The 57302-nt window shown below is 62.5% G+C and carries 50 protein-coding genes; 12 read left to right on the top strand and 38 right to left on the bottom strand.

Translation table 11 applies throughout. The features are described 5' to 3' along the window. Positions 1-66: 66 nt before the first annotated feature. From Q0P52_RS12890 to Q0P52_RS12840, 11 genes are all read right to left on the bottom strand, one after another. Positions 67-1002, bottom strand: coding sequence for a choline ABC transporter substrate-binding protein (locus Q0P52_RS12890; protein ID WP_293762862.1), 936 nt, complete (start codon positions 1000-1002; stop codon positions 67-69). Positions 1003-1330: 328 nt separating this feature from the next. Then, a complete protein-coding gene (locus Q0P52_RS12885; RefSeq protein ID WP_293762865.1) occupies positions 1331-2317 on the bottom strand; it encodes a GlxA family transcriptional regulator in 987 nt (328 codons plus the stop codon). 128 nt (positions 2318-2445) lie between these two features. Continuing rightward, on the bottom strand, positions 2446-3309 hold the full coding sequence (locus Q0P52_RS12880; protein WP_293762867.1) for a proline/glycine betaine ABC transporter permease: 864 nt from the start codon (positions 3307-3309) through the stop codon (positions 2446-2448). A gap of 64 nt (positions 3310-3373) precedes the next feature. After that, the gene (locus Q0P52_RS12875; RefSeq protein ID WP_293762870.1) at positions 3374-4426 is read right to left on the bottom strand and encodes a glycine betaine/L-proline ABC transporter ATP-binding protein; all 1053 of its coding nucleotides are present in this window, start codon (positions 4424-4426) and stop codon (positions 3374-3376) included. Between the two features lie 698 nt (positions 4427-5124). Then, positions 5125-6237 carry a hybrid-cluster NAD(P)-dependent oxidoreductase gene (locus Q0P52_RS12870; protein ID WP_293762875.1) on the bottom strand — a complete coding sequence of 371 codons (1113 nt, stop codon included), beginning with the start codon at positions 6235-6237 and terminating at the stop codon, positions 5125-5127. 129 nt (positions 6238-6366) lie between these two features. After that, positions 6367-7638, bottom strand: a complete 1272-nt coding sequence (locus Q0P52_RS12865) for an aromatic ring-hydroxylating dioxygenase subunit alpha (RefSeq protein WP_293762878.1) — start codon at positions 7636-7638, stop codon at positions 6367-6369. An 89-nt stretch (positions 7639-7727) separates the two neighbouring features. Beyond that, on the bottom strand, positions 7728-8474 hold the full coding sequence (locus tag Q0P52_RS12860) for an electron transfer flavoprotein subunit beta (protein ID WP_293762881.1): 747 nt from the start codon (positions 8472-8474) through the stop codon (positions 7728-7730). Next, a complete protein-coding gene (locus tag Q0P52_RS12855) occupies positions 8471-9571 on the bottom strand; it encodes an electron transfer flavoprotein subunit alpha/FixB family protein (protein WP_293762884.1) in 1101 nt (366 codons plus the stop codon). The genes Q0P52_RS12860 and Q0P52_RS12855 overlap by 4 nt, the downstream gene beginning before the upstream one ends. Continuing rightward, positions 9568-11466: a DUF3483 domain-containing protein gene (locus Q0P52_RS12850; protein ID WP_293762887.1), complete on the bottom strand. Its 1899-nt coding sequence runs from the start codon at positions 11464-11466 to the stop codon at positions 9568-9570. The genes Q0P52_RS12855 and Q0P52_RS12850 overlap by 4 nt, the downstream gene beginning before the upstream one ends. A gap of 2 nt (positions 11467-11468) precedes the next feature. Further along, entirely contained in the window at positions 11469-13529 is a 2061-nt protein-coding gene (locus Q0P52_RS12845; RefSeq protein ID WP_293762890.1) for an NADH:flavin oxidoreductase, read from the bottom strand. Between the two features lie 15 nt (positions 13530-13544). Beyond that, positions 13545-14078 carry a DUF5943 domain-containing protein gene (locus tag Q0P52_RS12840; RefSeq protein WP_293762893.1) on the bottom strand — a complete coding sequence of 178 codons (534 nt, stop codon included), beginning with the start codon at positions 14076-14078 and terminating at the stop codon, positions 13545-13547. 530 nt (positions 14079-14608) lie between these two features. Here Q0P52_RS12840 and Q0P52_RS12835 point away from each other — a divergent pair. Further along, positions 14609-15289 (top strand): CPBP family intramembrane glutamic endopeptidase, encoded by a 681-nt coding sequence (locus Q0P52_RS12835; protein ID WP_293762896.1) that lies wholly within the window; start codon positions 14609-14611, stop codon positions 15287-15289. 296 nt (positions 15290-15585) lie between these two features. Here the strand turns inward: Q0P52_RS12835 and Q0P52_RS12830 are convergent, their stop codons facing one another. The 6 genes from Q0P52_RS12830 to Q0P52_RS12805 form a co-directional block, all read right to left on the bottom strand. Further along, positions 15586-16431, bottom strand: coding sequence for a glycine betaine ABC transporter substrate-binding protein (locus tag Q0P52_RS12830; RefSeq protein WP_293762898.1), 846 nt, complete (start codon positions 16429-16431; stop codon positions 15586-15588). A 256-nt stretch (positions 16432-16687) separates the two neighbouring features. Continuing rightward, positions 16688-17656, bottom strand: coding sequence for a dipeptidase (locus Q0P52_RS12825; RefSeq protein WP_293762900.1), 969 nt, complete (start codon positions 17654-17656; stop codon positions 16688-16690). Between the two features lie 18 nt (positions 17657-17674). Beyond that, on the bottom strand, positions 17675-18358 hold the full coding sequence (locus Q0P52_RS12820; protein ID WP_293762902.1) for a sarcosine oxidase subunit gamma family protein: 684 nt from the start codon (positions 18356-18358) through the stop codon (positions 17675-17677). After that, the gene (locus Q0P52_RS12815; RefSeq protein ID WP_293762904.1) at positions 18351-21368 is read right to left on the bottom strand and encodes a sarcosine oxidase subunit alpha family protein; all 3018 of its coding nucleotides are present in this window, start codon (positions 21366-21368) and stop codon (positions 18351-18353) included. The genes Q0P52_RS12820 and Q0P52_RS12815 overlap by 8 nt, the downstream gene beginning before the upstream one ends. Continuing rightward, positions 21365-21661 (bottom strand): sarcosine oxidase subunit delta, encoded by a 297-nt coding sequence (locus Q0P52_RS12810; RefSeq protein ID WP_293762906.1) that lies wholly within the window; start codon positions 21659-21661, stop codon positions 21365-21367. The genes Q0P52_RS12815 and Q0P52_RS12810 overlap by 4 nt, the downstream gene beginning before the upstream one ends. 104 nt (positions 21662-21765) lie before the next feature. Continuing rightward, the gene (locus Q0P52_RS12805; RefSeq protein WP_293762909.1) at positions 21766-23019 is read right to left on the bottom strand and encodes a sarcosine oxidase subunit beta family protein; all 1254 of its coding nucleotides are present in this window, start codon (positions 23017-23019) and stop codon (positions 21766-21768) included. A 464-nt stretch (positions 23020-23483) separates the two neighbouring features. Here Q0P52_RS12805 and purU point away from each other — a divergent pair, with 464 nt between their 5' ends. The 3 genes from purU (at position 23484) to betA (ending at position 27974) form a co-directional block, all read left to right on the top strand. Beyond that, positions 23484-24347, top strand: a complete 864-nt coding sequence (purU, locus tag Q0P52_RS12800; RefSeq protein ID WP_293762911.1) for a formyltetrahydrofolate deformylase — start codon at positions 23484-23486, stop codon at positions 24345-24347. A gap of 222 nt (positions 24348-24569) precedes the next feature. Then, positions 24570-26033, top strand: coding sequence for a betaine-aldehyde dehydrogenase (gene betB, locus Q0P52_RS12795; protein ID WP_293762914.1), 1464 nt, complete (start codon positions 24570-24572; stop codon positions 26031-26033). Positions 26034-26279: 246 nt separating this feature from the next. Then, a complete protein-coding gene (gene betA, locus Q0P52_RS12790; protein WP_293762917.1) occupies positions 26280-27974 on the top strand; it encodes a choline dehydrogenase in 1695 nt (564 codons plus the stop codon). Positions 27975-28065: 91 nt separating this feature from the next. Here the strand turns inward: betA and Q0P52_RS12785 are convergent, their stop codons facing one another. Both Q0P52_RS12785 and hemN read right to left on the bottom strand, forming a co-directional pair. Further along, positions 28066-30015 (bottom strand): methyl-accepting chemotaxis protein, encoded by a 1950-nt coding sequence (locus Q0P52_RS12785; protein WP_293762920.1) that lies wholly within the window; start codon positions 30013-30015, stop codon positions 28066-28068. A gap of 311 nt (positions 30016-30326) precedes the next feature. Then, entirely contained in the window at positions 30327-31733 is a 1407-nt protein-coding gene (gene hemN, locus Q0P52_RS12780) for an oxygen-independent coproporphyrinogen III oxidase (protein ID WP_293762923.1), read from the bottom strand. A 109-nt stretch (positions 31734-31842) separates the two neighbouring features. Between hemN and fnr the strand changes: the two genes are divergently transcribed. Continuing rightward, entirely contained in the window at positions 31843-32589 is a 747-nt protein-coding gene (gene fnr / locus Q0P52_RS12775) for a fumarate/nitrate reduction transcriptional regulator Fnr (RefSeq protein WP_293762926.1), read from the top strand. Positions 32590-32658: 69 nt separating this feature from the next. Here fnr and Q0P52_RS12770 read toward each other — a convergent pair whose 3' ends face one another. Genes Q0P52_RS12770 through Q0P52_RS12760 form a run of 3 tightly spaced genes read right to left on the bottom strand, consistent with a single transcriptional unit; the run spans position 32659 to position 34794 of the window. Beyond that, positions 32659-33117, bottom strand: a complete 459-nt coding sequence (locus Q0P52_RS12770) for an NAD(P)H-dependent oxidoreductase (protein WP_293762929.1) — start codon at positions 33115-33117, stop codon at positions 32659-32661. Next, positions 33114-34052: a DUF1853 family protein gene (locus Q0P52_RS12765; protein ID WP_293762932.1), complete on the bottom strand. Its 939-nt coding sequence runs from the start codon at positions 34050-34052 to the stop codon at positions 33114-33116. Before Q0P52_RS12765 ends, Q0P52_RS12770 begins: the two co-directional genes overlap by 4 nt. Further along, complete coding sequence (locus Q0P52_RS12760) at positions 34030-34794, bottom strand: RNA methyltransferase (protein ID WP_293762934.1); 765 nt, start codon at positions 34792-34794, stop codon at positions 34030-34032. Before Q0P52_RS12760 ends, Q0P52_RS12765 begins: the two co-directional genes overlap by 23 nt. Before the next feature lie 139 nt (positions 34795-34933). Between Q0P52_RS12760 and Q0P52_RS12755 the strand changes: the two genes are divergently transcribed. Further along, positions 34934-35725 carry an inositol monophosphatase family protein gene (locus Q0P52_RS12755; RefSeq protein WP_293762937.1) on the top strand — a complete coding sequence of 264 codons (792 nt, stop codon included), beginning with the start codon at positions 34934-34936 and terminating at the stop codon, positions 35723-35725. A gap of 71 nt (positions 35726-35796) precedes the next feature. Here Q0P52_RS12755 and Q0P52_RS12750 read toward each other — a convergent pair whose 3' ends face one another. The 6 genes from Q0P52_RS12750 to Q0P52_RS12725 form a co-directional block, all read right to left on the bottom strand. Further along, on the bottom strand, positions 35797-37305 hold the full coding sequence (locus Q0P52_RS12750; protein ID WP_293762940.1) for a DHA2 family efflux MFS transporter permease subunit: 1509 nt from the start codon (positions 37303-37305) through the stop codon (positions 35797-35799). After that, positions 37302-37754 (bottom strand): MarR family transcriptional regulator, encoded by a 453-nt coding sequence (locus Q0P52_RS12745; RefSeq protein ID WP_293762943.1) that lies wholly within the window; start codon positions 37752-37754, stop codon positions 37302-37304. Before Q0P52_RS12745 ends, Q0P52_RS12750 begins: the two co-directional genes overlap by 4 nt. A 213-nt stretch (positions 37755-37967) precedes the next feature. Then, positions 37968-38987, bottom strand: coding sequence for a proline racemase family protein (locus Q0P52_RS12740; protein WP_293762946.1), 1020 nt, complete (start codon positions 38985-38987; stop codon positions 37968-37970). 68 nt (positions 38988-39055) lie between these two features. Continuing rightward, positions 39056-40207, bottom strand: a complete 1152-nt coding sequence (locus tag Q0P52_RS12735; protein ID WP_293762949.1) for a branched-chain amino acid ABC transporter substrate-binding protein — start codon at positions 40205-40207, stop codon at positions 39056-39058. A gap of 100 nt (positions 40208-40307) precedes the next feature. Continuing rightward, positions 40308-41549, bottom strand: a complete 1242-nt coding sequence (locus Q0P52_RS12730) for an FAD-dependent oxidoreductase (protein WP_293762952.1) — start codon at positions 41547-41549, stop codon at positions 40308-40310. Positions 41550-41555: 6 nt separating this feature from the next. Further along, positions 41556-42557 (bottom strand): 4-hydroxyproline epimerase, encoded by a 1002-nt coding sequence (locus Q0P52_RS12725; protein WP_293762955.1) that lies wholly within the window; start codon positions 42555-42557, stop codon positions 41556-41558. Positions 42558-42852: 295 nt separating this feature from the next. On the opposite strand from Q0P52_RS12725, the gene Q0P52_RS12720 reads away from it, so the two are divergent. Both Q0P52_RS12720 and Q0P52_RS12715 read left to right on the top strand, forming a co-directional pair. Beyond that, complete coding sequence (locus tag Q0P52_RS12720) at positions 42853-43758, top strand: dihydrodipicolinate synthase family protein (RefSeq protein WP_293762958.1); 906 nt, start codon at positions 42853-42855, stop codon at positions 43756-43758. Between the two features lie 2 nt (positions 43759-43760). After that, complete coding sequence (locus tag Q0P52_RS12715; RefSeq protein ID WP_293762961.1) at positions 43761-45194, top strand: aldehyde dehydrogenase family protein; 1434 nt, start codon at positions 43761-43763, stop codon at positions 45192-45194. A 66-nt stretch (positions 45195-45260) separates the two neighbouring features. Here Q0P52_RS12715 and Q0P52_RS12710 read toward each other — a convergent pair whose 3' ends face one another. Next, positions 45261-45599: a hypothetical protein gene (locus Q0P52_RS12710; protein ID WP_293762964.1), complete on the bottom strand. Its 339-nt coding sequence runs from the start codon at positions 45597-45599 to the stop codon at positions 45261-45263. 139 nt (positions 45600-45738) lie between these two features. Between Q0P52_RS12710 and Q0P52_RS12705 the strand changes: the two genes are divergently transcribed. The 3 genes from Q0P52_RS12705 (at position 45739) to Q0P52_RS12695 (ending at position 47210) form a co-directional block, all read left to right on the top strand. Next, a complete protein-coding gene (locus tag Q0P52_RS12705; protein ID WP_293762967.1) occupies positions 45739-46320 on the top strand; it encodes a phosphatase PAP2 family protein in 582 nt (193 codons plus the stop codon). A 276-nt stretch (positions 46321-46596) separates the two neighbouring features. Beyond that, complete coding sequence (locus tag Q0P52_RS12700; RefSeq protein WP_293762970.1) at positions 46597-46824, top strand: hypothetical protein; 228 nt, start codon at positions 46597-46599, stop codon at positions 46822-46824. Between the two features lie 71 nt (positions 46825-46895). Continuing rightward, entirely contained in the window at positions 46896-47210 is a 315-nt protein-coding gene (locus tag Q0P52_RS12695; RefSeq protein WP_293762973.1) for a hypothetical protein, read from the top strand. Positions 47211-47469: 259 nt separating this feature from the next. Here Q0P52_RS12695 and Q0P52_RS12690 read toward each other — a convergent pair whose 3' ends face one another. Next, positions 47470-47892, bottom strand: a complete 423-nt coding sequence (locus tag Q0P52_RS12690; RefSeq protein WP_293762976.1) for an ester cyclase — start codon at positions 47890-47892, stop codon at positions 47470-47472. Positions 47893-47915: 23 nt separating this feature from the next. Further along, positions 47916-48317 carry a hypothetical protein gene (locus tag Q0P52_RS12685; protein WP_293762979.1) on the bottom strand — a complete coding sequence of 134 codons (402 nt, stop codon included), beginning with the start codon at positions 48315-48317 and terminating at the stop codon, positions 47916-47918. Between the two features lie 112 nt (positions 48318-48429). On the opposite strand from Q0P52_RS12685, the gene Q0P52_RS12680 reads away from it, so the two are divergent. Then, positions 48430-48885, top strand: coding sequence for a MarR family transcriptional regulator (locus tag Q0P52_RS12680; RefSeq protein ID WP_293762982.1), 456 nt, complete (start codon positions 48430-48432; stop codon positions 48883-48885). A 74-nt stretch (positions 48886-48959) separates the two neighbouring features. On the opposite strand, the gene ugpQ is transcribed toward Q0P52_RS12680, so the two are convergent. The 7 genes from ugpQ to Q0P52_RS12645 form a co-directional block, all read right to left on the bottom strand. Continuing rightward, positions 48960-49709, bottom strand: a complete 750-nt coding sequence (gene ugpQ / locus Q0P52_RS12675; protein ID WP_293762985.1) for a glycerophosphodiester phosphodiesterase — start codon at positions 49707-49709, stop codon at positions 48960-48962. After that, the gene (locus Q0P52_RS12670; protein WP_293762988.1) at positions 49702-50784 is read right to left on the bottom strand and encodes a sn-glycerol-3-phosphate import ATP-binding protein UgpC; all 1083 of its coding nucleotides are present in this window, start codon (positions 50782-50784) and stop codon (positions 49702-49704) included. The genes ugpQ and Q0P52_RS12670 overlap by 8 nt, the downstream gene beginning before the upstream one ends. Before the next feature lie 12 nt (positions 50785-50796). After that, on the bottom strand, positions 50797-51639 hold the full coding sequence (gene ugpE, locus Q0P52_RS12665; RefSeq protein WP_293762990.1) for a sn-glycerol-3-phosphate ABC transporter permease UgpE: 843 nt from the start codon (positions 51637-51639) through the stop codon (positions 50797-50799). After that, entirely contained in the window at positions 51639-52520 is an 882-nt protein-coding gene (ugpA, locus tag Q0P52_RS12660) for a sn-glycerol-3-phosphate ABC transporter permease UgpA (protein ID WP_293762993.1), read from the bottom strand. Before ugpA ends, ugpE begins: the two co-directional genes overlap by 1 nt. 120 nt (positions 52521-52640) lie before the next feature. Then, positions 52641-53966, bottom strand: a complete 1326-nt coding sequence (gene ugpB, locus Q0P52_RS12655; protein ID WP_293762995.1) for a sn-glycerol-3-phosphate ABC transporter substrate-binding protein UgpB — start codon at positions 53964-53966, stop codon at positions 52641-52643. 216 nt (positions 53967-54182) lie between these two features. Further along, entirely contained in the window at positions 54183-54989 is an 807-nt protein-coding gene (locus Q0P52_RS12650; protein ID WP_293762997.1) for a transporter substrate-binding domain-containing protein, read from the bottom strand. A 141-nt stretch (positions 54990-55130) separates the two neighbouring features. Further along, positions 55131-56402, bottom strand: coding sequence for a RidA family protein (locus Q0P52_RS12645; protein WP_293763000.1), 1272 nt, complete (start codon positions 56400-56402; stop codon positions 55131-55133). Between the last annotated feature and the right edge of the window lie 900 nt (positions 56403-57302).

The following is a 57302-nucleotide window of genomic DNA, read 5'->3' as shown; positions in this document are numbered from 1 at the left end:
GTGGTGAAAAAGCCAATGCTTTGAAAACCTTGAACAATGCCCTTCAAGGCTGAGGCGGGTAAAACATCAATGCAGCGACTTCATCACAGCGTCGAGGCCCGGCTTGCCATCGGCGGTGGTGACACCGGCCAGCCAGGTTTTCAGCACATCGGGGTTCTTCTTCAGATAGTTGCGGGCGGCCACTTCCGGCTTCACCTTGTCCATGATCGGGCCCATCACCACGTTTTCCATGGTGGTGGTGTACTTCAGGTTGTGCAGCAGCTTGGCCACATTGGGGCAGCGGCTTTCGTAATCCGGCGCAATGGCGGTAAACACCTTGGCTTCGCCCAGATTGGGGCCGAACACGTCATCGCCGCCGGTCAGGTAGGCCATCTTGAACTTCACGTTCATCGGATGCGGCTCCCAGCCCAGGAATACGATCCACTTTTTCTGGCGGATGGAACGCTCCACTTCGGCCAGCATGCCAGCCTCGCTGGATTCCACCATCTTGAAGCCGGCCAGGTTGAACTGGTTTTTCTTGATCATGCCGTCAATCAGCAAATTGCCGTCATTGCCCGGCTCGATACCGTAGATCTTGCCATCCAGTTGCTTCTTGAATTTGGCGATGTCCTGGAAGCTCTTCAGACCACCGGCGGCCACATAGTCAGGCACGGCCAGGGTGTACTTGGCGCCCACCAGATTGGGCTTGTCCAGCACCTTGATCTGACCAGCCTTGACGAAGGGCTCGATCACCGGAGTCATGCTGGGGTTCCAGTAGCCGAGAAAGGCGTCAATCTGCTTGGTCTTGATGCCGGAGAAGGTAATGGGCACCGAGGCGATGGTGGTGGTGGGCTTGTAGCCAAGGCCCTCCAGCACCACGCTGGCCATGCCGGTGGTGGCGGCGATATCGGTCCAACCCACGTCGGCAAAACGGACATTGCGGCACTGGGCCGCATCGTTGGCCAGCGCGCTGCCCGCCAATGCCGCCAGGGCACAGCCCAGAATCATGCTGCGAATCTTCATGGTTAACTCCTCTGATGTGCTGCTCGAATGATCGAACTGATGCGGCAATGGCCATGCGGCCGCTGTAGTTATCGCCACCGCGACATCATTGCCCCAGCCCTGCCCCGCCTCTTGCGCAGGCGCGACCGTCAATTGCTTGAATCCGGCGAAAAAAAACGTCCCGAGGAAGCCATCGGGACGGAGGGAAATCGGCCCGCCATGCACGGACCGAGAAGGGATCGTCGCGTTGTAAGCAGCCGTTTTTCAACCTGCCCCGTTTGGCAACAGGATGTTGAAAGCCACTCCTTAAAACCGTTGCGCGCCACCGCGCGGCGCGGCGTCCTGGCGATCAGGCGATCACCGCGCTGTCCACCAGATACTGCTGGCGTTCGCGGCTGGGCGGGTAGCCAAACAGGCCGCGATACGATTTGGAAAAATGCGAGGAGGAGAGGAAACCACAGGCCACGGTGACTTCCATCACGCTCATATTGGTTTGCAGCAGCAGTTCGCGCGCGCGCCGCAGGCGCAAATCCAGGTAGTACTGCGCCGGCGTGGTGTTGAGATAGCGTTTGAACAGGCGCTCCAGATGACGCAGGGACACGCCCAACTCTTCGGCCAACTCTTCCAGCGAGCGCGGATTCTCGATATTGCCTTCCATCGCCAGCGCGGCGTCCACCAGCGTTTCATGGCCGGTGCCGATGCGCGCCAGCAAGGGGATATGCTGACGATCGCCGTTGTCGCGCAGGCGATCGACGATGAACTGCTCGGACACGTCGGCCGCCAGGCTCTTGCCGCCCTTGTGGCGGATCAGGTGGCACATAAAATCCAGCGGGGCCGTGCCGCCGCTACAGGTGAAGCGGTCGCGGTCCAACACAAACAGATCAGAGGTGAACTGCGTCTTGGGAAACTCCTCGCTGATGGACAGCAGGTTTTCCCAGTGAATGGCGCAACGATAGCCATTCACCACGCCAGCCTTGGCCAGCGCGAACGTGCCGGTGCAGATGGCGCCAAGCGGCACGCCTTGCGCGGCAAAACGACGGATGACAGCCAGCACCTTGTCGTCCACCGCTTCGCGCACCTGCCAGCCGCCGCAAACAATCAGCATGTCGTAGTTTTGCGGGCTTTCCGGCGCAGTGATGGGCGACAGCTCCAGCCCGTTGCTGGCGGGCACCGGATTGCCGTCAGCGGACAAGAGACTCCAGCGGTACAGCTTCTTGCGCGACAGATAATTGGCCATGCGCAAGGGTTCCACCGCGTTGGAAAACGCGATCATGGAAAACTTGTCCAGCAACAGGAAACCTATATGCGACAACTCTGCGATGTTTTGCGGGCTCATGGCGTCACCTCTGTAGATGTGTGCTGCGTTCTGGTTTTGTCGCCGTCAAAGCAGACCGGTCGACCCCGTCTTAGCGTCGACCCCTCAGCCTGTTTGCGGCTTTTTCTTGGTATGAATCGGTATTGCGCTCAGCTGCCCTGCTCGCTGCGCGCCGATGGCGAAGCGCCGAAGCTTTCGGTGATGCGGTCCAGAATGATGGCCAGCAGCACCACAGCCAGGCCGCTCTCAAAACCCAGCCCCACGTCCAGACGTTGGATACTGGCCAGCACGTCGTTGCCCAGACCGCCCGCGCCCACCATCGAGGCGATGATCACCATGGACAGCGCCATCATGATGGTCTGGTTGACGCCGGCCATGATGGACGGCAAGGCGATGGGCAACTGCACTTTGAACAGCAACTGCCAGGAGGTACAGCCGAAAGCGTGGCCAGCTTCCACCTGTTCCTTGTTCACCTGGCGGATGCCCAGATTGGTCAGGCGTACGGCGGGCGGCACGGCAAACACCACGGTGGCGAGAATGCCTGGCACCCGGCCCAGCCCAAAGAACATGGCCGCCGGAATCAGATAGACGAAGGCCGGCATGGTCTGCATGAAGTCCAGCACCGGGCGCACCACGGTGTTGACGATCTTGTTGCGCGCGCACCAGATGCCCACCGGCACGCCCAGCACCAGACTGACGCAGGTGGCGGACAAGGTGAGCGCCAGCGTGGCGATGGTTTGGCTCCAGAAGCCGGTGGCCCAGATCAGGCCCAAGGCGGCCACGACGAAAACAGCGAATTTCCAGCCCAGCCGCCACAGGCCGACGGCGACAAAGATGCCGCCCATGATCAGCGGCGGAATGCCCAGCAGAACAAACTCCACCATGTTGGCGAACCAGTCGATGGAGTTGCCGATGGCGTCAAAAGCCCCGGCATTGTGGTCCAGCATGAAATGAATGATTTCATTCACCCAGTCGCCAATCGGCAACATGTCTTGCGTGCTTGCGTCAGCCATAGCGGCTTGCTCCTTCCTGTATCCCGGTCGCGGGGCCCGGCCCCGTCATGTCGTCGGCGCCGCGTCAGTGCGAGGCAGTGGTTTGCAGCCGATGCTGTGAAATCTTGGTAAGCACGCTGCTGGGAGTGATCAGGCCGAGGCATTCGCCGTTGGCGTCGCGCACCTGCAGGGGTTCGGTCTGGCCCAGCAAGCGTTGCAGCACGTCGGGCAGGCTACAGGACGGCGGCACATGCTGGCCCAGGGCGGAGGCGTGCACCGGCAAGCCGGCTTCGATGAGATCCTTGGCTTGCAGATAACGCGAAGTGTCCACGCTCTTGAAGAAGTCGCGAACGTAATCGTCCGCCGGTTTCTCGATGATCTCTTGCGGCGTACCTACCTGCACCAGCCGGCCGCCTTCCATGATGGCGATGCGGGTACCGATGCGCAGCGCTTCTTCCAGGTCGTGCGAGACGAAGAAAATGGTACGGCGATGCTCGCGCTGCAGTTGCAACAGGATGTCCTGCATCTCGGTGCGCTTGAGCGGGTCGAGCGCTGAGAAGGCTTCGTCCATCAGCATCAGCGACGGATTGACCGCCAGCGCGCGCACCAGGCCGACGCGCTGCTGCATACCGCCGGAGAGCTGATGCGGATACTTGGCGGAGAACTGCGCCAGGCCCACCTGCTCCAGCACCTCCATGGCGCGGGCTTCGCGGGTCTTGCGATCCACGCCGGCGATTTCCAGACCGAAGGCCGCGTTGTCCAGCACCGAGCGGTGCGGCATCAGGGCAAAGCTCTGGAACACCATGCTCATGTCGCGGCGGCGCAGGTCCACCAGCTGTTTGTGGTTGAGTCGGGTGATGTCCTTGCCGTCCAGAATGATCTGGCCATCGGTCGGATCCATCAGACGGTTGATCAGGCGGATCAGCGTGGACTTGCCGGAACCGGACAGGCCCATCAGCACAAAAATCTCGCCTTCCTGCACCGAGAACGACACGTCGTTGACGCCTACCACGCTGCCGGTTTTCTGAAAGATGGCGTCTTTCTTCTCACCGGCGCGCAGCATGTCCATGACTTCGGACGACTTTCCCCCGAATACCTTATAGAGGTTTTTCACCACTATCTTGGCCGACTGCTTCATCCGTTCTCCTCCGTTGATATCGCACGCTGGCCATATCCCGCCGTCTGTCCGTTTTCTGCGCTGTCCCGTCGGGCCTTGGCCCGCAGCGTGCGGATCTATACGGCTGTCATCCATCGTGTCCGGCGTGGTCTTGCGCGGCCCCGCCGTCTCGTCCGTCGCGGGCCGCCGGCCCTGACAGACTGCTGCTTGAACTGACGGAGTCTCGTGCGCCCCGCCCCTGGCGCCGGCGGGGAATCCCTCGCGCCGGCCTGGCAACAGATGGCATTTTTCGCTGCGGTCCGCTGCATGACGCCGCTTTGGCGAACATGCAAAATTCATGAACCGATCGAAGAATGTTTAATGTAAGTCAAGGACCAAGATAGGCAGTATGGGTTACACGAAATAAGCGCATTCCGACCATCACATGCCTACAGGCGACACGCTGTCGGAAAACGACAAATAGACGCCATACCCATGCAAATTCAGCAACTTGCCTACCTTGTTTGCATCTTTTCCGAGCAAAAATTCCTTGTCGCAAAAAAACAGCAACATGCACTGCAACATAACGGCGTAACGTCTGTTACAGCCGCTAAAACGCGCCAGCAATCCGCCTGATTGTCCTACAGCAAAGACCGTGCCCACTGCCAGAAAAAATGCCCGCCACCTTGCGATGAGCGGGCATCAGGAGGCCTGACAGGCCCCTCAGGGGGAGAGAATCGTCAGCGATCCAGCACAAGATCGGTCAGCGGTTTGCTGCAACAGGGCAGGAAATAGCCCTGATCCACTTCGCGCTGGCGGATACCGCCCTCGTGCTTCATATCCACTTTGCCCTCCAGCAACCGGGTCTTGCAGGTGCCGCAGACGCCCCGCGTGCAAGAGGCCGGCAAGCGCATGCCCTTGGCCAGCGCGGCCGCCAGTACGGTCTGGCCCGGCGCCACGCTGAGGTCGTCGCCCATCTTGGCGAAATGCACATTGAAACCGGTGCCCTCTTCGCTGGGCGAGGCGCTTTCCACCACCTCGTCCGGCGGCGCGGCGTTCAGTTCGGCAAAGTTGAAGCTTTCTTCGTGATAGCGATTCATGTCGAAACCGCACTCTTGCAACAGGGCCCGCACCGACGCCATGTAGGGTGCCGGGCCGCAGCAGAATACTTGCCGCGCCAGCAAATCCGGCACCATGCCCTGCAAACGGGCGGCGTCCAGCCGGCCGATAAAGCCCGGCCACTCCGGTTCACCGGCCCGGTTTTCACAGATGATGGCCTGGGTGAAGGTGGCATGGCTGGCGGACAACAGCGCCAGCTCCTTGCGAAAGATGATGTCGCGCGGCGAGCGCGCGCTATGGATGAAGACGATGTCCGCGCCGGTGGAAAGATCGGTCAGCGCGCGCGTCATCGACATCAGCGGCGTGATGCCGCTACCGGCGGACAGGAACAGGTAAGGCGAAGCGGCGTGACGGGCGCAGGTGAATTCGCCGGACGGCCCCAGCACGTTGATGCGCTGTCCCGGCCGCAATTGTTCATGTAACCAGCCGGATACCTTGCCGCCGGGAATGCGCTTGACGGTAATGCTGACGCGATCCGGCCGGGTGGGCGTGGACGACAGGGTGTAACAGCGGTTGACGGCTTCACCGTCGATTTCCAGCTCCAGCGTGAGGAATTGTCCCGGCTGGTAATGAAAACGACGCGGCGGCTCGGCGCGGAAAACGAAGGTTTTGACGTCGTGCGTTTCTTCGCGCACCTGCACGCACTCCAGCGTGCTGTCTTCGCCCGGCTGCCACAGAGGCAGATCATCCGCCGGCAGCGGCGAGGACGGGTGGCTGTGCTTTTGTTCTGACATGGAGGCGTTCCTCGACGATGCGCCGGCAAGCCGCCGACCCTTTCGCCGCCGCTCGCCAGCCCAGGGCGGCCAACCAGACGCATGCTGCAAGTCTGGTTGGCCGAAGGCCGGTGCGGCGCGGGGTCGGACTCAGCCCTGGGCGGTATCCAGGCCGTGGCCCAGACGGTTGATGTACCAGTTGGTGAATTTTTCCACCAGCTCCTCGGTATAGGGCGAGTACGGGCCGGGACGATAGGCGGAACTGTTGACGCCCACTTGCGACTCCTCCACCAGATGGCGGTCCTGGCCGTTGGTGGCGTTCCACACGCGAGTCAGGTTGTCCACGTTGTAATCCACGCCTTCCACCGCATCCTTGTGCACCAGCCATTTGGTGCGCACCAGCGTGGTTTCCGGCGTCAGAGGCAGCACGGTGAAGGTTACGATGTGGTCGGCCATGAAGTGGTGCCAGGAATTGGGCTGGGTCCAGAACGACAGGCCGCCGGAAGACGGGTCGGTAATGTCGCCCAACAGCTTTTTGCAGGCCGCGCCGGTGTCCATGGTCTGCGACTGACCCTTGCGGTCCAGCGGCATGCGCATAGTGCGGAAGCCGGTCACGTCCGACAGTTTCTCGATTTCGGCGGAGGGCAGGCCGCAGGCTTCCCAGCGCTCGTGGTTTTCCCGCACCAGCTTTTCATAGCCTTCCAGGCCGGCCGCCAGTTCGGACTTGGGCGCAAAGCCGTAGCTGTAGGCGTACAAGGAAATGGTCAGCTCGGGATGGTTGCCGGTGCAGTGATAGCACTCGCGGTTGTTCTCCATCGTCAGCTTCCAGTTGCCGGCCTCGATGATGTCGATCTGGGCGGCCACCTTGCAGTTGTCGATCTGGTGCGGGGCGATGTAGGGCGACATCTGGCTGATCATCTGGTCGATGTCGGCCGGCGCTTCATCGGCCAGACAGACAAAGATCAGCCCTTCCAGATTGCGCACATGCACCGGTTTCAGGCTGTGGTGCGACATGTCGAAACCTTCCGGCATGTGATCGGCGAAAATCAGCTTGCCAGAGAGGTTGTAAGTCCATTGGTGGTAGGGACAGACCAGATTGCCCACCGAGCCCTTTTCCGAGTTGCACAAGCGCGAACCGCGATGGCGGCACACATTGTGGAAGGCCTTCACCTGCATGTCGTCATCGCGCAGGATCAGGATGGGCTCCTTGCCGATTTCCACGGTGATGTAGTCGCCCGGCTCGGGGATCTCCGCCGTCACGCCGACATAAATCCAATGGCGGCGGAAGATGTGCTCGATGTCGGCGTCGAAGACCGCTTGCGAGTTGTAGAACGGGGCTTCAAGACTGTGGCCGGCCTGGCGGCGAGCCACCAGCTCGCGCAAGTTGATCACCGGCTTGAAAGAAAGAGTGCTCTGCTGCATTTCACGAATCTCCAAACTTGTCCTGGTCCATGTCCATGCATCCTGAGAGCCGGTGGGTGGGTTGCTGGTCGGATGCTGTTGTGTCGTTGTCAGAAATCGACGAGCTGATGGTGCCTGAGGTACTCCAGTACAACTTGCGCTTTTTCGACAGGATCACCCTGTTTTACGACGCGCCCGGACTGCTTGCCGTCGCTGCCGGCAATGGCTCCCAGCATGCGGTCGTGACCGCTGGCGCGGCTGGCCGCCACCAGCGCGCGAGCCCGGCGGGCTGGCTCGCGACGCGGTTGGGCGAAGGCCGGCCCGGCCGCCTGCTGACGGCGGATGGCCCCCTGCCTCAGCGCGGCGTAAGACCAACCGCCGGCGCTGGCGGCGCGCTTGTCTACAGACGACACCAGAGGCAACGCGGCGGACAGCGTGCGGCGCACGCCTTTGGCCAGCCCCTGGGTAATGCGCAGCTCCTTGCCGCACACTTCCAGCGCCATGGCGTCCGGCAGCAAGGGACGCTCCAGCGCTTCGGCCAACAGGTAGGGCAGCATGCCGCTGCCTGCGCCGTTGCCGGCGCGCCCACCGCACAAGATCAGATCGTGGTCTTTCACCGCCTCGATCAGCGCCGGCAGGATGTCCTGCCCAGCCTCTACCGCCAGCACGCGCACCGCCGCCGCGCCTTGCGCCAGATAGTCCGCCAGGGCGGCGTCCTCCGCCGCGCCGGCATAGAGCACCGTCAGCTCGGTGGACAAACCGCCGGCCAGCGCCAAGGCCGCCAGTTCCGCCTCGCCGGCACAGGGCCGACCACTGACCGGGTGGGCGGCCGGCGCCACCAGTACCGCTACTTTCATGACTGTTTCTCCTGCCTGGCCGCCGCCACCAGCGCTTGCAGCGCGGCGATGAAAGCGGCGCAATCCTCGACGATGGTGAGATCGGCGCGTTTGACGATGGGCGCCGCCGCATCCAGATTCACCGCGATGACATGACGACAGCTCTTGATGCCCTGCAAATGCTGCACGGCGCCGGAAATGCCCAGCGCGATGTAGGCGCTGGCCTGCACGGTCTTGCCGGTGGCGCCCACCTGCTTGTCGCGGGTAAAGCGGCCATCGTCCACCGCCACGCGAGACGCCCCCACCGCCGCGCCCATGGTACGGGCCAGCTCCAGAAAGGACGGCACATCGGCCACGCCGTTGCCGGCTGACAAGATAAGATCCGCCTCTTCCAGCGGCAGCGCCGAAGCGGGGCTGGACTGGCTGCCCAGATCGCGCACGCGCTCTGCGGCGTTCACGCTTACCGGACTGTCGCCGCGCAGGCCCAGCCCGACAAAGGGCAGACGGGCATCGGCCACCCCGCGCGCCAGCAACAGCACCGGCGCGCTGTCGTGCAAGGCGAAGTCGGCTGATGACAGCCTGCGGCGAACGCCGTCGGCCGCGATTTCCAGCACATCGGTGACTGCCCGCAAACCCTGGCGGCAGGCAAAACGCCGTCCCAGGTCGGCATCGTCGCCGCGATCCGGAAACAGCGCCTGCGTGGGCCGCTCCTGCTTCCATACGGCGTCCAGCCAGGCCAGCAGGGCTTGCGGCGCGTAGCCGGGATCGGGCAAGGCCAACACCCGGTCCACGCCCAGCTCGGCCAGGGATACCTCGTCGTCCAGGCCGATCAGTGCGGCCAGCACTTCGGTATCCGGCCCGGCCAGCACGGCGGCGGCGGCCAGCGCTTCGATCAGCGCCTCGTCCGGCTGGCCGCGTTCGGCATGGCCCACCACCAGAATACGTTGGCCGAAGGGCCCGGCGCTGCGCAGCGGCTTGCCCGACGGGCCGTGGCCCGGTTGCTGCGCGTCGCGGCTGCCGCGCTCCTCGCCCAGCACGATGCGCTTGATGCCGCCTGGCCCCGATACCCAGGGCCGGCGCGGATCTCTGCGCGGAATTGCAGCTACGGGATGATTCATGCCTTGTCCTCCAGTCGCTCGGCCACCAGCTCGGCCAACTCGATGACATCGGCCCGCTCGCCCGGCACGCCTTCCAGCATGGCGGTGCAATTGGGGCAGGCTACCGCCACGCGACCGGCGCCGGTGGCGCGGATGTCGTCCATGCGCATGTCGGGAATGCGTCGCTGGCCCGGGATATCGGTAAAGGCCGCGCCGCCGCCCCAGCCACAGCAGCGAGCGTCGCGACGCGAGCGTTCCATTTCCACCACTTTCACGCCAATGCCCTTGAGCACATTGCGCGGCGCTTCGTAACCATCGTTGTAGCGACCCAGATAGCAAGGGTCGTGGAAGGTGACCGGCGCGGGGGCGACTGTGTCGGCTTTCAGCGGCAGTGCGCGACGCGCCAACAAGTGCTCGATCAGTTTGCTGTGATGCCAGACGTCGAACTCGCCGCCCAGCGCCGGATACTCATTGGCCAGGCAATGGAAGACGTGCGGGTCCGGCGTCACGATGCGGGCAAAGCGATAACGCCGCAGCGTGGCGATATTGTCGGCGGCCAGCCGCTGGAAGGTGGCTTCATCGCCCAAGCGGCGCGCCAGATCGCCGCAATCGCGCTCGGCTTCGCCCAGCACCGCCACCTTGAGGCCGGCGGCTTTCAGCACTTTCACCAGCGCGCGCAAGGCGCGCTGGTAGCGCATGTCGAACGCGCCCTCGCCCGCCAGCAACAGCCAGTCTGTCTCCTCGCCCGCTTGCAAGACCGGCAGATTCAGATCAATCGCCCAGTGGTAACGCACTGCCAGCGGGTAGCCGCCTACGGTGTCGGTATTGCGCAGGTTGGCCAGCGCCTCCGCGCCCTTGCCGGGCAAATCGCCGCGCTGCAAAGCAAGGTGACGGCGCAGGCTCACCACAGTGTCCACGTGCTCGATCAGCATCGGGCAGTTTTCCACACAAGCGCGACAGGTCGTGCAGGACCACAGCGTCTCGGCCGCCAGCACGCTGCCGACGATGCCCTCGCCCGGCGTCACCGTCACCGCCGCCTCGCGCCCCGGATGCGGGCTGCCGGCATAGGCAGGATCGCGCCCCCGGCTTTGCGCGGCCACCATGTCCTGGATCAGTTTCTTGGGATTGAGCGGCTGACCGGCGGCATAGGCCGGACAGGCCGCCTCGCATTTGCCGCACTGCACGCAGGCGTCAAAGGACAGCAAGCGGTTCCAGGTGAAATCCTCCACCTTGGCCACGCCCAACTCGCCCTGCTCCAAGCGCAAGGGCTGCAGATCGGACGATTTGCCGGCGAAACGCTGCGGTCGCGGGTGGAAAGCCAGATGCAACAGGCCAGCCACAGCATGCTTCATCGGCCAGCCCAGGCCGATGCCCAGCACCAGCTCCGCCCCGCCCAGCGCCAGCAAGGCGCAGGCCAGCAAGGCCAGCAGACGGCCCGCCGCGCCAGCGTCGCCGCCGGTGGCCATGACCGCAGCCACCACCAGCATGCCCATGGCGAACCAGCGCAGACGCGAGGGCAAGCGCTGCCAGCGCCCTTGCGACAAACGCTTGGGCGCGTCCAGGCGGCGGGCCGCCATCATGCGCGCGCCCACCAGCATGCCGGCCGCCAGCAAGGCCAGCAGCACGTCCAGCCAGCGCCAGTACAGCATCAGGCCGTAATTGAGCATGGACAGCAACAGGATGGCCACCGCGCCGCCCGCCACCGCCACGTGGGCGCGCGCCACTGCCGGCTCGCGCGCCACCACATGATGCAGATCGACGAAATAGCGCTTGGGCATGGCCAGCAGGCCCAGCCAGGCCACTGGCGCGGCCCGGCCTTGCCGCCATAGCGCGGCGCGACAGGCCAGCCCCACAAGCAGCAGGCCCAGCCCCAGCCACACCAGCGCGGTCAGCACAAGATCGAGGGAGAGGCTCATCGTCAGAAATCCTTCACCAGGCGCAGAGCGTCATAAATCGCCCCGTGGATGTTGTGCATGGAGATGCAGTCGCCAACGCGGAACAAGAGGAACTCGCCGCTGGCCAGCGGCTGCGACAAGGCCGGCTGCGGCTTGGCGGCAAACAGGGCGTGCACATCGGTCTGGCCCTTGTTTTTCGAGGCCTCCTTGAGCTGCCAGTAGAGGCCGTCATTGGGCAGAATGCCGTTTTCCACCACAACTTGATCCACCTCGCGCTCTTCCAGCGCCTCGGTGTACTCGTTGCGCAGCACGGCAATCTTCTTGTCCCCTTCGGCGTAAACACGGTCCAGCCAGAAATTGGGGGTGGGAATGATGCCCTGCGCGTACAGCCGGCGATAGAAAATGGGGAAGGTGGTGCCGCCCGTGTCGTCGCCCACTTTCACGTCTGGCGTGACGATTTCCACTGTGCTGCCGCGGCTAGCGAGGAAATCCGCCACGCCGAAGCCGGCATGGGTGCTCACCGCGTCGTACACCAGGACATTCTTGCCCGGCGCGGTCTTGCCGGACAGGATGTCCCAGCTGCTGACGGCCAGCCCCTCCTCCACGCCCCAGGCCGGCACTTGACCGGTGTAGGGGGAACCGCCGGTGGCCAGCACCACAATGTCCGGCCGCTCGTCCATGATGGCGGCGCGATCGGCCACCGTACCCAGCCGACGATCCACGCCCAGCCGTTGGGTTTCCATGTCCAGCCAGCGGATGATGCCGGCCATCTGTTCGCGTTGCGGCGCCTTGGCCGCCAGCACGATCTGCCCGCCCACCTGGGGTTCTTTCTCGAACAGCACCACCTCATGACCGCGTTCCCGCGCTACGCGGGCGGCTTCCAGCCCGGCCGGGCCGGCGCCCACCACGACCACGCGGCGCGGCGTTTCGCTCTTGCTGAAAGTGTGCGGCATGGTGGCTTCGCGGCTGGTGGCGGCGTTCTGGATGCACAGCACGTCCTGGCCGTGATACTGGCGGTCGATGCAATAGTTGGCGCCCACGCACTGGCGAATCTGGTCTTCCTTGCCGTCGCGGATCTTGATCACCAGATGCGGGTCGGCGATGTGGGCGCGGGTCATGCCCACCATGTCCACCATGCCGGTGGACAGGATGCGCTCGGCCTGTACCGGGTCGCGGATGCTTTGCGCGTGCATCACCGGCACCTTGGACACCGACTTGATGCCGGCGGCCAGATGCACGAAGGGCTCCGGCGGCAGGGCCATCGGCGGCATGCAGTTGGCCAGGGTGTTGTGGGTGTCCGCGCCGGAGCCCACCACCGACAGGTAATCGATAAGGCCGGTTTCCGACATCGCCGCGGCAATGTCTTTCAGCATGTCGTGGCTGAGGCCGTCCTCGTGGAATTCGTCGCCGCACATGCGCAAGCCGACACAGAAATCCGGGCCCACCTCCGCGCGCACCGCGTTCAGCACCTCCACGCCGAAGCGCAGGCGGTTTTCAAAGCTGCCGCCCCACTCGTCGGTGCGGAAATTGGTGCGCGGGCTCCAGAACTGGTCGATCAGGTGCTGGTGCGCGGCGGAAATTTCGATGCCGTCCATGCCGGCCGCCTTCACCCGGCGCGCCGCCTGGGCGAAATCGCCGATGATGCGGCGGATTTCTTCCGTTTCGATGATCTTGGCGTTGCCGCGGTGTACCGGCTCGCGAATGCCGGACGGGCTGACCAGATGCGGCCAGTGCTCGCCGTAATAGCTGGAACGCCGCCCCATGTGGGTAGCCTGGATCATGATCTTGGCGCCGTGACGATGCATGGCTTCGGCCAACCTTGCCAGCGGATCAACGATGGCGTCGGTGGCCAGATTGACCGACTTCCACCAGCTTTGCGGGCTGTCGATGGACACCGGGCTGGAGCCGCCGCAGATGGCCAACCCCAGTCCGCCCTTGGCCTTTTCTTCGTAGTAGCGGATATAGCGCTCGCCCGGCAGGCCGCCGGGTTCAGCGTACACCTCGGCGTGGGCAGTGCTGACAATGCGGTTGCGCAGCGTCAGTTTGTTGAGCGTGATGGGGGCGAACAGGTGCGGATAGCGCATGGAACACCTCTGGGCTTACAAGGGATGAACGGTAAACACGCAGTACTCGGCGCCAAGGCCCGCGCACTGGCTTTCGCGGCTGACGGTGCGGTAATCCTTGCCCAGATTCTCGCCCACCCAGTCCATCGCCCCGGAGAACCAGCCGGCAAACAGGTAACAGGCCATGTGCTCGCTCTGCGGCGCTCCGGCCACGCCCTGTGCCAGCACGAAGCAGGAGTTGTCCAGGCGGATGCTGGCGTTGCCGGTTTCCGGGTCGGCTTCGATGAAGCTGAACTGGCCCCAGCCGCGTTGCGACAGGCGGGACAGATAGTGTTCGAACACCGCCAACCCCGTCAGGCCGTGGGTTTGCGCTTCGCTGCCGCACCAGAAATGAGCGGAGCGGTAACCGGCTTCGTACAGGGAATCGGCATAGGTGCGACGGCCCAGCGCGGTCTCGATGGCCAGGTGGTTGTTGATGAAAAAGTGCCGCGGCACGTACAGCATGGGCAGGCCATTGGTGGTCCAGACGCCGGTTTGCGGATCGACATCAATGGGTACTTGGGGTTGCATGCCATTCTCCTGAACAAGGGGGGCGAGAAATTCGCTCATGCAGAGGATGGTGCCGGACGGTGCCGGGCGACGGTGCGGCGGGGACGACAGGTATTTGCCGACTAGCGACAAGACGACAGCTTGTCGTCTGTGGGCAGATTGTGGCGGGGGGGCATGGCTAGGCCAGATCGGCGCTGATTGTTGCTTGCGTATGCTCGCGACCGCTTCGCCGATTCCGCACTAGCGTTGTTTGCAAGGTGGATTTGAATAATGACTTAGCGGCTTCCGTGCTGCGGATGGAAAGAGGCCTTATGTTTGGCGGAAAATCCCTTTTATTCCTAAAGGCCATCCGGCGAGCATGGCCTTCAGCCAACAGGGAAAAGCATCCAGACAAAAGGTAAAAATAGAGAATTCGCTTTTATTACAGACTTGTTTACCGCAACCATGCTCAAAAGTGGTTTTCAAGCAAAACTTTTGAATCAGCACCCAGTCGGAGGATGACGGCAACGCTGCCGTGACAACTAAAGTGTGCTGACAGAAAAGGCAACTGTATGAAGTGGATTGCGGAAAAACGATCGCATCTCAATCACTACGACTTATTAGTATTGACTCTGATTTTCTTCGGAGCGCCCATTTATTGGTCCAATATCGGCCTGCTAACCGGGGATAGCATGACTCAAGCCGTCGGCCCAGAAGCTAGTTTTACCGATGACGACAATTTGGGCAGTCTGATTCACCAACTGGGGCTGCTGGCAATCGGTCTGGTCTACCTGCACTGGAGACGCTTCGACTGGCGCTCTCTTTCCTGGGGCATTTCCTGGCAAATGACACTGCTCGGCGTCGTCGTCTATCTTGGACTCTCATGTTTCGCTGATCTGTCGTTTTATACCTTGGCTTTATTGACCAGCTGGGATGTATGGCACCCTAACGGCTTTGGCGCGATTTTTCCCCAAAGTCTGTCGTTGATGATGTATTCGTTTTTCAATGGCTTTTACGAGGAGCTATTTTTCCTTGGGCTATTTCTGGCAGTACCGAAAGAAAGGCTATGGCTCACTCTGGCACTGAGTTTGCTCGTCCGCTTTTCCTTTCACACCTACCAAGGCATGGTCCCAGCAGCCGTCATCGGTCTGACCGGCATTCCGATGGCCTTACTGTATTTACGCGTCAAAAAACTCTGGCCCTTCTTCGTGGCCCACGCAATGGGGGACATGTTTGGATATGGGCTGGTCTAAAGTAGCCAATACCAAAGTGATATATGAGTGAGAATAAGCTTGTTTGACGACGTTAAGCTTGCACTCTCCCCCAGAGATAAAACCAGTACAGGCCTAACGCTGTAAATGCCGTTTTCACCACGACAGCATTTTCTGGCTGCCGCTCGACACGCGTCACTCTCGCAACCAAGCCCGTTTTGCTGAGACTGGCTTGAATGACCGCGTCGCAACGCACGCAGGCAGGCAGGCAGGCAAAAAATACCGCGCCGGCGTCATTCGCCCGGCGCGGTGTTCTGCAACGATCTCAGCAGGGGGAATCAGTGCGTCCACTCGCCCACTTTGCCCGGATTGGCCTTTACCCAGCTCTCGGCGGCGGCGGCCGGTTTGGCGCCGTTTTCCACATCCAGCATCACCTTGCCGATTTCCTCGGGCTTCCACTGGAATTTCTTGAAGAAGGCCACCACGTCCGGTGCCTTGGCGCTCAGGTTCGGGTTGATCACGCTGTCCACATGCTCGGCGTCGCCGTAGACCTTCTGCGGATCATCCAGGAAGCGCAGCTTCCACTTGGCGAACATCCAGTGTGGAATCCAGCCGGTGACGATGACCGGCTTTTTGGCGTTGATGGAACGCGCCAGTTCGGCAGCCATGCCGGTGCCGGAGCTGGGCAACAGCGTATAACCCAGCTGGTACTTCTTGATGGCCTCTTCGGTTTTCTTCATCACGCCGGCCCCGGCGTCGATGCCGACGATGCGGCCCTGAAAGGCAGCCTTGTTGGCATTGAGGTCGGCAATGGAATGCGCCGGAGAGTAATCCGGCACGATCAGGCCGATCTTGGCTCCGGGATAGTTCACCGCCACGTCCACCACCTTGTCCTTGAACTGGCTGTAATAGGCTTCATGCGTGGTGGGCAGCCAGGCGGACAGGGTGGCATCCAGATCGCCGCGCGCCACGCCCTGCCACATGATGCCCGCGGCCACCGGGATGATTTCCACCGGATAGCCCAGCTTGGTGCGGATAATGGTGGCGGCCACGTTGGTGGTGGCCACGCTGTCCGACCAGCCTTCCACATAGCCGATCTTGATGGTGGGCTTGTCAGCCGCGTGACTCAACAAAGGCGTGGCAAGGCCGGCCAGCAGCAGGGCAAGAAAGCTTCGTTTCTGCATCGTTTTCTCCAAACTTGAAATCGCAGGTTCTTAAGGATGAACGTCTCAGTCCGGCCGCAGTCGTCTTGCCGCATGCTCGGTACCTGATTCCGCTACTGCATCGCTCCGGGTTGGCCCAAGGCATCCCGGAATCGTTGTCGCCATCCGCAGGGCAAGCCGGCTGGCGCGTCCCCGACGCGGATCAAGCCGCGTCGATCGGGCAAGGGCTGTTGCTTGTTGCGCCAAAAAAAAGCGGGGCCAATGGCCCCGCCCAGGTTCAACACCCCCACACATCACCGAATACGCGGAGCCAGTTTTCCCCCAGCACCTTGCGAATCTTGCTTTCCGGCCAGCCGGCTTTCTCCATGGCCGCCGTCAGGTTGGGCGTTTCGCCTATGGTGCGAATGCCTTCCGGATTGAGAATAGTGCCGAAATTGGTCAGTCGACGATGGCGGCCCTTGTCGTGGGTGATCCAGTCAAAGAAGCCCTTGTCGTAGCCCTGAGTAAAGTCGGTGCCGTAGCCCACGCAATCCTCGCCCACCAGATTGATGACGTAATCCATCGCTTCCACGTAGTCGTCAACCGTGGCTTCGATGCCGCGCTTGAGGAAGGGGGGAAACATGGTGACGCCGATGAAACCGCCGTGGTCGGCGATAAAACGCAGCTCCTCATCGCTTTTGTTGCGCGGGTGTTCTTTCAGGCCGGATGGCAGGCAGTGCGAGTAGCACACCGGCTTTTTAGATTCGAGAATGGCCTCGCGCGAGGTGTTGCCGCCCACATGCGACAAATCCACCATGATGCCGACGCGGTTCATCTCGGCGATCACTTCGCGGCCAAAGCCGGACAGGCCGCCATCGCGTTCGTAACAGCCGGTGCCCACCAGGTTTTGCGTGTTGTAGCACAGCTGCACCACGCGCACGCCCATGTCGGCGAAGGCTTCGATGTAACCCAGGTTGTCTTCGAAGGCGTGGGCGTTCTGGAAGCCCAGAATGATGCCGGTCTTGCCCTCGGCCTTGGCCCGGCGGATGTCCTCGGTACCGCGCACCAGCGTGAGGATGTCGCTGTAATCGCGGATCTTGCGCTTCATTTCCGCGATATTGGCCACGGTATCCTGAAAGCCTTCCCACACCGAGACGGTGCAGTTGGCGGCTGACAGGCCGCCGCGACGCATGTCGTCAAACACGTCGCGGCTCCATTTGGCGATGATCAGCCCGTCGATGACGAGCGAGTCCTGATGCAGGCTCATGGTTATCTCCTAAGTCGTTCAGGCCGGCACGGCGTCGTGACGGGGTTCGGCCAACAGGCCCAGCAGCGGATGGCCGGCGCGGGCCTCCAGCTGGCAGACCGCAAAGCCGTAAGGCTGGGCGGCGCGGCGCAGCAAGCGCCACAGGTAGTCGGCAAAGCTGCGGCGGAACACCAGAAACACCGCATCGTCCTCCAGCTTCAGAATTTGCACGGTGGCCTTGCCCAGCACGGTGCTGACCGCCTGTCCCGGCTGGATGGTTTCAAAGTCGTACACGCCCAGATGGCGCAGCACGGTGATGTGCTGCGGGCCGGCCAGCAAGGCGCTGGTGAGCCCGCCGCTGGAATCCACGGTCTGGGCAAACAGGCCTTCTTCGGCAAACCTGCCGTCCAGCGCCGCCATCCACTGACGGGCGCGAACGCGGCTGGTGATCAGCAACCACTCATCCGGCGAAGTCCATACCAGCACGCCTTGCGGCGCGGTGGACATCACCTTTGGCGAGGTGGGCAGCGCCAGGCCGGTCACCTCCGCCACCACGCGGGCAAAGCCTTCTTCCGCCGTATCGCCGCGCAATACCACATAGGCCAGGTTGGCCAGCTCGTTGCTCCAGATGCGGCCATCGGCGCGGCGCGGCTGGGCTTCGGCCGCCAGATTGAAATGCTGGAGCGGCGACTCCAGGAACGGCTGAAAACGTTGATCAGGCATGTTGACGCACCCCTTCTTTATCCACAAAGACCGACGACACCACCTTGGCCGGCACGCTCTTGCCGTGCGCCCACACCTGCACGGTATCGCCTTCGCGCTTGCTGCCGTCCTTGAGCACGGCCATGGCGATGGAGCGACCGAGGAAGGCGCTGTGATAGCTGGAAGTGACGTGGCCCTGCATGGCCGCTGGCACCGTGTCGTCGGTGTTGTTGAGTATCTGCGCGCCTTCGGCCAACACGGTGGCCGCATCCAGCGGCATCAGGCCCACCAGCTGCTTGCGGCCCTCGCCGCCGGTATGGGAGCGCGACAGCGACCGTTTGCCGAGGAAGCTGAACGGCTTTTTCATGCCCACCGCCCAGCCCATGGCCAGATCGATCGGGCTCATCGAGCCGTCGGTGTCCTGGCCGACGATGATGAAACCCTTCTCGGCACGCAGCACGTGCATGCTTTCCGTGCCGTAAGGCGTGATGTCGAACTCCGCGCCGGCCTTCATCACTTCTTCCCAGATGTAGCGGCCGTAGTTGGCGTCCACGTTGATCTCATAAGCCAGCTCGCCGGAGAAACTGATGCGGAACACCCGCGCCGGCAGGCCGGCCACAGTGCCCGGACGCCAATCCATGAACTTGAAGGCCTCGGGGTCAAAGTTGATGTCGCCGCAGAGCTTTTGCAGCACCTTGCGGCTGTTCGGCCCTACCACGGCCACGGTGGCCCAGTGGTCGGTGGTGGTGGTGAAGCGCACTTTCAGCTCAGGCCACTCGGTCTGGTGCCAGCGCTCCAGCCAGCTGTACACGCGCGCCGCGCCGCCCGTGGTGGTGGTCATGTGAAAGTGATCGTCGGCGATGCAGGCAGTGACGCCGTCGTCCATCACCATGCCGTTTTCATCCAGCATCAGGCCGTAGCGGCATTTGCCCGGGTCCAGCTTGCTCCAGGCGTTGCTGTAGATGCGGTTGAGGAACTCGCGCGCGTCCGGGCCTTTGACGTCGATCTTGCCCAGCGTGGAGGCATCCATCACGCCCACGCTGTTGCGGGTGGCCAGGCATTCGCGATTGACGGCGGCGTGCAGATCCTCGCCCGCCTTGGGGAAGTACCAGGGGCGCATCCATTGGCCCACGGTTTCGTATTCGGCCTGGCGCGCATCGTGGCTGGCCTGCATGGCGGTGTAACGGCGCGGCTCGAAAGTGTCGCCCACATGCGCCCCGGCCAGCGCGCCAAACGTCACCGGGGTGTAGGCCGGGCGATAGGTGGTGGTGCCCACTTCGGCAATGGGTTTGCCCAGTGCTTCGGCGGCGATGGCAAAGCCGTTGATGTTGGACAGCTTGCCCTGATCGGTGCCGAAGCCCAGCGCGGTGTAGCGCTTCACATGTTCCACCGAACGGTAGTTTTCACGCACGGCCAAGTGGATGTCGGCGGCGGCCACGTCGTTCTGGTAATCCACGAAGGCCTTGGCGCCGCGACCTTCCGGCTTGCCGTCCGGCAGGCGGAAGATGGCGCGCGGCGCGCTGATCGCATCGCCGTTGACCTTGGGTGCAAGGAAACCGGTGGCGCGACCGGCTTTTTGCAGGAAGCCGAGGCAGGCCTGATGGGTTTGCGCCAGCGCTTCATCCAGCTCCCAGCGGCCGGTAATGGCGCCGACGCAGGCGATGTTGTCGCGGCCCTCGTCCGGGCAGACAAAAGACAAGCGGTCGTCGCGCCACACCGGGCGGCCGCCGTTGTGACAGAACAGATGCACGGTGGAGGTCAGGCCGCCGGACGAGAGTACGGTGTCCACATTAAGGCGCGGCCCCTTGCCGGTCGCCGCATTGCGCTGTCCATCCAGCCGGACCAACTCCACGCCGTTGACTGTTTTGTCGCCCAGCACTCTGGCGATCCCGTGACCGGACAACAACTGGATGCCAGCACGCGACAACGCGTCCTGGCGCCAGCGTGCCGGGCCGTCGCAGCGGGCATCGGCCACCGTCACTTTCACGCCGCTGGCGGCCAGATCGAATGCAGCGTCGTAGGCGGCGTCGTTCTGGGTTTGCAGCAGCACTTCGCGGCCCACGGCCACGCCGTAACGATTGAGATAGCTGTGGCCGGCGGCTACGGTCATCACGCCGGGCACGTCGTTGTAGCCGAACACCAGCGGACGCTCGATGGCGCCGGTAGCCAGCACCAGCTGATGCGAGCGGATCTTGTGCAGGCGCTGGCGCGGCAGCGCGGCGTTGCGTTCAGTCAGCGGCAGATGGTCCTGCACCAGTTCCAGCGCCTGCACCAGATTGCCGTCGTGCAGGGCAAAAGCCGTGGTGCGGGTCAGTACGCTCACATTGGGCAGGCTGTCCAGTTCGGCCAACCTCTCGGCCAGCCACTCGGTGGGCTCCAGGCCGTCGATACGGCTGCGGCGGTCGGTCAGCAACCAGCCGCCGGCCTCAGCCTGCTCGTCCACCAGCAGGGTTTTGAGGCCGGCCCGTCCGGCCAGCGTAGCGGCCCACAGGCCAGCCGCGCCGCCGCCCACCACCAGCACATCCACATGGTGGTGCAGGTGGTCGTAGCTTTCCGGGTCCGCCTCCACCGGCGCGCGACCATAACCGGCGGCCTTGCGGATGTATTTCTCATAGAAGGGCCAGGCGTTCACCGGCTCCATGAAGGTTTTGTAGTAGAAGCCCGGCGGCATGAAGCGGCCCAGCTTGCCCAGCAAGCCTTTGTAGTCGAAATCCAGCGAGGGATAACCGGTGGTGGAAGCCGCTACCAGGCCCTGGTACAGCTCCACCTGCGTGGCCTTGAGATCCGGTACGGTGTGGGCGCCGGTTTCCAGCTGGATCAGCGCATTGGGCTCTTCCGCGCCAAAACCGACGATGCCGCGCGGACGGCCATACTTGAAGCTGCGGCCAATCAGGCGCACGCCGTTGGCCAGCAGCGCCGAAGCCAGCGTGTCGCCGGCGAAGGCGTTGTAGCGCACATTGTCGAAAATGAAGCTCAGCGGCTTCTGGCGCTGGATGCGCTCGCCCTTGCGATGAATGCGGTAGCCGCTCACGATTGCTCCTCCGAAAGGTACAGGGCCTTGCCTTCGGCCAGGGTCCAGGACCCGGCTATCTCATAGGTGACGGTGTGGCGCTTCACGACAAACACCTTGCGGCAGCCGGCAACGTGCTGCCATTGCTCCCAGTGCCAGCCGCGCGGGTTCTTGCGATGAAACACGTAATCGCCCCACACGGCGTCGTCCACCTCTTCCGGCGCGGCGGGGCGGGCGATATAGGCCTCGCCGGCGTAGCCGAACTCTTCTTCCTCCCGCACTTCGCGGCAGTACGGGCAATGAATGCGCAACATGCTGCTTCCTTTTGCAATTCGCCGACAAAACCGCAGCCCCCGCGCCGCCCTGCCGGCGGCCCATGCGGGTTCGGGTCTGCTGCGTGGTTTTGTGAACTGTTTTTTCAGTGCGCCACAGCGGCGGCGCCGTGTTCGTCGATCAGGTGGCCGCTGGCGAAACGATCCAGCGAGAAGGCCGCGTTGAGCCGGTGCGGTGCATCGTTGGCGATGGTGTGGGCGAACACGTTGCCCGAACCCGGCGTGGCCTTGAAGCCGCCGGTACCCCAGCCGCAGTTGAAGAACAGGCCTTTGACGCGCGTCTTGGTGATGATGGGGCAGGCATCCGGCGACACATCGACGATGCCGCCCCACTGGCGGTTCATGCGCACGCGGGAGAAGGACGGAAACAGCTCGATGATGGCGGCGGCGGTGTGCTCGATGATGTGCGGACTGCCGCGCTGACCGTAACCCAGGTAGGAGTCGATGCCGGCGCCGATCACCAGCTCGCCCTTGTCCGACTGGCTGACGTAGCCGTGTACGGCATTGGACATCACTACGGTATCCAGACAGGGCTTGAGCGACTCGGAGACGAAGGCCTGCAGCGGATGGCTCTCCAGCGGCAGGCGGATGCCCGCCATCTTGGCCAGGGTGCTGGTATTGCCGGCCGCCACACAGCCCACCTTGTCGGCCAGAATGTCGCCGCGCGTAGTCTTGACGCCCTTGATGCGATCGCCGTCGATCAGCATGCCGGTCACCTCGCACTGCTCGATGATGTGCACGCCCAGCTCGCTGGCGGCGCGGGCAAAGCCCCAGGCCACCGCATCGTGGCGGGCCACGCCGCCGCGCGGCTGGAAGCTGGCGCCCATCACCGGGTAGCGCGTCTTGCTACTGACGTCCATCAGCGGCACGATGTCGCGAATCTCGGACGGGCTCAGCACCACGGCGTCCACACCGTTGAGCAGGTTGGCGTTAGCCCGGCGCTCGATGTCGCGCATGTCCTGCAGCGTGTGGCCGAGGTTCATCACCCCGCGCTGGCTGAACATCACGTTGAAATTGAGATCCTGCGACAGGCCTTCCCACAGTTTGAGCGCGTGCTCGTACAGTTGGGCGGCCTCGTCCCACAGATAATTGGAGCGGATGATGGTGGTGTTGCGGGCGGTGTTGCCGCCGCCCAGATAGCCTTTTTCCAGCACGGCCACGTTGGTGATGCCATGCTCGCGGGCCAGGTAGTAGGCGGTGGCCAGGCCATGCCCGCCGCCGCCGACGATGATCACATCGTACTTGTTGCGCGGCGTGGGGCTCTGCCAGGCAGGCTGCCAGCTTTCATGATGCTTGAGCCCATGCTTGATCAGGCTCCACAAGGAATATCGGTTTGCCATCTGCGGCTCCGGAGAGTGGCGGTCACAAATCGGAAACCGGCACAGCAACCCGGCTTCCCGTCCCGAAACATTCTCCGGAAGCGCTCCCTTGCGTGTTTGGCTGAAAAGGACAAGCACTTGTCCTCATGCGACACCTCGCACATGTCCGGAATCGACTTAAAACCGGCGCTTTTTGACCAGTGCCGCCGCCCCGGGGCCAGTAGGTTTAAACCCGCTAGCAAAACGCTTGCCCCTGCGTTGCGCCTTCAGGCCGTACTTTATCTACTGCTTGCGCCGGCGCGCCTTGGTCAAGGCTTCTACCCGCTTTTGTCAGCCGCTTTTAGCATCAGCGTGTCGCGCCCACGGTGCGCGTCATCGACCAAACAAACGCTGCCGGCAGTCAGGCGGGAAGCCAGCCGCCGGCCCTCCCTTACGCGGCCCCCGCGCCACCCGCGCAGGTCGGCCCACAGCCCGGACCACGAGCCATGCACAACACACCTTCTTATGTTCTGAGCTTCACCTGCCAGAGCGCCTCCGGTCAGGTGGCCGCCTTCTCCGCCCTCCTGGAAGCGCAAGGCTGCTATCTGGACGAACTGGCGGTGTTCGACGACCCGATCAGCCGGCGCTTTTTCGTGCGCTGTGTGTTTCATCCGCAAAGCGAGGGTTTCGACCGCGCCAGGTTGGCCGAAGGCATGGAAGGCATGCGCACCCACTTTCAGGGTCTGGCCTGGCGGCTGCACGACCGCCGAGAGCGCGCCCGCGTACTGATCATGGTGTCCAAGCTGGACCACTGCCTCAACGACCTGCTCTACCGGCAAAAAATGGGCGATCTGGACATGGACGTGGTGGCGGTAGCATCCAACCACCCTGATCTCAAGCCCATTGCCGACGCCTACGGCCTGCCTTACTACCACCTGCCCATCAGCGCGGACACTAAGCCGCAGCAAGAGGCGGCGCTGCGCGAACTGATTGAAGCCAGCGGTGTCGAACTGGTCATCCTGGCGCGTTACATGCAGGTACTGAGCAGCGAAATGTCGGCCTGGCTATCTGGTCGCGCCATCAACATCCACCACTCATTTCTCCCTGGCTTCAAGGGCGCGCGGCCTTACCAGCAAGCCTACGAACGCGGCGTAAAGCTGATCGGCGCCACCGCCCACTACATCACCGACGATCTGGACGAAGGCCCGATCATCGAACAGGTGGTGGACCGGGTGGATCACGCCCATGCCCCGGACGACCTCCAGGCCACAGGCCGCGACATGGAGTGCCTGGCCCTGTCGCGCGCAGTGCGTTACCACCTGGAGCGCCGCGTGTTTCTCAACGACAACCGCACCGTGGTGCTGCGCTGAGCGATGCCGCCAACGGCGCATTGCCGGACGCGGCTTGCCGATGTCATCATCGGCCCAAGCGCTTGTCGTCCGATCGCGCCCGCCTGTCGCTCATGGACAGGCGGGCGCTGCAGGCTTTATGGCCCAATGGAAGGCCCGGACGCATCGCGCCGGGCTGAACGCACGCATCGCCTGTAGCCGGTTGCCGGCTGGCCCGGGGCGAACACCAAAGAGGAAACTGCAGTGAAAGATGGCATCCTGAGAAGCTATATCGGTGGCCGTTATCTGGATAACCCCGCCCTGCCGCTGGCCGACAACCACGACCCCGCCACTGGCGAGCTGCTGTGCCGCGTACAACAGGCCGGCAGCGCCGAGGCCGAAGCCGCCGTACGCGCGGCGGAGGCGGGATTCGCCGTCTGGAGCGAAATGAGCGGCGCGGAACGCGGCCGCATCCTCAACCGCGCCGTGGCCTTGCTGCGCGCCCGCAATCGCGAACTGGCCGAACTGGAAGTGCGGGACAACGGCAAACCCATTCAGGAGGCGGAAGCGGTGGACGTACTGTCCGGCGCCGACTGCATCGAATACTTCGCCGGCATCGCCGCCAGCATCCACGGCGAACACATCCCGCTTAAAGGCGCCTTCGCCTACACCCGCCGCGAACCGCTGGGCGTGTGTCTGGGCATCGGCGCCTGGAACTATCCCATCCAGATCGCCTGCTGGAAATCCGCGCCGGCGCTGGCCTGCGGCAACGCCATGATCTACAAGCCCTCCGGCATGACGCCGATGAGCGCGGCCCTGCTGGCGGAAATCTACAGCGAAGCCGGCGTGCCGGACGGCGTGTTCAATGTGATCCAGGGCAGCTCCAGTGTGGCGCGCCAGCTGATCGCCGACGAGCGCGTGGCCAAGGTATCGATCACCGGCTCGGTGGAAACCGGCAAGGCCATCATGAAAGACGCCGCCTCCACTCTGAAGCGCGTCACCATGGAGCTGGGCGGCAAATCGCCGCTGATCGTGTTTGACGATGCCGACATCGACCAGGCCGTATCCGCCGCCATGCTGGCCAACTTCTACACCCAGGGCGAAATCTGCACCAACGGCACGCGCGTGTTTGTCGCTCGCGGCGTGCACAAGGCCTTCATGGATAAACTACTGGCGCGCACCGCCAAGCTGAAAATCGGCCACCCGATGCGGCCGGACACCCAGATCGGCGCGCAAGTGTCGGCCAGCCACGCCCAAGGCGTGCTGCGCCATATTGAGCAAGGCTTGGCGGAAGGCGCGCGCCTGGCCGCCGGCGGCAAGCGCGTCGCCGTACCGGGCTGCGAAGCCGGATGGTTCATCGAACCCACCATCTTCGATGGCTGTACCGACGACATGTCCATCGTGCGCGAGGAAATCTTCGGCCCGGTAATGTCCGTCCTCACCTTCGACAGCGAAGACGAAGTGATCCGCCGCGCCAACGCCACCCGGCTGGGACTGGCCGCCGGCATCTTCACCCGCGATCTGGCCCGCGCCCATCGCGTCATCGGCAAACTGCAGGCCGGCGTGTGCTGGATCAACAACTACAACATCACCCCGATCGAGATGCCCTTTGGCGGCTACAAGGAATCGGGCCTCGGCTATGAAAACAGCCTGGCCGCCGTGGACTGCTACACCCAACGCAAGAGCGTGTATGTGGAGCTAAGCGGCGTGGCCTGCCCTTACGAGTAATGGCGACCAACAAACCCCTGATGCGGTGCCGCACCGACGCGGGCAGTACTTGAGTACGGCAAGGAGGCGCAACGCCGCATCAGTCGTTTTGCTGGCGGGTATTGGCAGCCGCTTTCAACAAGGCATCGCCACATCGTAAAGAGATCCCCGAACCCGCAGCCCAGTACCGGGCTTGCGTGCGGCCTGTCTGCCCTTGCCCAGACGCACGGCACGGGTTTGCCGAAGACCCCTCTTGCAGGAGCAAGCATGTCCTCGACCTTTGACTACATCATCGTGGGCGCCGGCTCCGCCGGCTGCGTGCTGGCAGCCCGCCTCACCGAAGACCCGCAAGTGCGTGTGCTGTTGCTGGAAGCCGGCGGGCCGGACTGGCGACTGGACTGGCGCACCCAGATGCCGGCCGCGCTGGCCTACCCGCTGCAAGGCACCACCTACAACTGGGCCTACACCACGCTGCCCGAGCCGCACATGGGCAATCGCATCATGACGCAAGGGCGCGGCAAGGGGCTTGGCGGCTCCTCGCTGATCAACGGCATGGTTTACATCCGGGGCAACGCGCTGGACTACGACGGCTGGGCGCAAAACCCGGGCCTGGAAGACTGGAGCTATCTGGACTGCCTGCCTTACTTCCGCAAGGCCGAGTGCTACGACCTGGGCGCCAACGACTACCACGGCGGCCACGGCCCCCTGCACGTCGCCACGCCCAAAGCCGGCAACAACCCGCTCTACCACGCGCTGATCGAAGCCGGCGAACAGGCCGGTTACCCGCGCACCGACGACCTTAACGGCTACCGGCAGGAAGGTTTCGGCCCGATGGACCGCACCACCACGCCGGGCGGCCGCCGCTGCAGCACCTCGCTGGCGTATCTGGACAGCGCCCGCGAGCGCCCCAATCTCACCGTGCGCACCCGCGCGTTGGCCGACCAGATCGTCTTTGCCGGCAACCGCGCCGTCGGCGTGAGCTATCTGCAAGGCCATGCACTGCACGAGGCGCGCGCCGAGCGAGAAGTAATCGTCTGCAACGGCGCCATCGCCACCCCGCAATTGCTGCAGCGCTCGGGCGTCGGCAACGCCGACCAACTGCGCGAGCACGGCATCGGCTCGGTGGTGCACCTGCCGGGCGTCGGCGAAAACTTGCAGGATCATCTGGAAATGTACCTGCAATACCACTGCAAACAGCCGGTATCGCTGTACCCGGCCCTACAGTGGTGGAACAAACCGCCGATCGGCATCGAGTGGTATCTCAACGGCACCGGCCACGGTGCCACCAACCACTTCGAGGCCGGCGGCTTCATCCGCAGCAGCACCGACTTCGCCTGGCCCAACCTGCAATATCACTTCATTCCGCTGGCGATGAATTACGACGGCAGCAATCCAGTGAAAGCGCACGGCTTCCAGTGCCATGTGGGTTCCATGCGCTCGCCCAGCACCGGCTTTGTGCGGCTGGCCAGCCGCGACCCTCGCGTCAAGCCGCTGCTGCGCTTCAACTACATGGCGCACGAGGTGGACTGGCAGGAATTCCGCGCCGGCGTGCGGCTGACGCGCGAGATTGTCGCCCAGCAGGCTTTCGACGCTTTCCGCGGCGATGAAATAAAGCCGGGCATGATGGTGCGGACCGACGCCGAAATCGACGACTTCGTGCGTCAGCACGCGGAAACGGCGCTGCATCCGTCCTGCACCTGCAAGATGGGTTACGACGAGATGGCCGTGGTGGACAAGCAGGGCCGGGTGCACGGCGTGGACGGGCTGCGGGTGGTGGACGCCTCCATCATGCCGATGGTCACCACCGGCAACCTCAACGCGCCGGTGATCATGATGGCGGAGAAGCTGGCCGACGCCATTCGCGGCCTGCCCTCGCTGCCGCGCAGCAAGGCCGCCTATTTCGTAGCGGGCGACCGCGACACACGCTGGGCTGCCGAAGCGGCCGCAGCGGCAGGCGCCTGAACGCCAAGCGCCTGCCATGATCAAGGGCCGCCCACGGGCGGCCCTTCTGCCTGCCCCGGACAGAGCAGGCCATGTGGCGACAGCCTGCCGGCTAAACGGTAAACCGGCCCGCCAGTTCGGCCAGCTGACCGGACAGGTTTTTCAGACCAACCACCGTTTCGGCGGAGCTCTTCACCGCCCGGCTGTTTTCCTCCGACATCTGCGCCACCTGCTCCACGTTGCGGGCGATGATCTGGCTGGTCTGGCTTTGCTCGCCCAGCGCATTGCGAATCTCGGCCACTGCCTCGCAAGCCTGATCGATCTGGCCGCGAATGTCGCCCATCACGCTGCGCGCCTCATCCGCCTTGCCCTGCCCCTCTTCCACAATGCGGCGGCTGGTGCTCATGTCGCCCACCACATGGCGGGTGGTGCCCTGGATTTCCTGCACGATAGACGCGATCTCGGTGGTGGATTGCGCCGTGCGTTCCGCCAGCTTGCGCACTTCGTCGGCCACCACCGCGAAGCCCCTGCCCTGCTCGCCGGCGCGCGCCGCCTCTATAGCCGCGTTCAACGCCAGCAGATTGGTCTGATCCGCCACATCGCGAATCACATCCACAATGCCGGCAATAGATTCAGACTGCCGGCTGAGCTTTTCGATGGTGCCGGCCACTTCGCCGATGGAAGACACGATGCTGCTCATGCTCTGGCTGGCGTTGCCGATCACCGCCACGCCGGTTGCCGACTGGTTCACCGCCGAGCGCGACAGCTGGTCGGCCTCTTCCGAGCGCTCCGCGCTGACCGACAGACTGGTGCTCAACTCCTCCACCGCTGCGGCCATGCTGGACGCGGCCTCATTTTGCCGCTCACTGCCACTGGCCACCTGCTGCGCGCTGTCCGCCACCTGCGTGGCTGCCGCATCCAGCTGACGCGATGTGGCGATCAGCCCGCTGACGGTTTCGCGAAGCTCGTTGCGCATGCCGCGAATGGCGGCCAACAGGCTGTCCCCATCCTTGTCTTCAATGCTGATGCGCGTATCCAGCTTGCCACTGGCAATCTGCTGCACCACCTCTTGCACGTAGAAAGGCTCCCCGCCCAGTTGCGCGGTAATGGACAGATACAAAGCAATGAACAGATAAGCCGACAGCAAGAGAGCAAACAAGGCGCAAGCCATATAGATGTCGCGCTGCAACAGGATGCGGTCAAGCCGCGCCCTCAGCAGCGACTCCAGCTGATCCAACGCCGCCTGCTGGAATGCCTGCGCGCTTTGCAAAGTGCCTTCGTGCAAGCCCGCGGCGCTGGCCTGGCCGCCCGCCACCGCCTTGTCCAGTTGCGCGCCATTGGTTTTGGCTTGCGACATCAGCGCCTCCTCCTTGGCGGCAAGCACGCCTTTCAGACCGGGGTTGTAGGCTACCGCCTTGGTCAGGTCGTTCTGCAAGCCGGACAAGGCGTCCGCCAGCAAGGGACGCAACTCGACGGCGTGGTCATGCTCGCCGGCCCCCAGCGGCTTGGCGCTGGAACGCTCGATCAGTGCATTGCCGCGCGCTGCGCGGATCAGCCAGTCCGGCCACTTCACGGTCAGCGCGTCCATCAGATAAAAACTGTCGATATCCGGGTCCAGCGTCAGGTTGGACTGATCGCTCACCAGCCCGATGTGATCGTTCAGCCTGTCGGACAAGGCATCCAGATTATCCGCCGAGGGCGCTGCCTTCACCGCCTGCCAGGCGGCGCTCAGGCTTTGCCAACCGGCATCCACCGCCAGTTTGGGCCCCAGCTCGCGCTGGGTGGCATCCAGCGCCCCCCAGGCAGCATCCAGCCCAGCCGCGCTTGCTTGCCCTTTCTCCGCCAGCATGCGCTGCTTCTGCGTATCCGCCAGCAGGCTCATGGCCGGCTTCAGGTACTGCGCGCCCACCAGTTCCTTGCCGGAGAAGTCGGCATTGTCCTGATTGCTGCGATAAAGCCCGTACGTGAGATAGACAAGCGCAACGGCGAACACCGCGCCGATGATGGCGAAACGGCTGGGATAACTCAGCCGTCGCATGCCTTTGGCTGCGAAACGAAACATGACCGCTCTCCCTGGGATTTGGCTCTTCCAAGCGACCGCTCTTCAAATGGGCGGCGATTTAAATCACCTTGTCCGGTGGCGGTCACCTTTTTGCTATAGCATGCTGCGGCGCAGGGTTAAGAAATTTCCCTACTCTCAACAGGTAAAATTTCCTTCGGCCAACCTTGTCCCCGACGGCGTCCCCCCTCCGGGCGTGGTCACACTCCGTCAATGTGTTGTAAAAAACCATCACATTTCAAAGAAAAAAGCCCGCGCTGGCGGGCCTTTTTCATATCGGAAAACAACAAAAAACGGTCGCTTGCTAACCGGTTTCAGATGGTTTTCGAATACTTCGCATGCGTTTGACGCTCGCGCAAATGGCGGTCGAACAGCATGGCAATGTTGCGAATCAGGAAGCGCCCCTTGGGCTCCACCATGAGGAAATCGCCGTCGAAGGTCAGCAAGCCCATCTTGTGGTACTCGCGGATGGCCGGCAGTTCCTCGGCGAAGTAGTCGGCGAAATTGATGCCGAACACCTGCTCTATCGCCTCTACCGACAGGCTGAAACGACACATCAGCGCCTGAATCACGCTGCGCCGCAGTATATCGTCGCTATCCAGCGTCATGCCGCGCATGGTGGGCAGATGGCCTTCGTCCAGCATCTGGTAATAGCTGTCCACATCCTTCTGGCTTTGCGTGTAACAGGGGCCGATCTTGCCGATGGATGACACGCCAAGACCAATCATGTCGCAGTCCGCGTGGGTGGAGTAACCCTGGAAATTGCGCTGCAAACGCGCTTGGCGCAAGGCGATGGCCAGGTCGTCCTCCGGCTTTGCGAAGTGGTCCATGCCGATAAAAACATAGCCTGCGTCGCTCAGTCTTTTTACCGAGTCCTGCAGGATGTCCAGTTTCACGCTGGCGGCTGGCAGGTCGGCTTCATTGATGCGGCGCTGCGGCATGAACACGGTGGGCAAATGCGCATAGTTGTAGAGGGCGATGCGATCCGGATTCAGCGCAATCACGCGCTCCAGCGTCTCGCGCACCGACTCGCGCGTCTGCAAGGGCAAACCGTAGATCAGGTCCACGCTCACAGAGCGGAAACCCGCCTCCCGCGCCGCCTCGATCACTTCGCGGGTTTCCTCTTCCGATTGCACGCGATTGACCGCTTCCTGCACCTTGGGGTCGAAGTCCTGGATGCCCACGCTCATGCGGTTGAAACCCAGGCGCGCGAGATGATGCACCGTATCGCGACCCACCTTGCGCGGATCGATCTCAATGGAATACTCTCCTTCGGGCAAAAATTCGAAGTGAGTGCGTAGCATCCCCATCAGGCGATCAAGCTGATCGTCCGACAGGAAGGTCGGCGTGCCGCCGCCGAAATGCAACTGGATCACTTTTTCCCGACAGCCCAGCGTTTGGGCTACCATGCGGATCTCCTTTTCCAGGTAATCCAGGTAGCGGTCCGCGCGGGTTTTGTCCTTGGTGATGATCTTGTTGCAACCGCAGTAGTAGCAAACCGTGTTGCAGAACGGTATATGAGCGTATAATGATATAGGTTTCTGGTTGGCGCCGATGCGTCGTTGCTTCAACCAGTGTCGGTAGTCCTTCTCTCCAAAGGCCGGTGTGAACCGGTCAGCAGTCGGGTAGGACGTGTATCTGGGCCCCGAGCCATCGAGACGTTCGATCAACTCGCGATCGAATTCGAAGTGGGTGGGCGAAAACGGGTGGGTGGTATTCATGTCGGTTATCGATGGCAAAACCTCTGGTGGACTGGTAAATTTGCGGAAAACGTGCGAATTTCGCTTTGACAAGGGTCAAGCTTCTTTACAAGGTAGTACGAAACACAGCATGTCCGACAATAATCACACGTCCATTCACGCACTCAAGGTGTCCTGCTCCAACTGCAGCTTGCGCGAGCTTTGCCTGCCGGTTGGGCTGAACCGCGACGAAATGACGCAGCTCGACGCCGTCATCCGGCAGAGCCGTCGCCTCAAGCGCGGCGAATATCTCTTCCGCAGCGGGGAAGGTTTCAAATCGCTGTTCGCCGTGCGCACCGGTTTCTTCAAGACCAGCGTGGCGAGCCAGGATGGCCGCGAGCAGGTTACCGGCTTCCTGATGTCCGGCGAACTGATGGGCCTGGACGGCATCTCGTCCAATGTCCACGGCTGCGACGCCATCGCCCTCGAGGACAGCGAAGTCTGCGAACTGCCGTTCAATCGCATGGAAAGCCTAGGGCGCGATATCCCCAGCTTGCAGCACCACTTCTTCCGTCTGATGAGCCGCGAGATCGTGCGCGACCAGAACGTCATGTTGCTGCTTGGCAACATGAAAGCCGAAGAACGGCTGGCCGCTTTCTTGCTGAATCTGTCGCAGCGCCTGTCCACCCGCGGTTTCGCCGCCAATGATTTCATCCTGCGCATGAGCCGCGAGGAAATCGGCAGCTTCCTCGGCCTGAAACTGGAAACCGTAAGCCGTACGCTGTCCAAATTCCAGCAGCAGGGCTGGATCGTGGTGGATCACAAGCACATCCAGCTGGTGAAGCCGGAAGAGCTCAAGCATCTGGTTTCCGGCTGCTCTCACGCCAACAGCGTCTGATCCGTCCCAACGCTTGCCTCAGCAAGGCTGCCCGCCCCATGGCCGGCAGCCTTTGTCATGCCCGCCGAATCACCACATGCCGGACAGCAAGCCTGCGACCAACACTTCGCCCCGCTCTCTCGCCTGTGCCAACATCTGCGCATCAGGCTCGCCGCGACACAGCAAAGCCGGCATCACGCGCCGCCATGCCAAGCCGCCGACAATACGCTCCACCGAACGCGCCGCGCCTTCGCCATCGGTGCCTGCGGAAACCAGCATCAGCCAGGGCAAACCGGCCGTACGCTCTTCCAGCGGATAAAAACTGCGGTCGAGGAAATCCTTGATGCCGCCCGCCATGTAGCCGAAATTCTCCGGCGTGGCGATCACCAGCGCATCGGCGCGCAACACCGCCTCCGGCCCGGCATCCAGCCCGCACAGACACTCCGCCACCACCTCATCCCCGGCTTCGGCCAAGCCTTGCAGCAGCGCATCCACCAGCTGCAGGGTGCGGCCGGTCTGAGTGGCATGCACCACCAGCACCCGCTTCACGATGCGGCTCCCAGCCGCCCCACTTCATCGAGCAGGGCCGTCAGCCGCTCTTCTTGCGGCCAGCCCGGTGGAATGACGAAACCGCGCGAGATTTCTTCCCAATGGCCATCGCCCACTGGCAGTAATTCGGCCACCAGTTGCGGTACGGCGGATTGCAATAACTCGCGGCGCAAGCTGTCTTCTTCCCGTGTTGCCGCCTCGGTCACTCGCGCCGGCGACAACCACCCCAGCCGCGACAGCCATACCCAGCGCGAGCCTTGCGCCTGCCGGGGCCAGGGCGCGGTCAGCGGCGCATACCAACCGGTGAGTTGCTCCTCGGCCAAAGGCGGTTGCGGCCCTGCACCCGGAGCGTAGAAGAACCAGCCCGCCACGCGGGCCGCGCTGTCGCATTGCCGAAAATCGGCAGGCAGCACCGTCTGCGCCACGGCATGGCGCGCCAGCCGCAACTGCTCTTGCAGTTTGGCGGCCTTCAGACGCCAGGCGTCGCGCAAGCTGGGGCCGATCAGAGTATCTGGGCCATGGCCCAGTTGCAGATAGAACTTGCTGGCGGTTTCCACGTGCAGCGGGCGGCCATCAAGCCGAATGAGGAAATCGAACTCGCCAATGGTGCGCAAGGCGGCGTTGCGCACCGGCAGATTGACCGCCACCGTCTCGATATGGGGCGCCAGCCGGAACCAGAAGGCCAGCAAACGCTCGGCGTAGCGGCCCAGTCGCTCGCCGGTTTGCGTCGGCCCCAACCAGTGCGACAAGGGGGTTGGATCATCTTCCAGCGCAGCCAAGAGGCCGAGGCCGTCCGGCCCGAGAAGGTTGGCCGAAGAAAGATCCCTCCCAGTGCGCCAGGGCGGCGGCGACAACAGGAGGAAAGCCAGGTCGCGCAGCGCCTGGTGGGTATAAGGGAGAGGAAAAGAGCGCTCAGCCCTGCTCGTCGCGTCCATGGCCGCTTGCCACGCGCTGGATCTGTTTCATCAGGCCGCGCAGGATGTCCACTTCCTCGCGCAACATGCCGGCGCGGTTGAACAGGGCCCGCATGCGCCGCATCAGGCGCTCGCTGTTGCGGCGCTGGTAATAGCCGATGGCGGCCATGGTGTCGTCCAGATGGCCGCAAAAACCCTCCACCTCGCCCAGCGTGGCGGTTTCGCTCTCTGGTCGCAGGTATTCCACATCCACCCCGGTGTGGCTGAACAGCTCGTAGGTCATCACCTGCACGGCCATGGCCAGATTGAGCGAAAAATAGTCCGGGTTGCCGGGAATGGTCACCAGCCGGTTGCACTGCTCCACTTCGTCGATGGAGAGGCCAAAGGTTTCGTTGCCGAACACCAATGCCACCTGCTCGCCGTCGCGGGCGCGGGCAATCAGCTCCGGCGTGGTGTCGCGCGGCGTGGACAGGGGGGTGGTGAGTTCGCGGCGGCGGCTGGTCAGCGCGCAAGCCACGGTCACATCGGCCAGCGCTTCGGCCAATGTCGATACCACCACGGCGTTGTCCAGCACATCCACCGCGCCGGAGGCCAATGTGTTGGCTTCATCACTGGGAAACACCTTGGGTTCCACCAGATAAAGCCGGTGCAAACCCATGGTTTTCATGGCTCGGGCGGCCGAGCCGATGTTGCCCGGATGATTCGGTCTGGCCAGCACAATGCGAATGTTTTGCAGAAAATCAGGTACTTGGGGTTTATTCATCGACGATTTCACATTAAAATGGCGGGCATTACCAAAAGCCCGCGCACCCGCGTCGGGTTTTTTTGTTCCTTAACCCAGATTGTTACTCACAGATGTCGAGCCATTTTGCTGACATCTGTTCTTAGTCTAGAGGCCGTCAATGCATCCGATGCTCAATGTCGCGGTTAAAGCCGCTCGCCGCGCTGGCAATGTTATCCAGCGCGCGTCGCTCAACCTCGACGCCATTCGCGTAGAAAAGAAAAAGCACAATGACTTCGTCACCGAGGTGGACCGCGCCGCCGAGCAGGCCATCATCGACGTCATTCTGGAAGCCTATCCGAAGCACGCCATTCTAGCAGAAGAGTCGGGCGCCAAAGGCATGGGCACTTCCGAATACGAATGGATCATCGACCCCATCGACGGCACCACCAACTTCCTGCGCGGCCACCCGCAATACGCGATTTCCATCGCACTGGCGCACAAGGGCCAGATCCAGCAGGCCGTGGTGTACGACCTCAACCGTAACGATCTCTTCACCGCCAGCCGCGGTGTGGGCGCCTTCCTCAACGACCGCCGCATCCGCGTGTCTCGCCGCTTCATGATGAACGAGTGCGTCATCGCCACCGGTTTCCCCGTTTCCGACCAAAGCTACATCGACCAATACATGGGCATGCTGAAGGATGTCATCGGCAAGACCGCCGGCGTGCGTCGCGAAGGCGCGGCTTCGCTGGACTTGTGCAATGTGGCCTGCGGCCGCGTTGAAGGCTTCTGGGAACTCAATCTGCAGCCCTGGGACATTGCAGCGGGCAGCCTGATCGTGCAGGAAGCCGGCGGCATTGTGACCGACCTCACCGGCGAACAAGGCTGGCTGGAATCCGGCGACATCGTGGCCGGCAACCCCAAGGTGCTGGCCCAGTTGCTGGCCACCCTGGCACCGCACGTACCGCAATAAGCCTCCGTCGGCATTAAACAAAAAACGGCAGCCTTCCGGCTGCCGTTTTTTGTTTGCATCCACCTTCAAGGCTACTCGTGCGCCGTCATTTCCGGTGGCAGGCCACCGCCCTGCCTCGGCTTGAGCAACAGCAGCAAGGGCAGCATGGCAAGGAAACTGAAGGTGATCAGCCAATACACATCCACAATCGACACCATGCGCGCCTGCTTGTCCAACTCCAGCGCCAGCCGCTGGGCCACGCTCGGGTCCAGCGCCGCCTTGCCCAGCCGCTGCAAATAATCCTGCAAGGCCGGGTTGTATTCGTTGAAAAAACCGCCCAGCACGTTCCAGGCGTGTTGCGTGCCGCGCGTGTACGCCGTGCTGACAATGGCAATGCCCACCGAAGAACCCATGGTGCGCAACAGGCTGAACAGGCCGGCGGCTTCGGCCGACAGCCGCGCCGGCAACGTGGACATGGCCATGGCCGACAGCGGCACATAGATCATGCCCAGGCCAAAACCTTGCAGCAGCACCGGCCAGACAAACCAGGCCGGACTGGTGTCCAGCGTGTAATGGGTGCACACCCAGGTGCCGGTAGCGCCGATCAGCAAACCGGTGCCGATGATCAGCCGTGAGTCCACTTTGCCGATCAGCCGCCCCACAATCATCATGCTGACAAAGCTGGCCACCCCGCGCGGGGCCATGATCATGCCGGTATCCAGCGTCGGGTACTGGAACAGCCCCTCCAGCATGATGGGCTGGATCACCATCGCGCCATACATCGACAAACCCAGCGCGGCGATGACAAAACTGGCGGCCACGAAATTGCGGTCGCGGAACATGTGCAGGTCAAACAGGGGATGCGCTTCGGCCGACAGTCCGCGCCAGATGAAACCGGCCAACCCCAGCACGGCCAGCAAGGCTGCGGCCACAATACCGGAGCTGGCGAACCAGTCATCGCCGTTGCCACGGTCCAGCACATACTGGATGCCGCCGATAGCGCAAGAAATCATTGCCAGCCCCAGCCAGTCGATACTGCGCTGACGGCGCTCGGTATCCGGCACCTGCCGCGCCAGAAACAGCGACAGCACACCCACCGGCAGGTTGATGAAAAAGGTCCAGCGCCAGTCGAAAACATCGGTAAGCCAACCACCCAGCGTCGGCCCGGCAATCGGCCCCACCATCACCCCCATGCCCCAGATGGCCATGGCGCGCCCGCGCTCCTCGCGCGGGTAGTTGTCCACCATGATGGCTTGCGACAAGGGCACCAGCGCCGCGCCGAACACGCCTTGCAACAGGCGGAACAGCACGATCTGCGTCAGATTCATCGCCACGCCGCACAGCATGGAGGCGATGACGAAACCGCTGATGGAATACAGGAGATAACGCCTCCGCCCCAGCCGGTCGGTGAGATAGCCGGTGAGCGGCATGCAGATGGCGCTGGCCACCAGATAGCTAGTGAGCACCCAGCTGATCTGGTCCGAGGTGGCGCCCAGTTCGCCCTGCATCTGCGGCAAGGCCACGTTGACGATAGTGGTGTCCAGCACTTGCATCACGGTGGCGGCCATCACCGCCACCGTTACCCACAGCCGGCTGTTCACTCGGCCTGTTCCCGGCTGGCGGCGTCTTCTGCCGCCAAAGCAATCTGTCGCAAGGTGGCAACGCAGGCCACCAGCGCCTGCGGCTCAAGGCCGGACAGCAGTTCGGCCTTGAGCGCGTCGGCCACGGTCAACAGTTCGGCCGATACCTGCTCCGCCTTGGCGGTGAGCCACACGCGTTTGGCGCGGCGATCATCCGGGTCCGGTTCGCGGGTGATCCAGCCATCCTGCTGCAGCACATCCAGCAAGCGCACCAGCGAGGCGGGCTCAATACCAATGCGCGCGGCCAGTTCGGCTTGCAGCAAAGGCTGACCGGCGCGGCGCAGTTTCAGCAGCACTTGCCAGGTGGCCTGGGAAAAGCCGTAGGGTTTGAGGCGCTTGTCCAGCAAGGCCCGCCAGACTTTGGGCACATGGCCGAGCAACTCGGCCAGTTCCTGATGCGATGTCGTCATATCATTAACAGCAAAATAATTAGCTTGCTAATAATAATTCTTGTCGAGCAAATACTCAACAGCTCTTTCGAACACGTCGCCACCCCAGCAAACCAGCGCGCCCTGAGCACCGCCGACAACACCTTGCAAAGGCGCGCCGATGCAGGCAGCACCAGCCGGACGGCAAGCAGGCGCAATGCAGGATCAGCGGTTTTGCCTGCGGCTCAAGCCGCCTCAGCGCAAGAGGAAGCCCCGGCCGATCTCGTCGCCCTCCTCCAGCCAGAACCGGGCTTCGCCGCTGTAATGCGCCTGCCCGCCCACCCGCACCACCACCGCCGGCAGGCCGGCAAGATCCACCTCCCGGCGTACCTCCGCGCTGAATTCCGCCCCGGTGAGGCTGCGAAACACACAGCGCTCTCCCAAGGCCACCCGGCCGCGCGCGTAGCGCACCGCCATGCGGGCGGTAACACCGGAGCCGGTGGGGCTGCGGTCCACCTCGGCATCGGCAAACACGCACACATTGCTGCTCGCGCCATCCGCCGCCCGCTCGCGGCCATCGCTGAGAATGCTGCCGTACAAGAAGCCGAGATCCTCATGCAGCGGATGACGAATGGGCAAGGTTTGCCGAACGGCCTCGCTCAGCCGGCCGGCAGCCGCTTTCAGTGCCGCCACCGGGCCGTCCAGGCTAACGCCCAGCGCGACAGCCGGCGCCAACGCGTAAAACGCGCCGCCATAACCCACATCCACGGTCAATGCGCCCGCCTCCGGCAGCGTCACCGCCACATCCAGCGCCAACGCGAAGGCCGGCACGCTATCAAAAAACACCCTGCCGCTGCGGCCATCCTGTATTTCTACCCAAGCCTCGACCAGCCCGCACGGACATTCGATGCCCACCCGGGTCAAAGGCCCGCTGGCCGGCACCAGGCCGTAATCCACCGCGTAACGGCCCAGCGCGATAACAGCGTGTCCGCACATGGTGCTGTAGCCTTCGTTGTGGATGAACAGCACCGCCAGATCCGCGCCCGGCAAGCTCGGCGCTACCAGCACCGCGCCGTACATGTCGGCGTGGCCGCGCGGTTCATACATCAGCAAGCGGCGCACATCATCATGCCGTTCGGCAAAATGCCGCCGTTTGGCGAGGATATCCCCGCCTTCGGCCAACCCTTCCAGCTTGCGGACGATGCGCACCGGCTCACCGCCGGTATGCATGTCCACCACGTCCAGCACCTCAGGCCAGGACAAGGCTGTGTGCATGATTTTCTCCCCAAAAAAACGGGCGGCCTACGCCGCCCCCAGTGCAAGAGACCCGATGCCGGCAACCGTCAGCGCACGACGCTTTCCACTGCCCAGGCATTGTTCTTCACCACCGACAGCGTGACCGGCGCTTTTTGCAGATTGCCGCTGCGGTCGAAGGCGAAGTCGGCAGTCACGCCGCTGTAGCGGATGGAGGCCAGTTTGGGCAGGTACTTGGCGGGCTCCACCGAGCCGGCCTGCTTCATGGCTTCGGCCACCAGCATCACGCCGTCGTAAAACTGCGGCCCCAGCAGCACCACATCCAGATGGAAGCGGTCCTTGTAGCGCTTTTCAAACTCCTTGCCGGCCGGACGCGCGGTCAGCACGCCGCCGGGCACCGCCGAGTAGTGACCCGCGGCATCCGCGCCGGCCAGCGTGATGAAGTTGGGCGTATTGAGCATGTCGCCCCCCATCAACTTGGCTTTCATGCCCAGCCGCTTGAGCTGCTTGGCCATCGGCGCGGCTTGTGCGTCGGCGCCGCCGTAGAAGATCACTTCGGGGTTCACCGCCTTCACCGAGGTGAGGATGGAGGTGAAATCGGTGGCCTTGTCGGTGGTGTACTCGCGGCGCAGCACCTTACCGCCATTGGCGGTGACCGATTTGACGAACTCGTCGGCCAGCCCCTGACCGTAGGCGGTGCGATCATCGATGGCGACAATGCTCTTGGCCTTGAGCGTTTTTACCGCAAACTGGCCCAGCGCGCCGCCCACCTGGCTGTCGCTGCCCACCAGTCGGAAGGTGGTCTTGTAGCCTTGCTGGGTGTAGGTGGGATTGGTGGACACCGACAACTGCGGGATGCCTGCATCGAAGTAAATCTTGGAAGCCGGAATGGATACCCCGGAGTTGAAGTGGCCAATCACGGCTTTGACGCCGGCATCCACCAGGCGCTGCGCCGCCTGGGTGCCAACGCGCGGGTCAGCCTGATCATCCTCGGACACCATCTCGAACTTCACCTTCTGGCCGCCCACCACCAAACCCTTGGCGTTGAGGTCATCGATGGCCATGCGGGTGGCGTTTTCGTTGTCCTTGCCATAGTGGGCCTGCGGGCCGGACAGCGGCGAAGAAAAACCGATCTTCACCACCGTATCGGCTTGCGCCTGCGCCGACATCACCGCAAAGGGCGCCATCATGCCGCCCAGCGCCACCACCCAGGTCCATTCGCCAAACTTGTTCTGCACCATCTCGTTTTCTCCTTTGCGACATGCTTGTTGTGCCGGCGGGCTCTGCCCGCCGTGCTTTTTCGGACGACTGAAGCCCTGCAACGACCGGGCCGTCCACCGGTCAGAAACGGTCTACCCGATACGGCCGCATATCGATGCCGGGCTCTCGCCCCAGCATGGCGTCCGCCAATAAAGCGCCAGTAGTGGCCGCCAGCGTCAGGCCGAGATGGCCATGGCCGGTAGCGAACCACAGCCCGGCATGACGGGGCGAAGGGCCGATTACCGGCACGGTGTCCGGCACCGAGGGGCGGTTGCCCATCCACACGCTCATGTCCTCGGTGGAAAAATCGCCGACGATGGCACGCGCCTTGTCGATCAGAATGTGCGCGCGCCGCCAGTCCGGGGGCGCGTCGCGATGCGCCAGCTCCACAGTGCCGGCCAGTCGCAGGCCGCCATTGGCCATCGGCAAAATGACGAAGCTTTCGCTGGCGCATTGCAAAAAGTGGCGCAATGACACGCCCGCCTTCGGCAGGGTGACGTGATAACCGCGCTCGCTTTCCAACGGCACGCGACAGCCCATGGGCTTGAAAAAGCGGTCGCTCCACACGCCGCAAGCCACCACCACCTCGTCGGCGTCCAGCGCGCCGCCATTCTGCAGCTCAACCCCGTCCACCCGTCCGCCGCGTTCGCGCAGGGACGATGCCTCTGCCCGCACAAACTGCCCGCCCAGACGGCGAAAAGCGTCAAACAGACCCACGGCAAACAGCCAGGGGTCGTCCACATGCGACCAGTCGCGCACCTTCACCGCGCACTCCCAACCCGGCAGCAGGGCGGCGTCTGCATCACGCACGGCCTCGCCGTTCAGCAGCTCCCAGGCCACGCCGTGGCGGCGCTTTTCCCGCCACGCCTCTTCGGCCAACCTATACTCCGCTACATCGCGATACAGGGTCAGCGAGCCATGCCGTCGCCAGATGCCGTTGAGGCCGGCCAGGTCGGCCAGCGGTTCGGTATCGCGGTTCACCCGCGACAACAACGCGGACAGCGCTTCGGTCAGCGCCCTTACCCGAGAAGGCCGGCTGGCGGCGACAAAACGCAGCAACCAAGGGGCAAGACTGGGCAAATAGCGCCAGCGCATGGCCAGCGGGCCCAGCGGGTCCAGCATCCAGCCGGGCACTTTTTTCAGCACGCCGGGTTCGGCCAAGGGAATGATGTCGCTCACCGCCAGCGCGCCGGCGTTGCCGAAACTGGTTTCGCGGGCCGGCTCACCCCGGTCCAGCAGGGTGACTGCGCAACCGGCCTGTTGCAATTGCAGCGCGGCGGCTATGCCCACCACCCCCGCGCCGATCACCACCACTTGTTTCATCCTGGCTTACCCCACCACAAAGCCGTGCACATAGGGGTCGGCCTCATCCAGCAAGATGCGGTTGTAGCCGGTGGTGATGGCCCAGCCCTCGATGCTGGGAATGATGGCCGGCAAGCCGCCCACCCGTGTTTCCGCCTCCACCCGGCCGATGAACTGGCTGCCAATCAGGCTCTCATGCACAAAGGGCTCGCCCTGGCCGATCAGGCCGCGCGCATGACGCTGCGCCAGCCGGGCCGAGGTGCCGGTGCCGCAGGGAGAGCGATCCAGCGCGGCCGCGCCGTACAGCACGGCGTTGGCCGCGTGCGAGCCTGCGCTCTTGGGCGCGCCCGTCCACATGCAATGGCGCACGCCGCGAATGTCCGGGTTGTCAGGGTGAATGATGTCGTAGTGGCGATTGATGTAGTCGCGCACTTCATTGCCCATGGCCACCAGCTGGGCCGGCGTGTAGTCGGCCATATCGCGGTAGCCGGGCTGGGGCTCGATGATGGGATAGAAATTGCCGCCGTAGGCGATGTCCGCCTTCAGCCGGCCCAGCGCCGCCACCTCCACCTCGATGTCCTGCAATAGCAGGAAAGACGGCACATTGGTCAGGCGCACCGACTTCACCTTGCTCCCTTCCTGCGTGTAATGGGCCACCACCTTACCGGCGGGCGTGTCCAGATTCAGCACGCCCGGGGTGCGCGGCGTCACCACGCCGTGCTCGATGGCCATGGTCACCACACCGATGGTGCCGTGCCCGCACATGGGGAGACAGCCGCTGGTTTCGATGTACAGCACCGCCACGTCGCAATCATCACGCGTGGGTGGGTAGAGAAAAGCGCCAGACATCTGCGCATGGCCGCGCGGTTCATACATCAGGCCGGTACGCATCCAGTCCAGCCGCTTGAGGAAGTCCAGCCGGCGCTCCGCCTGGGTAGCGCCCGTCAGCACGGGCTCCCCCTTCACCACCAGCCGCACCGGATTACCGCACGTATGGCCATCAATGCATTCGAATTCGTACACCGCCATGCTTGTCTCCCGAAATGATGGATTCACTTTAGGTGCATACAAAATTGAATACAATAATCAGGATAAAATTTGCACAAACCCAACAGTCGGACAATCCTGCACCATCAACCAATTCCACAATAAAAATCAATTAAATCAATAAATTATCGCCATGTTGCAAATTTGTCATGCTGCACAGCAATAACATACGAAAATTCAAAACAAGCAATTTTGTATACAAAAATGATTGATTACTGGATACAAAAATGGAAACATGAAATGGACATCCCACCCCATCCTTCAGGAGGAAACACCCATGGCACATCTCTGGACTGGCGTATTCCCGGCCGTCACCACCAAGTTCCACGCCGACGAAAGCCTCGATATCGACGCCACCTGCCGCCACATCCAGTGGCAACTGGATTGCGGCGCGGACGGCATCATCCTCTGCGGTTCGCTGGGCGAAGCCTCCACCCTGACCGCCGATGAAAAGATCATTCTGCTCAAGGCCGCGCGGAATACGGTGGCGGGTCGCGTCCCGGTGCTGCTCACCATCGCGGAGGACAGCACCCGCGCCGCCGAAGATCTGGCCCGCGCGGCGCACCAGGCCGGCGCAGACGGCCTGATGGTGCTGCCCGCCATGCGCTATGTGTCCGACGAGCGCGAAACGCTGAACCATTACCACCGCGTGGCGGCGGCCAGCCCCCTGCCCATCATGGTCTACAACAACCGCATCGCTTACGGCGTAGACATCTCGCCGGAGATGTTCAAAGCCATGGCCGCCGAACCGAAGTTCGTCGCCATCAAGGAATCCAGCGGCGACATTCGCCGTCTTACCGACACCATCAACGCCGTGGGCGAGCGCTACGCCATCTTCAGCGGCGTGGATGACCTGGCACTGGAAAGCCTGATGATGGGCGCGCACGGCTGGGTGGCCGGCCTGGTGGTGGCCTTCCCCAAAGAGACCGTCGCCATTTACCGGCTGGCCCGCGCCGGCCGCTGGGAGGAAGCCCGCGCCATCTACCGCTGGTTCGCCCCCTTGTTACATCTGGACGTCTCCATGAAGCTGGTGCAGAACCTCAAGCTGTGCGAGGCGATGGCGGGCGTCGGCACCGAACACGTGCGCGCGCCGCGCATGCCGCTGGCCGGTGCCGAACGCGAACGAGTGGCCGCCGTGATTCAGGCCGGGCTCGACAGCCGCCCCGCACTGCCGGAACTGTAAGCATGCAGCGCTATCCCTTGCTGATTGGTGGTCAATGGCGTGACGGATTGCGGCTGTGCCCCAACCGAAATCCGTCCGATCTGGGCGATCTGGTGGGCGAGTACGCCGAAGCCGGCGAGGAAGACATGCGCGAGGCGGTGGCCGCCGCCCGCGCGGCGCTGCCCCGCTGGCGGGCCAGTACGCCGCAACAGCGATCAGATGTGCTGGACGCCGCCGGCAGCGAGATACTGGCGCGGCGCAGCGAACTGGGCCTGCTGCTGGCCCGCGAGGAAGGCAAGACCCTGCCGGAAGCGGTGGCGGAAGTGAGCCGGGCCGGCCAGATCTTCAAGTTCTTTGCTGGCGAAGCCTTGCGGCAGGAGGGCGATGTGCTGGCCTCGGTGCGGCCCGGCGTAGAGGTGCTGGTGGAGCGGGAGCCGGTGGGCGTGGTGGGTCTGATCACGCCCTGGAACTTCCCCATCGCCATTCCCGCCTGGAAAAGCGCGCCGGCGCTGGCCTTTGGCAATACGGTGGTGCTGAAGCCGGCCGAGCTGGTGCCCGGCTCGGCCTGGGCACTGGCCGATATTCTCAAGCGCGCCGGATTGCCGGACGGCGTGTTCAATCTGGTGACCGGACCGGGCCGCGTGCTGGGCCCGGCCATGCTGGACGCCGGCATAGACGCCCTCAGTTTTACCGGTTCCGTCCCTACCGGCCGCCAACTGGCGCGGGAGTGCGCGGTGCGCGGTATCCGCGTGCAACTGGAAATGGGCGGCAAGAACCCGCTGGTGGTAGCCGACGACGCTGATCTCGCGCAAGCGGTGGAATGCGCCGTCAACGGCGCCTTCTACTCTACGGGCCAGCGCTGTACGGCCAGCAGCCGGCTGGTGGTCTGCGCCGGCGTCCACGACCATTTCGTCGAGGCGCTGGCAGCCCGCTGCGCCAGCCTGCGCGTGGGACACGCCACCAGCCCGGACACGCAGATCGGCCCGCTGGCCAGCGAAGAGCAGTTGCGCAAGAACCTGGACTACATCGCCATCGGACAGCAGGAAGGCGCCGTGCTGGTGGCCGGCGGCCAAGTGGTTGAAACCCGATATCGCGGCTACTACTTGCAACCCGCCTTGTTTGCCGAAGGCTTATCGACACACCGCATCGTGCGCGAGGAAATCTTCGGCCCGGTAGCGGTAATACAGCGCGCGGACGACTACCCGCATGCGCTGGCGCTGGCCAATGACACCGAGTTCGGCCTCGCCGCCGGCATCTGCACCCGTTCGCTATCGCTGGCCAGCCACTTCCGCCGCCATGCCGAAGCCGGCATGGTGATGGTGAACCTGCCTACCGCCGGTGTGGACTATCACGTGCCCTTTGGCGGCCGCAAAGGCTCCAGTTTCGGGCCGCGCGAGCAAGGACGCTATGCGCGCGAGTTCTACACCACGGTGAAAACAGCGTATTTGGCGGCCTGATTTCCTCTGGCCAACTCCCCTCAACGGCGCTTTCGGGCGCCGTCTTTTTTTACTGGCCGCAGCAAGTTAGAGCCACAGCGTCAACAAGAACAAGGCAAGCACTGCCATAAAAGGGAAAGCCGCTGCCAGGGCGCTGCGGACGCGAGCCAGCCGCCAACAACGCAAGGCCAATACCAGGGCCGCAAAATACACCAGCACGCTGAGCTGAAAGCCGGCCGCGGCCAAGCGCCGCTGCGCCCACAATGACGGACAGGCCGCAGCGCTTTCAAAGCACCGCGGATGCGGGTCGCCCATCTGCATCAGCAAACAAACCAAGGCCCCCGCCGTTGCCAGCACCGACAGCGCCAGCGCCGTGCCGGCCATGCGGGGCGACCGGGCCCGCCACCCGTCAACCAGACGCCTCATGACCCGCCTCCTCCCGCCGTGAACACCCCATCAGCTGCCGCACCAGCACTGTCCGGATTACCATGCTCTGTTGACCGCCCCGAGGATTCTTTCAACAATGCCGCCTCACTGAATTATTCATTTTCGATACTTTGCCAAGATGACTTTTACCGATTACTGCATCAATATTTTGCTGTCCATTATTTTGATTGTGGGTTGTTATCAGTTCTATTTCTGGTGCCAGCGCCGCACATGGGTGAAAACCCGCCGCTACCACTCCCCCATCGATGAAGCGATTCCTTTTCAGCCATGGTGGGTCTGGATCTACAGCTTTCTATACTATCCAGCGATCATTTATCTGAACCTGCTGGTCTCCGACAGCCGGGAATTCACTTACATGGCGGCCTCGTTCATTCTGCTGTTGCTATTGCAAATGGTGTTCTTTGTGCTCCTTCCGGTGGAAACGCCCACCCACTGGCGCGATCACGGGAAACGGGATGGCCTTTCCGTAAGATTCCTGCGCTTTGTACAGAAATACGATAAGTCCTCCAATTGCTTCCCCAGCATGCATACCTCCGTCGCCATGCTGACCGCCATGTACGCCATGCCTTATGTCGGTTTGTGGGGCCTGCTGTTTCCCATCCTGATCGCGCTAAGCTGCGCGTTTACCAAGCAGCACTACCTTATCGACTTGCCCGCCGGAGCAGCCCTTGGCCTGGGCGTGTTCTATATCGCCAATTAAACCCGCCAGGCCGGGCGACAGCCGCCTCCCGCAGCCATCGCCCGTTCAGACAGTTTGCCTCTCATCGGCACACCCCGCCTTCGCCTTATTCACCGCCAACATTGCCAAACCGTTTCTTTCGCCCAACCCGCCAGTTCGTCCTATTCAGTATTATTCGCCGATCGCTTGACATATTTTAATAAATAGGCACTTGAGATAATTGCCTGACAATGGAATCATGTGCGACCGCATGATTCACTGTCATGCAAATCCACCAAAACGATGCCGAGGATACTCATGCGCGCCGCTGTCGCTTGTCTGCTTGCCTGCCTACTTTTACCAAGCCAAACAACACTGGCCAATACCGCCAGCGCGCCGGTGGACTGCAAGAAAACCGAAGAACCGCAACGCGGCAAGCGCGTCCTGCAAAACCAGGCCGCTGGCCGGGCGCTGGATAAAAGTCCCATCGCCATCGGCCTTGCGCGCCGCGCCAAGAACAAGCATCTTGACGACAAGGGCTGCTGAGCAGCGTCGGCAACCACCCGGCCGCAATCCATGCGACCGGAAAATCAAGAAAACAGACAACGAGGGCAATCATGAGCAATACCCAATCCCGCTGGCGCAAGCCGCTGATTATCATCCTGGCCCTGCTGGCCATTGGCGTCTGGAGCGGAGCTCGCGCCCGCCACACCTTGCTGGCCATGGATATCGCCAAAATGAACACCTCGCAAAATTGGAAAATGGCATCCCTGGTGTTGCTGACCCCGGAAGAACGCCAGGACATCAAGCTGTACACGCACGACAAGCACGACAGCTGGGACAAGTTCTTCACCCTGGCCAGCGGCATCACCATCCAGAAAGTGATTGATACCCAGCGCCAGCTGCAGGCGCAACAAGCGCCTGCGCAATAAGCGCCTGCGCAATAAGCGCGGCTAACAAAATCAGTTTTACGCTTGGGGCAAGGCGCGCCGACGCAGGCTGTACCCAAAGCGCGGCGAAGCGCCGCAACGCAGCATCAAGGGGTTGTAAACCGCCAGAGACCCGCGCCTTCGGCCAACCATGGCCGTTGTACGCGAGGCAGGCGAAGCATGAAAAAAGCCGGGGCTTCCCCGGCGTTTTCCACATCCTGGCAGTGAGCAGTCAGACTCGCGCCGCGATGTCCGGCCCTCATCACTCTTTCAACTGCCTCAGCGCCGACGCCCAGTCTTCTACATGGTGAACGCGCCAGATCCTGCCATCGGCCAGCTCATGAATATCAATCGTGTCGATGCGGAAGCTTTTGCCGCCATCACAGACCATACCCATGAAATTGCCCTTGGGCGTGCCACTGGCGACCGAACGGATAACCACTTTGGAGCCATCCATCAGCTTGTCCTGCGGCTCGAACTTCAGATCTGGCACAACGGCCCAAATAGCCGCTATCTGCCTGATCAGCGTGGCCTTGTCTTTGGTTTCTTGCGAATTGATCGACTGAAAGTCATCCGCTAACACCTCCTCCAGCACCGCTTGCGGAGTGGTGTCTGCGTTGACGGTCAGCGCCTGGAGATAGAATCGCTGCAGAATTTCACGTGGACTTGAGTGCATATTTGCCATATCGCCTGCCTATAATTTGCGACTCAGTGAGTCACTACATAATGCTCGAACAACGAAACGTCGGAAATCGCACCGCGCGCCTTGGCGCTGGGGTCAGTCATGAACTTAGCGGCCGCGTCGTCAGCATCCTTCATGGTGCGCCACTGCACCACAACAAACACGGAGCCATCCTTGGCTACGGCCACCTTGCGGCCAAGGAAGCCATGCTGCTTTTTGACAAACTGCTGCTCCATTGCCTTGTCGGCTGCCAGCAGATCCTTCAGCTCGACGCCTGGCTTGGGCTTGGACACCACCACTTCCATAGTAACGTCACTCATGGCACGGGATGCAGCAGCGGCTTTGACGCTGTGATCCGCCGCGGAAGCAGCATTGGACAGAAATGCAGCAGACAGAATCACACTTGCAAAAAAGGCGAGTTTTTTCATTACAGTTTCCTTGGTAGTTGCTATCAAAAGCGACAATTGATAAGGTAGGTGCTTGCGCAAGCATTTGAATAATATGTGCGTGCGCACGCACTGTCAAGAACAGGATACAAGAATGACGCAACAGCGATTCACTCCACTGGAAAGAGCAGCCTGGGGCGGCCTGCTCAAAACCCACACCACCCTCAATAAACTGCTGGAAGCCCAGTTGCAGAGCGAATTCGGCATCACCCATGTCGAATACGAAATTTTGCTGCGACTAAATTACGCGCCGGGCGGCAAACTGCGCATTCAGGATCTCGCGGAGCAAAGCATCCTTACCCGCAGCGGCGTTAGCCGTGCAGTGGACAGACTGGAGAAGGCTGGTTTCACCACCAAGAATGTGGCGGAGGAGGACAGACGCGGTGCCTATGCAATGTTGACGCCGGAAGGAAAAGCCCGGTTCGAGAAGATTTTGGATCAGCACGTGGCCTTTGTCAGAGCCGCTTTCCTTGATCTCTACAGCGAGGAGCAGTTGCAGCTCATGGCGGACTGCTGGGCCATCATGGCCGCCCGGCATCCGGAAGCCTGAGCCGTTTGCATTGCATGAAAAAAGCCGGCTGATGCCGGCTTTTTTCGTTTTCTACTGACGACAGGAGTCATGGATCAATCCAGCTTGCCCGGCTGCAGCAGATCCAGCCGGTCGGTACACACACTGTCCACGCCCCAGGACCGCAATTCGCGCGCGCGCTCCACGCTGTTTACCGTGTAGCACAGCAGCTGGTAGCCCGCCGCCTTGATGTCGGCGGCCAGCTCCCGGGTCAGGGTCTCGTGGTCGCAATGCAAGGCAATACAATCCATTTCCCGCAGCAAGCGCTGCCAGTCGGCAGGAATGGTTTCCACCAGAAAGGCACGCGGCAGTTGCGGCTCCGCCGCCTGCGCGGCGCGCAGTGCGCTGTCGCTGAAAGAGGACAACAAGGGGGCAATGGTCGCGCCTTGCCACAGCCGGGCGGCTTCATGCGCCACCCGCCGGCCGGTTTCCTCGTCACGCCCCGGGCAGGGTTTGATTTCGATATTGAGCAGCATGTCTTGCGCGCGACACCAAGCAGCCACCTGATGCAGCGTGGGCAGCGCTTCGCCCGCGAAGGCCGCGCCGCGCCAGCCGCCTGCGTCAACGCAGGCCAGCTCGGCCATGGTTTTGCCGGCGGCAGGGCCTCTGGCGTCGGAGGTGCGGTCCAGCGTGTCGTCGTGCAGCAAAAAACAGACATTGTCCGCCGACAGCTTCACATCGCATTCCGCCGCGCGATAGCCGTAACGGACACCCTCGCGAAAGCCGGCCAGGGTATTTTCCGGGGCCATGACGCCGCCGCCGCGATGGGCCACCAGCGCGGCATAGGGCCAAGTGCGATCAGACATCGCTCACTCTCCTTTGCGTGGTTTTGTCGAACAGGTGCAGGGATGACGGCTTGAGCCGCAGCGGCAGCCGGCTGCCGGCTATCGGTCTCAGCCCATGCGGTACGCGCGCGGCGACCGCCTGGCCGGACAACATACCATAGACGTAATTGTCCGCTCCCAGCAATTCGACGCTTTCCACATGCATCACGACATCCGCTTCCTCCTCGCCAACGGCCTCCAGATGTTCCGGGCGAACGCCGGCGGACAGAGGCTTGCCGGCCAGATCAGTCCGCGTTTCGGCCAAGCGCAGCGCCGCCCCGTCGCCCAGCAGCACGCGCCGGCCATCGGCATCCACCGTGGCCTCCAGCAGGTTCATGCCCGGCGCGCCCATGAAGCCGGCCACAAACAGCGAGGCAGGCCGCTCGTAAATGTCGTCCGGCGCGCCCACCTGCTCTACCCGCCCCTGATTCATGACGATGACGCGATCAGCCAGCGTCATGGCCTCCACCTGATCGTGCGTCACGTAGAGGCTGGTGGTGGCGAGGCGACGATGCAGGCGCTGGATTTCCAGCCGCATCTGTCCGCGCAGACGCGCGTCCAGATTGGACAATGGCTCGTCAAACAAGAACAGGGCCGGCTCGCGCACAATGGCGCGCCCCATCGCCACGCGTTGGCGCTGGCCGCCGGACAGCTCGCGCGGCTTGCGCTGCAAAAGCGCGTCCAGCTCCAGAATGGCGGCGGCACGGCCAATGCGCTCGGCGATGGCGGCCTTGTGCAAGCCGCGTATCTTGAGCGCGTAAGCCATATTCTCCGCCACGCTCATGTGTGGATAGAGCGCGTAATTCTGGAACACCATGGCCATGTCGCGGTCCTTGGGCTCCAGCGCATTGACGCAACGGCCATCCAGCAGGATCTCTCCCCGTTCGGTGCTTTCCAACCCGGCCACCATGCGCAGCAGGGTGGATTTGCCGCAGCCGGAAGGGCCGACGATCACGACGAACTCGCCATCTGCGATATCCACATCAATGCCGGTCAGCACGTCGCGCTCCGCGCCGGGGTAGCGCTTGGCCAGTTGTTTCAGGCTCAGTGTCGCCATGATTCCACATCCTTATTTTTCATTGTCCACCAGCCCTTTGACGAACCAGCGTTGCATCAGCATCACCACCGCCAGCGGCGGCATCAGGGTCAGCAAGGCGGTGGCCATCACCAGATGCCATTGCACCGCGCCCTCACCCAGCATGCCCTTGATGGCGATCACCGCCGTAGACATGGCCGGATCGTGCGTCACCAGCAGCGGCCACAGATACTGGTTCCAGCCATAGATGAAGGTAATGACGAACAGCGCGGCGATATTGGTGCGCGAGAGCGGCAGCACGATATCCAGCATGAAGCGCAAGGGCCCCGCGCCGTCCACCCGCGCCGCTTCGGCCAACTCCGGCGGCAGGGTGAGAAAGAACTGGCGAAACAGGAAGGTGGCTGTGGCCGAGGCAATCAAGGGCAGCGTCAGCCCGGTGTAGCTGTTGATCAACCCCAGTTGCGTCACCACCTCCACCGTGGGGAAGATGCGCACCTCCACCGGCAACATCAAGGTGGCGAAGATCAGCCAGAAACCGGCCTGCCGCAGGGGAAAGCGAAACCAGACGATAGCAAAGGCCGACAGGAAGGAAATAACGATCTTGCCCACGGCAATCACCAGCGCCATCACCAGGCTGTTGGCCAGCGTGCGCCATAGTGGCACCGCCAGGCCGCCGTCGGGCGAAGCCAGCACATGACTCAGGTTTTCCAGCAGATGGCCGCCCGGCAGCAAGGACAAGGGCACCGCCGTCACTTGCTCGGCGCTTTGTGTGGCCGCCATCAGCATCAAGTACAGGGGAAAGGCCACCGCCAGCATGCCCAGCGCCAGCAGCGCGTGACAGAGCAGGTTCAGCCCTTTGCGGTTTTCCACCATCATCAGTACTGCACCTTTCGTTCTACATAGCGGAACTGGATGACCGTCAGCAGGCCGACAATGGCCATCAGCACCACGGACTGGGCGGCGGAGCTACCCAGATCCAGACCCTTGAAGCCTTCCAGATACACTTTGAGGATGAGGGTTTCCGTGGACTTGCCCGGCCCGCCGCCGGTGGCGGCGTCCACCACGGCAAAGGTGTCGAAGAAGGCGTACACCAGGTTCACCACCAGCAGGAAGAAGCTGGTGGGCGACAACAGCGGCAACACCAGGTCGCGGAAGCGCCGCAGCGGCCCGGCCCCATCCATGGCGGCCGCCTCTATCAAAGATGCGGGTATGGCTTGCAAGCCGGCGTAGAAGAACAGGAAGTTGTAGCTCACCTGTTTCCAGGCCGAGGCCATCACTACCAGCGCCAGCGCCTGACCGCCGTTGAGCGCGTGGTTCCATTCATAGCCCGCGCCTCGCAGCAGATAGCTGATCCAGCCCAGCGAAGGATTGAACAGGAACAACCACAGCACTGCCACGATGGAGGGCGCAATGGCGTAGGGCGCGATCAGCACCGTCTGATAGAAACGTTTGCCGAAGCGCACCTGATTCACCATGGCCGCCAACAGCAAGGCCGAACCCATCCCCAGCGCCGTCACCAGCGCGCTGAACAGCAAGGTAGTCTTGACCGTGCCCAGATACAGCGGGTCCTGAAACAGCGCGCTGAAGTTGTCCACGCCGACAAAGCGCGTGGCCAAGCCGAAGGGGTCTTGCGACTGCGTGGACTGCCACAGGGCTTGCGCCGCTGGCCAGACAAAAAACAGCACAGTGATGGCCAGTTGCGGCAACATCAGCAGAAATCCCAGCCAGCCGCCGGGAAACCGGATCCGGTTTTGCATGATCATTCCGAGTCATGACGCCGAAGCGGATGGTCTGCCTGCCCGCTTCGTGTCGGTACAAGGGTCAGAAAGGCCGCCGATACCGGCGGCCCAGCCCTGAGTTCCTGCCCGGATTCCGGATCAGTCGGCGGTTTTCTCGAAACGACGCAGCAACTCATTACCGCGCGCCACGGCGCTGTCCAGCGCGGCCTTGGGCGCTTTCTGGCCGTTCCACACGCTTTCCAGCTCTTCGTCCACCACGGTGCGGATCTGCGGCATATAACCCAGGCGCAGGCCGCGGGTATACGGCTTGGGCGGCTTGTTCATCATCTGACGGGTGGCGATGTCGGCACCGGGGAATTTGTCGTAGAAGCCTTGTTGGCGGGTCAGCTCATACGCGGCGCTCACCACCGGCAGATAGCCGGTGCTTTGATGCCAGTCGGCGGCCACCGCCGGGCTGGACACCATTTTGAGGAAGCGGGCCACGCCCTTGTATTCGGCCGCGCTCTTGCCGCCCATCACCCACAGGCTGGCCCCGCCGATGATGGCGTTTTGCGGCGCGCCCTTCACATCCGGGTAATACGGCATCATGCCCATGCCGAAGGCGAACTTGGCGTTCTTGCGGATATTGGCCAGCGAGCCGGAGCTGCCGGTCATGATGCCGCACTCGCCGCTGTAGAACTTGGCGCTGGCCTCATCCTTGCGGCCGGCATAGGTGAAGGTGCCGTCCTTGGCCATCTTCTGCAGAAATTCGATGTGCTTCACGTGCAGCGGGCTGTTGAACTGCAATACTGCCTTGCTGCCACCAAAGCCGTTGTCCAACGAGGCGTAAGGCAGGTTGTGCCAGGTGCTGAAATTCTCCAGCAACACCCAGCCTTGCCAACCGGTGCTGTAACCACAACTAAGGCCGCTGGCCTTGAGCTTGGCGGCGGCGGCGGCCAATTCCGGCCAGGTCTTGGGCGGCGCGTCGGGCAGGCCCGCCTTCTTGAAAGCGTCGCGGTTGTAATACAGCACCGGAGTGGAACTGTTGAACGGCATGGAAATCAGATGGCCGGTCTTGGCATCGGCGTAGTAGCCAGCCACCGCCGGGATAAAGGCTTTTTCATCAAACTTTTCGCCGCTTTCCGCCATCAGTTGCCATACCGGCTTCACGGCCTTCTTGGCCTGCATCATGGTAGCGGTGCCCACCTCGAACACTTGCACGATGTCCGGTGCATTGCCGCTGCGATACGCGGCGATGGCGGCTGCCAGCGACTCGTCGTACTGGCCTTTGTACACCGGCACCACCTTGTACTCTTTCTGCGACGCATTGAACTGGCTGGCGATGCTGTTCACCTTGTCGCCCAGCGCACCATCCATGGAATGCCAGAAAGTGATTTCCGTCACTGCGTTGGCCGAAGCCATGACGCCCGTCAGGGCTGCCGCCGCCGTCAGGCGGACAAGGGGAGAAAAACCAGAAGATGCCATACGAAGCCTCCGTCTCATTGAGTCGTGATCACCACCGTGTGAAGCGACGGATTATCAGCAGCACAAATGACAAAGGCGTGACATTAACGTGATATCTGACGTCAAAACGGTCAGAAAAAGAAAATTTGCGAAAACAAAACCGCTATCAACAAGGGAGTCATGCAGGCAATCGCTTCCACGTGTTGCATAAGCAACAGCGACTGGCGCGGGCGACGTCTAACGCAGCATCAGCGCGGGGGCGTCTCGCTCCCCCATGTACTTCTCCAGAATGCGCAACATGGTGCCGTCCTTGCGCATGGCGGCCAGCACCGCCTCCAGCCTGCGCTTTTCCGTTTCATTGAAACGCTGGCGGGACAACATCAGGTACAGCGCGGCCTGCTCCTGATCCGGCACCCAGTCCTGCACCAGATAACGGCTGCCCACCATGCCGGGAGGCAACTCAAGATGGTAGGCGGGCGGCGTGGTGATGATGGCCTGCACCCGGCCCGCCAGCAGCAGGCGGTACATCTGCTGGCTATCCGCCACGAACTCCACCCGGCCGGCCGCATCCAGCCGCTTGATCAGTTGGCCGAAGCGCGACGAACCATAGGCAAAGGAGCGTCCCACCCCCAACCGCAATCCGGGCTTGGCAATGAAGCTTTCCGCATCGCGCACATCGATGGCCGACGACACCAGCGCCACATTGCGATCCTGCACATAGGGCAGCATCCAGGCCACCCGCTCCCGCTCGGCGGAGTAAAACTTGTGTCCGGCCACATCCACGCTGCCCTCTTCCAGCCGCTTGATCAGCCGCACCACCGAATCCGACTCCAGCGACAGCCGGCAATGCAGGCGCTTGGCCACCTCCTCCATCACCTCCTTGTCGATGCCGCCGTAGCCGCCCGGCGCCGCATGCCAGAAACTGCCGATCTCATCGGCGGCAAAGCGCAAATCCGGCGCGCACACCGCGCCGGCCACAGCAGTGCCATTCAGGCACAGCAAACCGGCTGCCAGCAGTCTCGCCGCTTTTCGCCACATCGCCATGGCTCATCCTCGTCCAATACGTTTCTCCACTATAGGACGACGACATCGCCTCGCCGGAGGGATCACCGGCCGACAATGCAAAAAGGGAGCTGGATATCCAGCTCCCTTTTCATTCACAAGGCGGTCAGGCCCTGCCATGGCTTAGGCGTTCGGCGGAGTGCCTTCGGCGTTGGCGATCACGGCGTCGATCTGGATCAGCGCGCCCTTGGGCAGAGCAGAAACACCCACGGTGCGGCGAGCCGGTACACCGGTCTTGAAGAACTCGGTATACATCTCGTCAACAGCGGCGCTGTCGTCGATGTTCTTCAGGAAGACATTCACCTTCACCACATCGCCCATTGCGTGGCCGATGCTTTCCACGATGGCCTTGAGGTTGCGCAGGCACTGAGCAGTCTGCTCTTTCACGCCGCCCGCCACCACTTCAGCGGTATTGGCATCCAGCGGCAGTTGCGCAGAAATATGGTTGTAGTGAGAGAAGGCCACGGTCTGGGTGGACAGCGCGCACTTGGGCGCCTTGTCGGTATTGCTGGCCTTGATCACGATGCCGTGACGGTCTTCAACCGCTTGCGGCGGGGTGCCGTCGCCGTGGGACACAACAGCTTCGATCTGCACCAGCGCGTCCATCGGCAAACCGGCGGCGGCGATCACGGTGCGAGCCGGCACGTAGGCAACGGCGCGGGCGATGGCGGAATCCGGGAAGAAGGTGCTGTACACCTCGTTGACCGCGTCCACATCGGCAAACTGCTTCAGGAAGATGTTGATCTTGACGATGTCGTCGAACGGCACGTCAATGCTTTCCAGAATGGTCTTGATGTTCTTCAGGCACTGCGCAGCCTGTTCTTTTACGCCGCCAGCCACCAGCTTGCCGGTAGCGGGATCAATCGGCAGCTGGGCCGAGATGTTGTTGTAGTGCGAGAAGGCCACGGTTTGCGTAGACAGCGGGCTTTGCGGCGCCTTGTCGGTATTGCGCGCCAGCTTGATCAGGTCGCCGGCTTGCGGCGCATTGGGAATGGTGCCCTCGCCGTTGGACAACAGGGCTTCCACTTGCACCAGCGCGTTCAGCGGCAGCGCGTCCACAGCCACGGCGGTCAGTGCGGGCATGTAGCTGGTGAAGAAGCTGGCGTAAACCGCATTCACCACTTCCATATCGGCAATGTTCTTCACGAAAATGCTGATGCGCACCACATCGTCCATCACGTGGTCGATGCTCTCCACCACGGCCTTGATGTTCTTAAAGCACTGTTCAGCCTGCTCCTTGACGCCGCCGGCCACCAGCTTGCCGGTTTGCGGGTCTACCGGCAGTTGTGCCGACAGGTTGTTGTAATGGGAGAAAGCAACAGTGTGAGAATACGGGCCGAAAGCCTTGGGTGCGTTTTCCGTATTTCTTGCCAATACCGCGTTGAAGCCGCTCATGATAATAAACACCTATTCAGTTTGGATTTAGCCGATTGCGTGGCAGCACGTGCTCCACTTCGCCAATTCAAGTTGCCACCACGCAGGCCAAGCGGCTATCTCATCCGCCCTGGCCATGACTGAAAACTTCCCAGCCCCTGATTTCAAAATTTGATTTAAATCAAACAGAAAGCAGACCGGCAATTTTCATTCTGGCAACGTTTTCACGATTCACGAATTTTATGGGCGCATTACCCAACCCTGTCAACACAAGCCAGGAATGAAAATAAACTTGATCACAAATTCAAACTGAGTAAATAGCCGCCAATATTGAATGTACTTATTCAGCATGTCTCAATTCTGAATAAAAATGCGCGCTAAAATCAGCAGGCAAAATCAACCAAACCCTCCAAGACAAATTGTACACTCCACACCAAATCATTTTCGCCAAACACAACTCAAAAAACAGCCATTTGATAATTATCAAGAACACGAAAAAAATCAGCACCACCAGCAAAATGCCAGCACCATTATTTTCATAAAAACTTCGCCTCCCAATTTAAAAACTGTAAGACAATCCAATTAAAAAACAGCTAGCCGATAATCACATAACAAGGAAAGCATTTCCCATCACCCGGATTGGCTCGCTGAGACACTCGCCGGAAGCCCAGGCCGGGCCACCCGGTGCGGCCCGCTTGTGCCAAGACCAGGCTGGCGAGGGCTGGTAAGATACTCCCCCATCGCTTTGCCCTTGCCCCCGACATCAGACTTCCCGCCGCCCTCAGGCCCGAACGGCCGCCGTCCGGCCTCCGGAAGCCGTCCGCGCAAGGGCTCAAACCACCCACGAACGGACCTTCACAGACTTGGCTAACGAATTCACTACAGATCAAGAAGACAAAAAGCAGCCCAAGGCGCAACACA

Origin of the sequence: uncultured Aquitalea sp. (genome assembly GCF_945957525.1) — a bacterium.
In the GTDB taxonomy this organism is placed as follows: Bacteria; Pseudomonadota; Gammaproteobacteria; order Burkholderiales; family Chromobacteriaceae; genus Aquitalea.
Note: the sequence above shows the minus strand (reverse complement) of the source record. Positions and strands in the feature narration are given on the sequence as shown.

Bases quoted from the DNA above. Each gene is read 5' to 3' on its own strand.
- Q0P52_RS12890 (WP_293762862.1), bottom strand. From the start codon at position 1,002: ATGAAGATTCGCAGCATGATTCTGGGCTGTGCCCTGGCGGCATTGGCG.
- Q0P52_RS12885 (WP_293762865.1), bottom strand. From the start codon at position 2,317: ATGAGCCCGCAAAACATCGCAGAGTTGTCGCATATAGGTTTCCTGTTG.
- Q0P52_RS12880 (WP_293762867.1), bottom strand. From the start codon at position 3,309: ATGGCTGACGCAAGCACGCAAGACATGTTGCCGATTGGCGACTGGGTG.
- Q0P52_RS12875 (WP_293762870.1), bottom strand. From the start codon at position 4,426: ATGAAGCAGTCGGCCAAGATAGTGGTGAAAAACCTCTATAAGGTATTC.
- Q0P52_RS12870 (WP_293762875.1), bottom strand. From the start codon at position 6,237: ATGTCAGAACAAAAGCACAGCCACCCGTCCTCGCCGCTGCCGGCGGAT.
- Q0P52_RS12865 (WP_293762878.1), bottom strand. From the start codon at position 7,638: ATGCAGCAGAGCACTCTTTCTTTCAAGCCGGTGATCAACTTGCGCGAG.
- Q0P52_RS12860 (WP_293762881.1), bottom strand. From the start codon at position 8,474: ATGAAAGTAGCGGTACTGGTGGCGCCGGCCGCCCACCCGGTCAGTGGT.
- Q0P52_RS12855 (WP_293762884.1), bottom strand. From the start codon at position 9,571: ATGAATCATCCCGTAGCTGCAATTCCGCGCAGAGATCCGCGCCGGCCC.
- Q0P52_RS12850 (WP_293762887.1), bottom strand. From the start codon at position 11,466: ATGAGCCTCTCCCTCGATCTTGTGCTGACCGCGCTGGTGTGGCTGGGG.
- Q0P52_RS12845 (WP_293762890.1), bottom strand. From the start codon at position 13,529: ATGCGCTATCCGCACCTGTTCGCCCCCATCACGCTCAACAAACTGACG.
- Q0P52_RS12840 (WP_293762893.1), bottom strand. From the start codon at position 14,078: ATGCAACCCCAAGTACCCATTGATGTCGATCCGCAAACCGGCGTCTGG.
- Q0P52_RS12835 (WP_293762896.1), top strand. From the start codon at position 14,609: ATGAAGTGGATTGCGGAAAAACGATCGCATCTCAATCACTACGACTTA.
- Q0P52_RS12830 (WP_293762898.1), bottom strand. From the start codon at position 16,431: ATGCAGAAACGAAGCTTTCTTGCCCTGCTGCTGGCCGGCCTTGCCACG.
- Q0P52_RS12825 (WP_293762900.1), bottom strand. From the start codon at position 17,656: ATGAGCCTGCATCAGGACTCGCTCGTCATCGACGGGCTGATCATCGCC.
- Q0P52_RS12820 (WP_293762902.1), bottom strand. From the start codon at position 18,358: ATGCCTGATCAACGTTTTCAGCCGTTCCTGGAGTCGCCGCTCCAGCAT.
- Q0P52_RS12810 (WP_293762906.1), bottom strand. From the start codon at position 21,661: ATGTTGCGCATTCATTGCCCGTACTGCCGCGAAGTGCGGGAGGAAGAA.
- Q0P52_RS12805 (WP_293762909.1), bottom strand. From the start codon at position 23,019: ATGGCAAACCGATATTCCTTGTGGAGCCTGATCAAGCATGGGCTCAAG.
- purU (WP_293762911.1), top strand. From the start codon at position 23,484: ATGCACAACACACCTTCTTATGTTCTGAGCTTCACCTGCCAGAGCGCC.
- betA (WP_293762917.1), top strand. From the start codon at position 26,280: ATGTCCTCGACCTTTGACTACATCATCGTGGGCGCCGGCTCCGCCGGC.
- Q0P52_RS12785 (WP_293762920.1), bottom strand. From the start codon at position 30,015: ATGTTTCGTTTCGCAGCCAAAGGCATGCGACGGCTGAGTTATCCCAGC.
- hemN (WP_293762923.1), bottom strand. From the start codon at position 31,733: ATGAATACCACCCACCCGTTTTCGCCCACCCACTTCGAATTCGATCGC.
- fnr (WP_293762926.1), top strand. From the start codon at position 31,843: ATGTCCGACAATAATCACACGTCCATTCACGCACTCAAGGTGTCCTGC.
- Q0P52_RS12765 (WP_293762932.1), bottom strand. From the start codon at position 34,052: ATGGACGCGACGAGCAGGGCTGAGCGCTCTTTTCCTCTCCCTTATACC.
- Q0P52_RS12760 (WP_293762934.1), bottom strand. From the start codon at position 34,794: ATGAATAAACCCCAAGTACCTGATTTTCTGCAAAACATTCGCATTGTG.
- Q0P52_RS12755 (WP_293762937.1), top strand. From the start codon at position 34,934: ATGCATCCGATGCTCAATGTCGCGGTTAAAGCCGCTCGCCGCGCTGGC.
- Q0P52_RS12745 (WP_293762943.1), bottom strand. From the start codon at position 37,754: ATGACGACATCGCATCAGGAACTGGCCGAGTTGCTCGGCCATGTGCCC.
- Q0P52_RS12740 (WP_293762946.1), bottom strand. From the start codon at position 38,987: ATGCACACAGCCTTGTCCTGGCCTGAGGTGCTGGACGTGGTGGACATG.
- Q0P52_RS12735 (WP_293762949.1), bottom strand. From the start codon at position 40,207: ATGGTGCAGAACAAGTTTGGCGAATGGACCTGGGTGGTGGCGCTGGGC.
- Q0P52_RS12730 (WP_293762952.1), bottom strand. From the start codon at position 41,549: ATGAAACAAGTGGTGGTGATCGGCGCGGGGGTGGTGGGCATAGCCGCC.
- Q0P52_RS12725 (WP_293762955.1), bottom strand. From the start codon at position 42,557: ATGGCGGTGTACGAATTCGAATGCATTGATGGCCATACGTGCGGTAAT.
- Q0P52_RS12720 (WP_293762958.1), top strand. From the start codon at position 42,853: ATGGCACATCTCTGGACTGGCGTATTCCCGGCCGTCACCACCAAGTTC.
- Q0P52_RS12715 (WP_293762961.1), top strand. From the start codon at position 43,761: ATGCAGCGCTATCCCTTGCTGATTGGTGGTCAATGGCGTGACGGATTG.
- Q0P52_RS12710 (WP_293762964.1), bottom strand. From the start codon at position 45,599: ATGAGGCGTCTGGTTGACGGGTGGCGGGCCCGGTCGCCCCGCATGGCC.
- Q0P52_RS12705 (WP_293762967.1), top strand. From the start codon at position 45,739: ATGACTTTTACCGATTACTGCATCAATATTTTGCTGTCCATTATTTTG.
- Q0P52_RS12700 (WP_293762970.1), top strand. From the start codon at position 46,597: ATGCGCGCCGCTGTCGCTTGTCTGCTTGCCTGCCTACTTTTACCAAGC.
- Q0P52_RS12695 (WP_293762973.1), top strand. From the start codon at position 46,896: ATGAGCAATACCCAATCCCGCTGGCGCAAGCCGCTGATTATCATCCTG.
- Q0P52_RS12690 (WP_293762976.1), bottom strand. From the start codon at position 47,892: ATGGCAAATATGCACTCAAGTCCACGTGAAATTCTGCAGCGATTCTAT.
- Q0P52_RS12685 (WP_293762979.1), bottom strand. From the start codon at position 48,317: ATGAAAAAACTCGCCTTTTTTGCAAGTGTGATTCTGTCTGCTGCATTT.
- Q0P52_RS12680 (WP_293762982.1), top strand. From the start codon at position 48,430: ATGACGCAACAGCGATTCACTCCACTGGAAAGAGCAGCCTGGGGCGGC.
- ugpQ (WP_293762985.1), bottom strand. From the start codon at position 49,709: ATGTCTGATCGCACTTGGCCCTATGCCGCGCTGGTGGCCCATCGCGGC.
- Q0P52_RS12670 (WP_293762988.1), bottom strand. From the start codon at position 50,784: ATGGCGACACTGAGCCTGAAACAACTGGCCAAGCGCTACCCCGGCGCG.
- ugpE (WP_293762990.1), bottom strand. From the start codon at position 51,639: ATGATGGTGGAAAACCGCAAAGGGCTGAACCTGCTCTGTCACGCGCTG.
- ugpA (WP_293762993.1), bottom strand. From the start codon at position 52,520: ATGCAAAACCGGATCCGGTTTCCCGGCGGCTGGCTGGGATTTCTGCTG.
- ugpB (WP_293762995.1), bottom strand. From the start codon at position 53,966: ATGGCATCTTCTGGTTTTTCTCCCCTTGTCCGCCTGACGGCGGCGGCA.
- Q0P52_RS12650 (WP_293762997.1), bottom strand. From the start codon at position 54,989: ATGGCGATGTGGCGAAAAGCGGCGAGACTGCTGGCAGCCGGTTTGCTG.
- Q0P52_RS12645 (WP_293763000.1), bottom strand. From the start codon at position 56,402: ATGAGCGGCTTCAACGCGGTATTGGCAAGAAATACGGAAAACGCACCC.